Below are 57,671 nucleotides of genomic sequence, written 5' to 3'. Positions count from 1 at the left end.
GACGAACTGGACTTTAAAAAACAGCTGACTGAAAAAGGCATTAATGTGATTATTCGCAGAAATGATACCGGACGTATTTATGGAATTACATTCATTGACCACAATTCCAAAACGGTATGGAATGGTTCGCGTTTGAGAAAAGAATTCTCAGCCAATGTATTCAATGACTGGTGGAATAATGGGCTACAACCGGAAGTCAAAAACACTGAGAATACAGAGACAATTTTAACCAAAACAGTATCCGAAAGTTTACCAACTGACAAACCTCACGATTTATTTGATTTTCTAAGTAATCATGGTCCTATGCAATCTGACGATATCCATAGCAGTATAGAAGGTTTTGGTGGGTTATTGCCGGAAGCTCAGGGAGAAGATTACCAAGAACAGGATTTTGCCAATAAGATGAAGAAGAAAAAGAAACGTAAGAGAGGTCAATAGGTTTTGTTGTTCATTATGAACTCCCGATTATGAAGATACTTTCAATCCCCAAGCATAGCTCCAATACAAAACCTTCGTAGCAGTTGGTGTCTTGAACTGATAAATACCATAGATGTATAATGAAAAAAGTATTAATGCTCCCCAACTAAACCCTATACACAATATACCCTGTCTTTCTGTCGGATTGAACATACCAACAACCAATGATTTTACTATAAATGAAGGAACAATACAGCATAATAACACACAGATTACCCACGGTAATATCCATAACTTCCGGTTGTTTGCCTGCAATCCGATGATAGTACCTTTAAAGAAATAAATGATGCAGAAAATAAGATAAGTAAATAATATGGAGAAACCCCAAATTTTGAATTTGTTGGTTTCTTCTCCCCACAACTTTTTCGACAATAAAAATCCGGTATAAAAGAACACGCCAAAAATAGCAGCTATTTTTAAGACGAAAATAAAAACCTCAACGACCACAAACATTATTCCTGTGGCAGATTGACTTTCTCCTCTTTTCCGAGCTATATATTCATCTTCACTTTCTCCCGGATAAGCATCAGGATTATTCCAATTCATACTATTCCTCTTTATAATGTTGATTACTCAAATTGATCAGATAACCCAAAGTCATTTTTAATGATTATAAATTTAATAAAAAAATAGTTGTAAAATCTAAATCTGATTGGAACCACTTAACGCCAAACACTGCCACGCACCTCCAATGCCTACCACATTTTTATAGCCACGCTGCACACTCTTTAAATTCACGCCCGAACATTTAATAATTAGAAAATGCAGGGAGAAGATGACTTAAGGGGATTAGCTAAGATTATGGAGTTTATGCGTGCCGTAAGTATTTTATTAGTACTGATGCACTGCTATTGGTTTTGTTACGAGTTCTTCAAAGAAGAACAATGGACATTATCTATTATTGATAAAATATTGAGCAACTTTCAGCGAACGGCTGGGCTGTTTTCGCATACGTTGTATACGAAACTATTTGCTTTGGTTCTTCTGGCATTAAGTTGTTTGGGCAGTAAGGGAGTGAAAAACGAAAAGATAACCTGGAGAAAAATCTATATAGCGCTCACAATAGGTTTTGTTTTTTTCTTTCTCAATACTCCATTACTCAGATTGCCTGTAGAAATGGCCACATTTTTATATGTTTTCACCTTGAGTCTGGGGTATATCGCCCTGCTGATGGCAGGTGTATGGATGAGCAGGTTACTCAAAAATAGCCTTATGGATGATGTCTTTAACACTGAAAATGAAAGTTTCATGCAGGAAACCCAGTTGATGCAAAATGAGTATTCTGTCAATCTGCCAACTAAATTCTGGTATCAAAAAAAACAGCACAATGGTTGGATCAATATTGTAAATCCTTTCCGAGCGACTATCGTATTAGGTACACCCGGTTCCGGTAAATCCTATGCCATTGTAAACAATTACATTAAACAACAAATCGAAAAAGGTTTTTCAATGTATATCTATGATTTCAAGTTTGATGACCTTTCTACCATTGCTTACAACCATCTATTGAAACACACCGACAAATACAAAGTTAAACCAAAGTTTTACGTAATCAATTTTGATGATCCGAGAAAAAGCCACAGATGCAATCCTATCAATCCCGATTTTATGACCGACATATCCGATGCCTATGAATCTGCCTATACCATTATGCTGAATCTAAACCGATCCTGGATACAGAAGCAGGGTGATTTTTTTGTTGAAAGCCCAATTATCCTTCTGGCAGCTATCATTTGGTTTTTGAAGATTTATGATAATGGAAAGTATTGTACTTTTCCTCACGCGATTGAACTGCTCAACAAAAAATATGCAGACGTCTTTACAATCCTGACCACCTATTCCGAATTGGAAAATTATCTTTCCCCATTTATGGATGCCTGGCAGGGAGGCGCTCAAGACCAGTTACAGGGACAGATTGCTTCTGCTAAAATTCCCTTGTCAAGGATGATTTCGCCGCAGTTGTACTGGGTGATGACAGGCGATGATTTTTCGCTGGATATTAATAATCCCAAAGAGCCTAAAATCCTTTGTGTAGGCAATAATCCCGATAGGCAAAATATTTATTCCGCTGCCCTGGGATTGTACAATTCCAGAATTGTAAAACTCATCAATAAAAAAGGACAGCTCAAAAGTTCGGTAATCATAGACGAATTGCCCACAATATATTTTCGCGGGCTGGACAATCTGATTGCCACTGCACGTAGCAATAAGGTAGCTGTATGTTTGGGGTTTCAGGATTATTCACAATTGACAAGAGATTATGGGGATAAGGAGAGTAAAGTAATTCAAAATACTGTAGGGAATATTTTTAGCGGACAGGTTGTAGGTGAAACTGCAAAAAGCCTGTCGGAACGTTTTGGTAAAATATTGCAGCGACGTCAAAGTATGACGATCAATCGGAATGATAAATCAACTTCCATTTCCACACAATTAGAAAGCCTTATACCGGCTTCCAAAATCTCTACCCTGACACAGGGAATGTTTGTAGGTGCCGTTTCGGATAATTTTGATGAACGTATCGAGCAAAAGATTTTTCATGCGGAGATTGTTGTAGATAATGAAAAAGTTGCTGCTGAAACCAAAACGTATCAGAAAATCCCGGAGATACTTTCTTTTGTAAATGAGCAGGGAGAAGATATGATGAAGGCTGAAATTGAAGCCAACTACAAACAAATCAAACAGGATATTATTGGTATAGTGTCGGATGAAATCGAGCGAATTAAAAATGATCCGGACCTGCAACATTTGGTACCAAAAACAAATGATAAAAAAGGCGATACTACCAAATAAACACACTTTTTTAAGAACTGCAATCAGGAGATTTTCAGTTTCTGAAGAGTCTGTGATGTTTGATCTTCTTGCGGTTTTTGTTCGGAGCCTTGTACTGGTTGTTCCGGAGTAATTGATAGTTGTATTTCCCTTTCCAGTGCTGCCAATTCGTTTTTTAATTCCCCCAATGCATTTTCTTTAGTCCATACAGTGCTTACTACTTCTTCAAGGACAGGGATGTCTTTTTCAATCTCACTTATTTTCTTCTGTTCCAGTTGGATCAATCCCGGTAGTTTCTCCAGTGCATTTAAAAAGTTCATCGATGCCAGTTTAGGATCGGTCGCCATCTGTCCATTGTTATGGGTGTATTTGATATTGCCTTCTCCCTTTATGAAGAAGCGATTATCCCTGATAGTAATCCCTTCTTTTTGCGAAACCTCTGTTTTTACCAAAAGTGTAAATCCATACAATATACCGATTTCCTCATACTGTCCCTCTGTATGTGCTTTATCAGCAAGCAGGCTGAGTTTTTGACCAATCTGTTTTATATCCGCATCCCCAGGTAATCCAATGAGTTGGACCGGATTCAATACTGTGCCGTCCTTATTTTTTTGGATGCGTTTTTCAATATTCTGCCAATCGATGGACATTCGCTCCATTAGGGATTTTGCAGATTCAAGGGTTGCCATACTATTTTCCAGCTTATATCTTGACATAGACTTGGAACGCGTGAACGCCTGTCTTTCGCTTTCCAAAGAAGTAATCTTTTTTTCTAACTTGGCTTTCTCCAACAAATCGGTATTGCCGGAAAGAATGGCAACATATTCTGAGAAATTCATTCCCGATTTTTCATCCATACCGCCTTCGTCAATGGTACGCTTACCGAGACTATTGTTTTTGAGCTGATCTATAAATAATTGTTTATTGTGCAACAGGTTAAACTTATAACTGTCCAACGATTTCTCAACTGCATAAATGATAACGTCTACTTTGTTATCTGCAAAATATTTGGCAATCTCATTGCCTTTACGGATGGCTCTGCCGTCCCTCTGCGCCAGATCACTCGGTCTCCAGGGCGTGTCTAAATGATGTACGGCAACCGCACGTTTCTGGGCATTGACTCCCGTTCCCAGCATATCGGTTGATCCGAATAGTATCCTGATTTTTCCTTCGTTCATGGAGCTTATGAACTCCTTGCGCATCTTGTCGGTTTTTGCCTCCTGGATAAAGCGTATTTCATGTGCAGGAATCCCATGATCCTCCACCAGCTTGCGTTTGATTTCCGAGTACACATTCCACTCAACCGGTTTGTAGGTGCCTAAATCAGAGAATACAAACTGGGTTCCTTTTTGTGCATTAAAACGATTGTAATATGCTGCCAGCTTTGCCGCGCAATGGGAGGCTTTACTATCCGGGTGGTCATCGTATTTCTGACTAATCATACGCATGTCTAACGACATCTTACGGGCATAGTCGGTAGCGATTAACATTTTTGCTTTTTCTTCGGAGGCAGACAGCTTTGCTCTTCCCAATAGTGTAGCATCACCCGTTTTGGCAAACTCCATCAATTTTTGGATGAATATCTCCTGCTGTGGGGTTGGTGGAATATTATGCAGTATTTCATTTTTCTGTGGACGATCGATACCAATATCTTTTGCCGTCCGGTAATCTGTAATCTCTGTGTAAAACTGAGCCAGTTCGGGTACTTTGATAAAATATCGGAAGCGTTCTTTCTGAACAATATTATTTGCTACTGAGAATTCATAGTCCGTAGTTTTTCGTGCATAAATAGCTGCCCATGCATCGAAACAGTTAATACCTTGTTTTTCCAATGCCTGTGGGCGCAGATATTTAAACAATAAATAAAGTTCGGTTAGTGAATTGCTGATGGTGGTCCCGGAAAGAAAAGTAGCGCCTAAATCTTTTCCGCTTCGTTCCTGTATGGTGCGAATGGCAAATAGCAGGTTCAATGCCTTTTGGCTTCCCTGCATATTACCGAGTCCCGCAACACGGTCATGGCGGGTATTGAACATCAGGTTTTTGAAACGATGGCTTTCATCCACCAACAAATGGTCAATGCCCATCATCTTAAAATCGACTATATCATCCTTGCGATTTTCAATATCATGCTGAAGTATTTTGAGTTTGACTTCCAGATTTTGTTTTCGTATGATGACTCCCTTGAGCATTGCGCGTGATATTTCTTTTCCCTGTGATTGCAATGCCTCAAGGTTTTCTTCGACACTATCCAGTTCCGTCTGTAATATCTCTTTTTGCATTTCCGGTGATTGTGGAATCATCCCGAATTGGTCATGGGTCAGGATAATACAATCCCAATTGTTGTTTTTAATCTCTCCGAAAATACGCAGACGTTTTTGAGGTGTAAAATCTTCTTTCCCCGGATATAATATTTTAGCATGCGGATACGCTATGCGGTAATTTTCGGCTATTTCGTGAACATTGGCTTTTAGTCCAATAATCATCGGTTTATGCGCCAATCCCAAGCGTTTCATTTCCTGTGCGGCAATACACATAATGAGTGTTTTTCCCGCGCCAACTTCATGATCGCATATTGCTCCTCCGTTTAGTTTGATCATCCATACCGCATCCTTCTGGCTGGAATACAAATCTTCTATGCCCAAAGCTTTTCTGTCCAGGCCAGGAAAGTCCTGATGGCTGCCGTCATATTGTGGACGGACAAAACAGTTAAAGGTGTCATTGTATTTATCGGTGAGACGTTTCTTAAATTCATCGTTTTGAGCAAAGAGCCATTCAGAAAATGCTTTACGGATTTCATCAATCTTAGTATTAGCCATCTGGATGGCTTCCATATCACGCACCTTTATTTCCTGGTCGCCATGCATTACTTTTTTGGTAATGTCCGGTGTGGTATTGACCAAGCCATGTTTAAGCAACGTAATTCCGTCATAAGACCGGCTTTGAGATTTTATAGCATACTTCTCCGTTATATGGATATTTTTGGTATCACAATTAATTGAAAAGTCATCCGTATTCTCCGTGTAATAGATCCGTACAGCGGTATCAAACAAATGAGAAGCAAAATGGTTGTAAATACCCGTGGGTATCCAGCGCTCGCCTAAATTAAAATCCAGTTCTTCAAATTCAATGCGTCTCGGAACAGCTTGCTGCAGAGCGGACAGACTATCTCTGGCTTGCAGATCTTCAGGGTTTAATTCTAAATAGTCCTTTATTGTCTGGGTTTTTTCCACCACATTTCCTGAAATCCATCGCTCTGATATTTCATATGCTTTTTCTAAAGGGTTATAAAAAATGCGTCCTTTCAGGGTCTCTTTCAGATTATCAACTGATAATTCGCTGATTTGCGACATATAATCCAAATTCACAGTCCCATACTTGTTGAGTGATGCCGCTAATGCCTCATCAGGATTATCGGTGGATAGCGTACTAACGGAAAAACTAACTGGGTGGTGGAAGATATCCGATTTGTGAACCACACCGCCAACCACGCGTTCCAGATAAGGGATTTCGTTTCCTGCACTATCGGTTTTGATAAGCTGGATGTTCTCGGCGCTGTTCAGGCTTCCAAATCTTTTGACAAAAGCGCCATACAAACGGTTGAATGTTTCTCTTTCTTCCTTATGTTCGGTCTGCTTTTCAGTTTCTTTCTGGTATAAGTCAAAATAGACATCTCTTATGGAAACATAAGCCTCAGCTCTTGCTTTTTGGATTGGCGTTAAGTGTAGGGGAAGGAATATTGCCTGCCTGTTGTCGTTATCGAAGTCTTTTAGATAACCAATATGGCCTTTATCAATAACAAGGCATTCTTTACGGTGGAATGGCTGGATTTTTCCCGTATAAATAGTGGGAGCTGGAATTTCATTGATTACCGGAGTTGCTTGATTTTGACCGTTACCGTTCGTACCTGAAAATAAATCCCCAATCAAAGCCTGTTTATTGCGATTGTGAGGAGTAGTGGAAGCCAGTGGCGTGTAGAGCTGCTGCGCTCCGCTGAACAAATTTCCCTGATGGCCATTTATTGCCTTTTTCCTTTGGGAAGTTGGCTTTTTGGTTTTGACAGGACTGGCTGTGGCCACGGTTTGTACTTCATTTTCAAAAAGGTCAAACAAGCTCAACTGAACATCATTGACATTGCTTTTTTTTGGGGTAAATGAATCCTGTTGTCTCTGTTTTATTGTTTGTTCTTCTGCCACAGTAGGCATAAGCTTTGGCTCATCCGGAATATGCAATGTAGTATCCATGTTATGTTGCCCGTTGTACAATCCAATATCAAAACGGATAGCAAAGTCGGCAGTAAGTATCTCTTTGAGGTCTCTGGCTATGCCTTTTATACCGTCCTGATGCTCATAGATCCACGTGGGCTTCCCGTATATATCGGTACCTTTGTGCAAAGAGGTATGCACGACACGTTGCAGATTTTCAAATAGTGTATTATTGATGGTGTTATCCGAGGTTATATAGGTTTGGCAGAAACGATTTTCCAGTTCGGATAACCCTTGCTTCCCAGTGTTCTTTTGCAAGATTATCAAGTCACTTCCCACTTCAGTTCCGGCATAATCCGTAAAGAGGTTATTTGGCAAGCGTATGGCTGAGATCAGGTTGCAGTTTTGCATCAAAGCCTGACGTATTGCTCCATTTTTGGTACTGTTAAGAACTCCCTGTGAGGTAATAAATGCCAATATTCCACCATCACGAAGCATATCTACTCCCTTTAAAAAGAAATAATTGTGAATGCTTCGGGCAGCTTGTACGCGAGCCAGATTTTTGCTGCGTATATAAGAAAGGTCAAATATGGAGGTGTCACCAAATGGAATATTGCTGGCAATTACGTCATAACTTTCTTTCTCTCTATCCGGGATTTCTTCAAATCCCGTAATGCGGATGCTGCTATCTGGATTGAGTTGTTTTAATACTTTGCCTGTAAGCAACTCCTTTTCGTATGCTGTTATTTGTGATACCCCATCATTTTTAAAGGCGTCAATAAATGCCCCTATTCCTGCCGATGGTTCTAAAAATCGTCGGATACTTATTCCGTTTCCCTTTATCGAGTCTACTATGGCTTCAATTACGGGAGGCGGGGTGTAAAAAGCCGTCAATACAGAGCTTCTCATGCTATCCACATATTGGCGGTATTGCTTTTCATCTGCAGCGTTTTCACGTAAGAGTTGGTGAAGCTCTTGGGTATGGGAAAATAAATCCTGTTCGGATTTTACCCATTTCCCGATGCCGCCGGGCGTATCAACAGGATTGAGCACAAATTTAAGGCCACCAAAACCACTGTAAAGCATCATTTGCTGTCGTTCGGTTTCGGTAGCTTGGCGTTTCTCTTGTTCTAAGCGAAAAGCAGTTCGTAACGCTTCGATATTGTGTTTAAGATGTTCTTTTTTACTGAAGGCCATTTTGCTCGATCCAGATTTGAATGGTTCCTACCAGTTCAGTATAGAGCAAGTCAAATTCGGGACTGTCAGCAAAATCATCGGATAGTTTATATCCAGCAAAGACAGCTTTGCAAACAGGCATCATCTTCAGAGCAAAGGGGAGGAGTTCTTCATCTACCATCAACGTATCAAACTCATTGCATACAACTTGAAACACTGTATCAAATTTTGAAAAGTGTAATCCTTTAAACAATATATACTGGGCAATCTCATTGCATTGTTCAATTGTATTGCCAGCCATAAAGGCATCATTATATGATTTTGCTGCTATTCGGCCACGTCTGTCAATAAATTCTTTATTTCCGGATAGCTCCGGAAAACTCGTGTTGAGTAATTCCTTTAATCTCAGTGAGTAATAGGATATTTTATTTTCTGCTACCATAATTGTTTTTATAAGATGATTGTAAATTTACTTCATTAGAAAGCAGGAATAAAAATAAAGAGATGGATAGTATTGAAGATTCTTAAGGCATTATTTGACGGGAAAAGGCTTTAATTGGCATTTTTATTTTGTATTGTACCCATCAATTCCATTGAAAAATAGAGTCTTGAATATGGGAGAAATTGATTGCTATGCATATAGATGGAAAAGCATTTGGTGCAAAACTAAAACAAGGAATTAAGCCTAAATAAGTTTATAGCCTAGGTATTCTTGCTAATCAACAAAAATTATCATCTTGTGAATTGAATGAATTATGGAAAAAAGAATACGGTTATTAATAAATTGTTAAGTTTTGAAATAATATTTTTTTTAAAATCAAATACATCGTAATATTGCAATATAAATATAATACTATGGGAGCAACAAAAACAGACAGCTTTACAGATAAGCAAAATGAGTTGGCCATTTTAGCCAAAGCACTCGGGCATCCCGCACGTATAGCCATTATTGAGTATTTACTCAAAGTAGATAGTTGTATTTGTGGTGATATTGTAAATGAGCTGCCACTGGCACAGCCTACGGTTTCACAACACTTAAAAGAGCTGAAAAATGCTGGAATAATCAAAGGAAACTTAGAAGGAAATTCAATTTGTTATTGTATCAACGAACCGGGTTTTGAATTAATAAAAGGTTTTTTCCAAGACATCACAAAACATTTAGATAAAAAGAAAAACGACTGTTGTTAAATTTTTAAATAAAAACGCTATGAAACTATCACAAGTAAAAAACATTTTGAAGTCGGTTGAAGCTGTAAACTTCATCTTGGCTGACGGAACTTCAGTGCCAGAACATTTTCACGTAACCGAAGTGGGTTTAATTACCAAAAACTTTATTGATTGCGGAGGAACTGTTCGAAAAGAAACTGTGGTTAACTTCCAGTTATGGGATGCCAACGATTTTGAACATCGATTGAAGCCTCAAAAATTACTCAACATTATTGAGCTATCGGAGAAAGTGCTGGGAATAGAAGATTTTGAAATCGAAGTGGAATATCAGGCACAAACCATTGGTAAATACGATTTGGATTTCAATGGAAACGATTTTGTTTTACTAGACAAAAAGACTGCCTGTTTGGCTCAAGACCAATGTGGCATTCCATCAGAAAAGCCGAAAGTGAGATTATCCGATATGAATAATGAAGTCAGCTGCTGCACTCCCGGTGGAAGCTGCTGCTAATTTTAAACTATAAAAACTGATATAAAATGATCTTAACTAAAACAAACGTTTTTCCTGAGATTGCAGCTGTAATCAATACTTTTAATTTCGAAAGCATTACTGCAGAACGTAGAATTATTTTGCAGCCGCTTGTCGATTATATACAAAGTAAAGCTGCCAATAAGCAGGAAATAAGACTAAACTTAATTTGCACTCATAATTCAAGAAGAAGCCATTTGTCTCAAGTCTGGGCACAAACAGCTGCTGCATATTATGATATAAAAAATGTGTTTTGCTATTCTGGCGGTACAGAAGCGACAGCGATGTTCCCTATGGTATCTAAAACACTTGCAAAGCAAGGATTTGAAATAAAAACTATTGCTGAAGGAAGTAATCCAATATATACTATAAAATATGCTGAGAATGAGCATCCAGTTATTGGTTTTTCTAAAACGTATGATGACAATTTTAATCCGCAAGATGAATTTGTTGCCATTATGACCTGTTCACAAGCCGATGGGGGATGTCCTTTTATTGCCGGAGCTGAAAAACGTATTCCAATTACTTTTGAAGATCCAAAAGCATTTGACAATACACCACAGCAAGCAGAAAAATACGAAGAGAGAAGTTTTCAAATAGCAACCGAAATGTTTTATGTTTTTTTACAAATTAAAAAATAAGTATGTCAGCAAATAATTGTGCACCAGTAGTAGAACGTAAAAAATTAGGTTTTCTAGATCGTTTTTTAACCCTTTGGATATTCTTGGCAATGGCAATTGGAGTTTCAATAGGCTATTTCATTCCGTCCAGTAGCGGGTTTATCAATTCTTTTTCAAGTGGTACAACTAATATTCCTTTAGCCATCGGATTAATCCTGATGATGTATCCACCATTAGCCAAAGTAAAATACGAACAAATGGGCGAAGTATTCAAAAATACAAAAGTGTTGGGTGCTTCATTATTTCTAAATTGGATTGTTGGCCCAATATTAATGTTTTCTTTGGCATTATTGTTCCTTAATGGATATCCTGAATATATGATTGGAGTAATCCTGATTGGATTAGCACGTTGTATCGCAATGGTAGTCGTGTGGAATGATCTAGCCGACGGAAATAGAGAATATGCAGCAGGATTAATCGCTCTAAACAGTATTTTTCAGGTATTCCTTTATAGTGTTTATGCTTATGTTTTTATAACGATTTTACCGCCATACTTCGGTTATACCGGTTTCAATGTAAACATCAGTATAGGTCAAATTGCCGAAAGCGTGGGTATTTACTTAGGAATTCCTTTTGCACTGGGAATAATCAGCCGTTACGGTCTTATCAAACTCAAAGGCGAGGAATGGTTTCAAACCAAATATGTTCCTTTTATCTCACCAATCACGCTTATAGCATTACTATTTACCATCATATTAATGTTCAGTCTGAAAGGCGAATTGATTATTCAAATACCGATGGATGTTGTACGAATAGCCATTCCTTTAGTAATATATTTTACACTAATGTTTGTGATTAGTTTCTTCGTTGGAAAATACTTTGGTGCCGATTATTCGAAATCAACCGCTATAGCATTTACAGCAACTGGAAACAATTTTGAATTAGCCATTGCAGTTGCCATCGGAGTTTTTGGTATTAATAGTGGTCAAGCCTTTGCAGGTGTAATTGGGCCATTAGTTGAAGTGCCAGCACTTATTGCATTAGTAAATGTTGCTTTTTGGTTTAGAAGGAAATACTATACTATAAAAGCATAATTTTTTTTAAAGTCAGTAAAAATTTAAAACAAATAAATTATGAGAATAGCTTTATTTAGCGATATCCACGCAAACCTTCCAGCTTTGGAAGCTTTTTTTAAAGATATAGAAATAACAAAACCAGATGCGGTTTATTGTTTAGGAGATTTGGTTGGATACAATATCTGGCCAAACGAGGTTATCAATGAGATAAGAAAAAGAGGTATTCCAACCATAGCAGGAAACTATGATTTTGGTATCGGAAGAACCAGTAATGATTGTGGCTGCGCATACAAAACAGATGATGAAAAAGCCAATGGTGCAATTTCAATATCGTTTACAAATTCACTTGTGAAGGATAAGGAGAGGCTTTACCTGCGCTCACTTCCAGCTCATATTAAATTAGAATTCCAACTCAATAATGACAAGCTCAACCTGTTGCTTGTACATGGAAGTCCAAGAAAAATTAATGAATATCTTTTTGAAGATCGGGATGAAAAAAGCATGTTACGTATTATGGGAAATGCTGATGCTGACATTATGTGCTTTGGACATACTCATAAGCCTTATCATAGAGTAATGAATGATGGCAAGGACGAAGATGATCACTTCAGACATGCCATTAATATTGGCTCTGTAGGAAAGCCGAAAGATGGTGATCCAAGAGGTGGCTACGTAATGCTAACCATAAATGAAAACAGCTCTGTCAAAGATAAGAATAGCATCTCGACAGAATTTATTCGCTTTGAATATGATGTCGAAAAAGCTGCAAAAGCTGTTGAAGACAGCCCATTGCCAAATGCTTATGCTGAAAGTTTAAGAAAAGGAATATAACCGATGAGAGTTGCTATAATATCAGATATTCATGCCAATTTTCCTGCATTGGAAGAAACATTAAAAAGCATAGAACACCAGAATATTGATGCTGTTTATTGTTTAGGGGATTTGGTAGGTTATAATTTATGGCCAAATGCGGTAATCAATGAAATCCGTAAGAGGCATATCCCTACTTTAGCTGGAAATCATGACGTAAAAGCTGTGGATATAAATAATAAGGGATCAAAAGATTCTGAAAGTTATGCGTATCAAATAGTTGGTAAAGAGCAAATAGAGTATCTTTCAGCTCTGCCTGCACATATAAAATTGGAATATCAGGTAATTAATAAGCTGATTATGGTATTAATGGTGCATGGCAGTCCATACAGCAATAAGGAATACTTACTTGAAGATAAAAACGAAAAAGACTTCACTAATATGTTCCTTGACTGTGGAGCTGATATCATTATTTGCGGACATTCTCATAAACCTTATCATCGGGTATTGGAAAATCCTGATAAATTAGGGAGTTATTTTCACGCTGTTAATGTGGGATCTGTGGGTAAGCCCAAAGATGGAAATCCAAAATGCTGTTATGCGGTAATGACCATCAATAAAAACAGTAATTTCTCAAAAAAAAAGGGTATCCAGGTAGAATTTATCCGAGTGAGATATGATATTGAAAAAGCGGCTAAAGCCATTGAAGAAAGTGATTTGCCAAACAGTTATGCGCAAATGTTAAGAAAAGCATATTAACTTTGTCCATATAAAATCTGCTATGGAAAGTTTAAAAACGTTTTTGCGTACAATTACCTATATTAGTGATGCTGACTTTGAAAATACGATTGGGTATTTTAAGAGTCAGCATTTAGCTAAAAATAGCTATTTTGTATTACCCGGAAAAATATGCCAACAAGTTGCTTTTATAAAGAAAGGAACGCTTAGAACTTATTATTTAAACCAAAATGCCGAGGAGGTAACGTCTTGTTTTTGCATTGAGAATAACTTGACTACTTCATATAAAAGTTTCATTTTACAGCAACATTCAGAACTTGCTATCCAGGCTATTGAAGATGCTGAGCTTTTAGTTATTGACTATGCCGATCTACAGAAACTATATCAGCAAAGCGTGGTTTGGCAGAATATTGGCAGAACAATAGCTGAAAGACAATATATTGTAATGGAACAGTATGCGAGTGTTCTATGCAATGAAACAGCAAAAGAGAAGTATTTGCGTTTGCTCAAAGAACAGCCGTCTATTTTAAACAAAGCATCCATAAATGACATTGCCACTTATCTTGGTGTAACCCGCAGAACACTCAGCCGGATTAGAAAAGAAATTACACAATAACATTTGAGGACATTTGTCCTTACACATATAATAGCTGTCCATTACTTTTGTTTCATATTAAACTCAAAAACAAATGGAGACAGCGATTATCATTACATCTATTTTACTAATATTATTTTCGGTTTTGGCTTTCTATGACGGATTTTATCTACATATTTTCAGGTATAAGCTTCACAATCAATCGGAAAGTAAAGCAGAACATTATACACATACCATAAGAGCAGTATTCTTTCCTGTAATTCTATACTTTGTCTTCTTAAAACAAGATTGCGTTACAAGTTTTACGATTGGTTTGACAATTGTAGCTTTTGATATCCTTGTGATGGCAGTTGATGCTTTTATAGAAAAAGACAGCAGAGAATTTATGGGTGGACTCCCTCGCTGGGAATATATACTTCATCTATTTGTCAATGGATTTCATTTTGCTTCAATTGCAGTTTATCTGTCCATTAAGCTGAATATTAAAAATGGTGAAATAGCCGTTTTGCCTAATATCGATCAATATCAAAACTATCAAATATTTAATGCAATAATTGCTAATCTTTTGCCTGGCGCTATTCTCATTGCACTTCTGCATCTGTTTTTATGCATACCAAAAACAAGATATGTCTGGGATAACTTAAGAGCCAAAATTCAATGTTGTTGATTTTTTTTAAAGCAATCTTAATAGAAGAATAGTGAAATTGACCACTGTAATTTGATTTTAAAGGTGGGTGAAAATTTTAGAATAAACTGACTGTCTGTTTTTTATTCTAAAGTTATATTATAAGTATTGATATTGCAATGCTTTATACAAGTATTACATGTCCTTCTCATCATTTAACTCTACTTCATCTGGTTTTTTAAAGTAGTTTAATTCCTTTTCAATTTTCTTTTCATCTTTCCAATTTTGCTTTATTAGTATAACAATTAATACAATAGCACCAATAAAGACTATCGATAATATAAACCAATTGATTTCCATAAGATTTAAATTTAATGTTATATTTTGTTGAGAATTAAACGAAATTAAATAAGTTGTCCCATTTTCAAGATAATCCATTGTATAAAGTAAGTGAGAAAATCTCATCCTAACTTACGACTTGGGTAGCTGTCTTATTTTGTAGTTTATTTTCATTTTTGAATAATATATTTTTAAAAACAAATCTAGTTTTCATGATAATTTATATCACATAAAGATAATCATAAATAATATATTTAAAACATAATATATTGACAATAAGATATTTGTGTGTAATTATTATAAACTGGAATCAAAATGAATCTATTGGAGTAACAGAAGATCTACTATATGCAGTAGACACCCATCTTTAATGGACTGATTTATATTTTTACTTAGTGACTATATACTTCAATGTACAATCTGAAAAAACACAAAATTTAGTTTGGAATAACTTTTCTTGGTAATTTGTAGTACATTTATCTTAGTCTATCTTCTTTTCAAAAGAATATTTTAAAATGGTATCATATGCTAGCAAGAACAATTGAAACACTAAAATACTCACTATTGGAATATCGTTTTTATTTCCTTAGTATCACATTACTATTGGCTCTTTTGATTTATAATCATAAAGAAACTCTCGCTTTGGAGAAAGAACTCGTCCGAATAGACAAACAACTTAACATGAATAAAGTCACTTTCGAAAGAAGGCAAAAGGAATATAATGAAAAAGCAAAACAGCAGCAAGCAAAACTTGAACGTATGCTAAAAGAGATTAATTCACATAAATAGGAATATTCTAAAAAGACCTCGGTATCTTCCTGTTTTATTTTCTTCCAACTCCCATTATAATACCTCTCCCTCAATTGCTTATAAATGTTCCCTCTCAGTGAAAGTCCCACAAACCACACTACAACAATCCCGATTATTTCATACATTCCATTCCTCAAAGATAGAACGGATGGTAAGCTACTCTTTCATCATAAAGTCAGTTACGCCTGAATTGATAGGCTTTATAGCGGATTTGATAGATTCTTACTAAGAGCAAAAAAAGAGGCACATTTGCCTCTTGATAATCTCTTCAAAACCTGTCTGTAACTCTATAGAAGCCGACTCTTAACCGTTCCGTTCAACTCAGGTTTCATTGTTCGTGCTACGTACGCAACGAAACCTTTGCTGTTAATGGTTACCTTCTTTCAATAGTGATACAATGTTCATTATTTTGCAAAATCCACAAAACTAAACCACTATGGACTTTCAGTCCATAGTGGTTTAGCTTCCACAAAAAATGAGAAGTAAATGTTAATAAAAATTGTTGCTATTCCAGTAATTATAAATGTGACATTTGCACCAAATTGATACCAAATTAAGCCTGCTAATGAACTCGCTAACATTGTACAAATACTTTGAAAACCTGAATAGGTTCCGATTGCTGTTGCAGTATCTTTTCTGTCGGAAATATTACTAATCCAAGCTTTGGAAATCCCCTCAGTAGCTGCTGCATAAACTCCATAAATAAAGAACAGCATTGCAATAGCATAAATATTAGTACTGAAAGCCATCCCAAAATATACGATTGAAAATAAAAAAAGTCCAAATAGAAACATTTTCTTTAATCCTATTTTGTCTGCAAAAATTCCTATTGGAAATGCGCAAAGCGCATAAACCAAATTGTAAAAATTATAAACCCCAATTACTGCCGTATCAGTTAGCCCTGCCTGTTTTGCTTTTAGTAACAAGAAAATATCTGAACTATTGAATAATGTAAATGCCAGCAACCCGATTACTAATTTTCGATACTGTAACGGACTTGTTTTCCAATAATTTAGAAAGGAGAACAAAGGTGTCGGTTTGCTTTCTATTGGATGGGCTTTAGTTTTGTCTTTCAAAAAAAAGGAAGCCAAAACCGCAAGTAGCCCAGGAATAAAAGCGACATAAAAAAGTGTTTTGTAATCCTGTGGATAAAAGTATAGATACACTAATGCTATTGCGGGTCCTAGAACTGCCCCAAAAGTATCCATTGATCGATGAAAACCAAAGATTTTTCCTTTGTTCTCTGATGTTGCCTCATCCGATAAAATAGCATCTCTTGCACCTGTGCGAATCCCTTTCCCGAAGCGGTCAATAGCTCGTGCAAAGAAAATCCAAAGTGGAAAAATAAAAACTGCCATCATTGGTTTTTGAAATAGTGCTTAAAGCATAACCGAGTTGAACAAACGGAACACGTTTTCCGGAATTGTCCGATAATTGTCCGAAATATCCTTTGCTTAAACCTGCCAAAGCTTCTGCAAAACCTTCCAAAACACCGATTAATACAATAGAAAATCCGATTGTTTTTAAATAAATTGGCATTATTGGGTAAAGCATTTCGCTTGCCGTATCGGTAAACAAACTGACTATGGATAATATCCAGACGGTTCGTGTTATTATTATTGTTTTCATTTATTTTTTTTACAGCTTAATTTTAATTCCACCGTTCAATATAAATCCGTCTGTTGGCGTATAAACTTCTCTAAATTGTGGATTCTGAATTGTTCCCGAATACATATTTTCCCATTTCGATTGTCGACTGTCCAAAAAGTTTTCAAGGTTCAAGAATAAGCTAAAATACTTGAATTTGTATTCTCCTGAAACCCCCATAACCCAATAATCCCTAACTTTTTCGTTGTTTGTCAAATATTGATTTCCAACATAAAAAACCTCATAAGCGATTCGCAATTTTTCTTCCCATTCATACATTACGTTTGCGTTTATCCTATGTTTTGCGGTTAATGGATTTACGGTTGAATTATTATCGAAATTTTTCTGAGCATCAATGTAAGTGTAACCAATGTAACAATAAATGTATTCAAAACGGAGTTTTACGTTTGTTTCAAAACCTTTGGTTTCTATATTTCCGTTGGCATTTTCAAAGGCATAATTTACTGTCAGCGGAACCGGATTAAGAACCAAAGGGTTTTTGATAATGGTGTAAAAAAACATTTGGTTAATGGCAAAACTTACCTCGTCAAAAATGGTAGTTTTGTAATTGACATCAGCATTTAATCCATACGATTTTTCAGGATTGACTTTTGAAAAGTCAAATGAATTTATATTTTGAAATGCTTTTTCTTCGGTTTCTTCCGAGAAAATGGTTGGTGATTTGTAACCTAAACCACCGCCAAATCGTGAAGATAATTTTTCGTTGATTTTATACAATAATGACAAACGAGGCAAAACAAAAACATTGCTTCTGTTTGTAATGTCTAAACGTAAACCGCTTTCCAAAATAAATTTTTCGGTTATGTTCAGATTGTTTTGAGCAAAAATACCAAAGGCAGCATTGTAATAATCTAATTTGTCGGCGACTAAATTAATTTGTTTGAAATTATCCGAAACTAAATTCGCTCCCAAATTCCATTCTGATTTTTCGTTTGGAATCAGATAATTGGCTTCTGTAAAAGTGGCTACTTGTTGCCCTTCAAAATTATAAGTTTGTTTTTCTATTTTTCGGTTAAAATATCCAACGCTATTTTTAATTGTCAATATATTTTTATTGTCAAATGTTTTTTCAAATTTTGCTTGTGTCGAATATCGGTTACTGTTATTTCGCTCAAAAAACGTATGTGTAGCATCTGTATTATTATCAATCACTTCCATATCTCCACCTATCCGTTTTTCAAATCCTGCGTTAACACCTAAGCTAAATGTTGTTTTTTCATTTGGATAATAGAAAAATTTTGGACTTATGGTATATCTTTCGAATTTTGGTATATCTGAAAAACCGTCATTATTTACATCGTATGCTTTTTGGGAATTACTTGAAGCATAAATTGTAAGTCCTGATTTCTTGTATTTTTCAGCATAAAAACCGCTTAAATCCAACGCTTGCGTTTGATTTATGTTTGCCAAAAATGAAATTTCTCTTGTGTCAGTTGGTTCTTTTGTAATCAAGTTTATCAATCCCGCAATGGCTCCGCCGCCATAAAGTGTTGAAGTGGAACCTTTGATTACTTCTACGCGTTTTAAATTCAAAGGAGGAATTTGCAAGATACTCAAACCACTTGCAAAACCTGAATACAATGGAAATCCGTCTTGTAAAAGTTGCGTATATTTCCCGTCTAATCCTTGAATGCGGATACTTGCACTTCCCGAAACTTGGGAAGTTTGTTGCGTTTGAATTCCCGTGCTTTCGGTAAGCAACATTTTGATATTCCCCGGTTGCATCGAGGATTTTTCGTCTAATTCGCCCGCTGCAATCGCTTCGATCCGAGTCGGAGTGTTTTTTATTGTTCGGCTACTTCTTGTTGAAGTAACTTTAACTTCTTCCAATTCTTCCGATGTTGGTTCAAGAAATATTACAATGGTTTCATTTTGAGGAAATAAAATGTTTCTTTCAATTTTTCGGTAACCAAAAGAACTGAAAACAATGGTTTGTTTACCGTTGGGAATGTTTTCAATTACTACAAAACCTTTTTCGTCAGAAGTGGAACCGTTTTGAGTTCCTTTTAGAAATACAGAAACGCTATCGAGTGCTTCTTTTGTTTTTTCATCTTTGATGATTGCTTTAAAAGTGTTTTGGGCGGTTGCTAAAATTGGAAATAGCAAAAGAATGAATATTATTTTTTTCATTTTGGATTTAAATAGAATTGTTCTGAAATAGTAAAATTGACAACTGCGTAGCAATTGCCGAAAACGTTAAATCAGAAAATCATCAAATCAAGTAAGAAGAATACAGAATAAAAAGCTTATCCCGTTTTGGAAAGAAAGAGCTTTTGTAGAATGAATTGCATTTAGATGCAGGTAGAATTGCACTTAAATGGAATTGGATTGGTGTATCACAATTAATGTCGCAATGCGGAATACTTTGTGTTACACTGTTTGCACAGATTTGGTTACTAAATTGTTGAATATAGGCGTGACTTTCATTTTCAAAATTAGCCTTCTCCTCGGTATCCGAAAATTCAAATACGGTGTTGACATAGCAACACGATATCAGAATTAGAAGTACTATTTTAATGCATCCTTTCATCGTCGCAAATGTACAAACAATAATTTTATTTTGTTGGCAATTGATGTAGTCTTTGTCTGTTAGTGACTTATTCATTTATGCCTGTTTCCGGCAAAGTGTTAGAAATAAACAACGACCTCAACAACGAACCAACTTTACTAAACACCGACCCTTTCGAAAATGGTTGGATGTTAAAAGTGCAGTTGTCTGATAATACCGAATTAGACAAATTATTTTCAGTTGAACAATACAAAGAAAAAGTAGAAAACTAAATTTCCATAAAATATTAAAAAAGGATGTTTGTTGTAAAATGAACTGCCCCCAAATAGTGTCTTTTTGGGTGCAGTCTATAAAAGACAAACATCCTTTTTTATTTGCTCACAATTATTAAGTCTAAATTGAAGTAATTTTTTTCCTTTCATTTTTAAATAAAATGAAACCTAATAATGATAACGCTAACTGAAATATTGAAAAAATAATTAAAGCTTGGATTAAACCAAAATTAAGTAACAAACCAAATAAATAACTTCCTAAACCAAACCCTAAAAAAAGCATAAATACATTTAAACTCATTGCTTGTCCACTTCTTTCTTTCCCTACTTGTGTAATGATTCCTGCAAGTAGTGGTTGTGTTAAATCATAACCCATTGATAAAAAGGTTACAGCTAATACAGCAATACCTAATGGTATATTAAATACAAGTAAAATAGCAGACAATCCGCTTAAAGCTAATCCAAAAGGCAATAATTTCCATCTCCCATATTTATCAGCTAATTTACCTATGTAAGGTCCTAACAAAAATCCTGGTATACCATAACCTAACAGTGCCAACCCAATTTCTAAACCATTTAAATTGAATGTTTTTTGAAAGTAAAAACCTAACCATGTAAAAACACCCGCATGAAAAATTGCATTAAAGAATACAAAAACATATGCTATTATACCTCTTTGTGATGATAATAATTGTTTATATCCATTAAAAACTATAGGCAATGTCAACTGAAGTTTTGTTCGTTTAGGAATTTGTATTTTTTGGTAAATATTATATAATATTACACCTATAATTGCGGCTATTATTGATACCCCAATGAACAACATTTTCCACCCAACAAATGGCTCAAGTATTACTCCTAATGATGAGCCAAATGCTCCGCCACCAGCCATTGCTCCAAAAAGCCATCCAAGCGACCGTCCTCTTTCTTCAAAAGAATAACTTTGTCCTATCCATGCCAATGAAAGAGGCACGACACCACTAGCGCCAATTCCAGTAATAAAACGCCAAATGATCAATTGATTTATTGATTGTGAAAATGCAGTTAAGGCCGTCAATACAGAAAAGGCAAATAGTGAAGTAATTATAATCCCTTTCGTCCCTAATTTATCTGCAAGCAATCCATAGAAAAGTGTTGATATACCATAAGGAATAAGATATGCTGTTACTGTTAAACCAACAGTTTGTTCAGAAGTTTTAAAAAACGTTGAAAGGCTAGGTATCAATGGCGCTACCATGTATAATTGAAAAAAAATTATAAATGTTGCAGCCGATAATGTATAAAGTAAATACTGTCGCTCTTTATTCTGTAAATTATCCATTGTTTGTTTTGTATTTTTTTATTTCAATTTCATTTCTTTCTTTCTTTGCCATGGTAGTTATATTCTGGCGACAATGTATGTTTAGTTTATGATTACAACTTTTTCACAATTGCATAGATGGACATTTTACCGTTCCGTAACTACAATAAACGCAACAATCTCCCTGCCTTGGTTTTAAAACTGTTTTACAGTTTTCACATTCATAAAAAAATTCACAGGCCTCATGAGGCATTATTTCTTTTTTGCTGTAACCGCAATTTGGGCAACTAATAGTACATTGGAAAACAAGAGATTTTTTAGTCAAGATAGGAGCGCAATTAGGACAGGATCTTGCTTTTCGTTTTGCGAAGTGATTAAATATTGTTGCGATAAGTAAACCAAACATTCCAGTATAAATAATCACAATAGAAAATAAAAAATAGTAAGAGGTGAGAATTATTGTTGCGCTCAAAAGAGCTATCAACAAAGGAAGAATATTTTTGTGCTTTCGATACGACCAGTACTGTCCAAAAAGCGATAGCAAAACCATCGCTATAAAGAAGTACCAAGTTAAACCACCAAATAATTCAACGGTTCCGAGCCCTAAGAAAGATAATAGAAAACCATAAAGGGGAAAACAGCAAGGAGAAAAAAATGCTGTAATAAAAAGTCCAGCTGTAGCAATTTTATCAACTGCTTTATTCAATGTTATCATAAAATAAAAAAGAATTTAAAAAGGGAGCATTACTCCCTTTTTGATTATTTTTTTTCACAACAACTGGCTTTGCCATTTGTGTACTTACAGTCTGCCTTGCCTTTATCAGGACAGTTTTGAATAATAGGACAATCCGCTTGTCCTTTTTTAGGACAATTTTGATATTCAGGACAGTCTTTTGTTCCTTTTAAAGGGCAATCGCTTTTAGCATTAAAAGCGTAAAGAGTGCCTCCTATTGCAAACGTTGCAATGGTCAAAATTAAAATTACATTTTTTTTCATTGTACTAATTTTAGTTGTTAATAATTTAAAGACAGGACAAAGGTAATATGGGGTTAGGGGTGGTCTCCTATTTTTTTTTCAAGTATTTTTTTCATTATGTTCTTTAAGTGTTTCGGCAATTTTCGCTATCTCTTTAAATTTATTTACAATTTCATCAAGTTTAAATTTAGGAAATTGGGATTTAATAAAGTCTATTTTTTCTTCATTACCGCAATTTCCTGGACAGGCATCAGCCGCTTCAACAATTTTGATAGCAAGCGCTTTTCTATAAACTTCATCGAGCATAAGATTATATGCTTTGTCAAGACCATTATTAACGGATTTAAATTGTATGATGATCTTTTCTAAATCCTCTTCATTGTCTAACATTTTAATAAGTCCTTCTGTCTGACCTTTTATGGTCGACAAACGTGTTTTAATGTCTTGTGTCAAATCTTTTGGTAGCATAATAATTCAATTAAATACATTCCAGACTCTTATTTGAGAATATGGAATGTATTGTTAAACAAATGTAGCGGCTTTTGTTAAATTGTCTGTCCAATACCAGCAGCAGCTAACGCTTCTTTACTTACCTCATTGCCTTTGCAGCAGGACAATAATTCTCCGTTTACAGCTACGGCAGGCAAGGAAGTAATATTATATTCCTTCATTTTGTCAACGCAAACTTTTGAGTCGCATTGCTCTGCAAGGTTATAAATGGTTACTTCACAAGAACTACAAGCCATTTCCTTTACGAGTTTTACTACAGGTTCACATACCGGACAACCGGCTGTAAATACTTCAATTTGTCGTTTCATTGTATTACGTTTTTAATGATTAAAATTAATTACGCTACAAAGATGGGGTCGGTCAGGGGGTGGTCTCCAAGTTTAGTTTCAATTATTTTCGGTTTTCAGTCGAGCGTTGGGAAAATTCAGGCTCTTTTGGTTTTTTCAGCGTTGGCTGATGTGTCGGCAAAAACCAAATGTGCCTGAATGTGCGGCTGGTTTTTTTTAGCTTGTGGGTAACGTTAAGCTGGCTATGCGAAGTGCCTTCTCACATCCGCTTACCAAAAATAAATAAATTTTTACAAATTTTACTACTGACAACAAAAAAGCGGATAAGGCATTTTGCATAGCCAGCAGTTGTTTGCAGTTACTACTATTCTTCATGGTCTTTCTCATTACTTTAAAGATAATAATCTTATGCAAAAAAAAGACATCTCAGCATCTTTTATTTTATCTCTAACCGAAATTATTTATTTCTTCCTTTATTCTTCCAACTACCATTATAAAAATAATCTCTCCTAAACTCATAAATCTTCCCTCTCAGGTAAAGGCCTAAAAACCAAGCCATAATAAATCCTATTATTTCATACCATCCCATACCTCAAATATAGAACGCATAGAGACTTACTTTTTTAGCATGAATTCAAATAATCCTGAATTGATAAGTTTTAATCCTGAATTGATAAGTATTCGGTATCGCTATAAACAATAAAAGATGCCTCAATGGATCTTTTATTGTTTCTTACTCTTCCAACTATCATTTTCATCATAGCTCCTCCTAAACTTATAAATCTTCCCTCTCGGGTAAAGTTACTTATTAGCGGCTGCCATTTTTGTAAGTCAATATCCATTAATTTAATGGTCTATATTTTCAAGATATTATCTCTATAATATATTAAAGATTTTCTGGAAACTGGATTTCCGTGTCCAAGATAAAACGTTTCGGTATTTAATGAGAGTATATGATTAATACTGTTTCTTACCTGTTCTAAATTGTCGTGAAAAGGAGGGTGTTTCATTCTTGAGTTAAATGCAATTCCACCAAGTAATATCCCTGATGAAGCTAAATCCATTATTATTGCATTTCCATCTTCGAGAATAACAGACAAAGAACCTGGGGTGTGTCCTGGTGTATGAATTACTTTTCCATTAATGCCATAATTGGACAAATGGTATTCTTCGTTTCCTTTTAATACAATATCGGATAAACAAGGTGATGCGGTATCTTTTACTAATTTAGGTTTAAGAACAATATCCCAAATTTTATTGTTAGGTTTTAATGTTTCAAACATACTTTTGCCTGTTTCTAAAGCTTTCCTGTCCAAGTCATGCACTAGAATTGGTGCTTTCAATAGCTCTTTTAATTCTTTGGCACTACCAAAATGGTCAATATGTCCGTGTGTTATGATTATTAAGCCAATATCTTCTAATTTGATACTGTGTTTATTTAATTGTTTAATGATTTTTTTCTCACTGTTAGGAACACCTGTGTCAACCAATATATGTTTTGTTTCTCCTTTTATAAGGAAACAATTTATCATACCCAATGGGAAGATTGATAACTGAATGATTTTTTGCATTTTTTATTTTTTTTGAATACTGTGCAAAATTCAGTTTTAAAGAAATAAAACTACTTGATAAATGTTAGGAAACTATTTTTTTTCTAATTCTACTTAAAGATTCTGGCTTAATTCCTATATAAGAAGCAATATATTGTATCGGTACATTTTGAATTATTTCTGGTCGTTCTGCCAACAATTTTAAATATCGCTTTTCAGCAGAAAGTGTTAACAAGTCAGTAGTTCTTAGCAAATTAAATGCTATTGCCTTTTCATATACTTGTTTACAGAAAGTACTCCAAATTACACTTTCCTTGGTTAATGTATCATAGTCTGATTTGGTAATGTAAAGTACATCGCAGTCTGAAATACATTTAATATTTTCTTTTGAAATAATTCCTGAAACAAAGCTATTAAAGCTTGTTATAAAATCATTTTCTCCTATAATTTGAGTTGTAATTTCTATGCCGTCTTCGTTAGAAAATGTCCCAATAAAACCATTTCTAATAAAATAAAGTTTTTGGGCAACAGTATTTTCTTTTTCAAGAGTGGAGCCTTTTGCAAAATTCTCATATTTAAAAAAATTTGTCAATAGTTTAATATCTGCATCAGAGACGGTAAAGAGGAAGGAGATATATCTAATTAAAGGTTCAATCATCGTATTGCATTTTGTCTGTATGGTTTGCCGCTAAACGTCAAACTGTCTAATAACCGAAATCTGGCTCCTGAGAATCGTCTATTTGAGATTTTTCAAAGATAGGAGCCGAATATCTAATTCTCCATAAGAGATTTTTAGACAGTCTGAGGTTCCTTCTATATGCAGGTGGAAAATTAGTTAGCTTTAATTTTTGGTTTTCACTAAACCAAATATACAAAAAGAACTTTCAGTTTCGCCAAAACTCCACTTGCATGAAACCGCCTTATAGGAAAGCGCAACACAAAGTTTACTTTAATTACTGCGAGGAATACTTATTAATGTGAATAAAAAATTGGTTAACAGGAAATTGGTCTCGGTTTTTTATTTAATATTGTTTTTTTATAAAATTGAAATGAGAGAAGGAAAAAGACCGAGAATTGCCGTTGACAAGGGTGATCAAATAGTTGATGTAGAAACATATTCAACTAACAAGTGCTCGAAAAATGCCAAGCGTTTATATGACTCTACACACGGATTTAGATCTGATGTTTGGACAGATCAACACTATATGATTCGGTTACATATCGGAGATGAGAATGGTATGAGAGAAGGAATTGATATTGAAGATGTAAAAAATCTTATAAATGATACTTTTAATCATGTGGTTAATTATGCACTTAAATATGGTACAATTATAAATTTTCCTCCGTTTATACCAAATAAATCGGTTAGGATTGTACTCCAAAATAGAATGGACGTTGTTGACGATATTTTAAATGTTGCAATAGAATATCATTTTGTTGATGTGAATACTTATGAAATAACTATTTGGACTGCAATGAATACAAGAGACTTTTTTATTCGTGATGGCCAATATGTCGTTCAATTACATCACGACAAAACCTGTTTGTCTAAAAGTATGAAAAAAACTTTAACCCAGCTGTGCGAATTTGAAAGGCTGTAGATTATAGAAGATTATCTAAATTAAAGATAAATAGTAATCAAAAGAAAGTAAAAAATCACAAGCTATTTAGAATACGTATAAATAGAGTCTTTATTTGTTAAAATTCACCGATAAGTAATGATAATTAATGATAACAATTATAAATTTGTACTATCTAAGACAGGATAAAAAATCTGAAAGGCCGTTAAGGCAGGATTTTTAATCTGAAAGGTCTTTTAAAAAATTAGCCTCGTATTTTTTATATGGGGCATTTTTTTTGAGACAATTGAAATACTTTACCCATGCGTTTTCTGAAAAAGATTATGCCACACACAACTTTTTGCAATGGTACGTAGCCGAACAAATTGAAGAAGAAGCCCAAGCTAAAATTATTTTAGACAAAATCAACCTAATAGGGGATGACAAAGGTGGTTTATATCTATTTGACAGGGATGCGCAACAATTAACCTTAAACGGCTCCACATCCAAAGGGCACTAAATAGCTAAACACCATTTAGAACACCTGAAAATTACGTATCTTTATCTTGATTTTAATTCTTTGTAAATTGGGTAAAAAGGATAAAAATAAGGGAAAGAATAAGGATAAAAAAAAGTTCCTTAAAAATGGTACTGCTACAGAAAACCTCAAGTCCAAATGTTGCTAAAAATACAAAAAAGGCGAAGACAAACGCTGCAAACGGTGCCCTAGGTTTGATTTGCGTAAAAAAGTAGATTGATTACCTATTCCAATGAAACTGTATAGCACCCTATTCCAGTGTAAACTAAACAGTTTTTTAATGATGCTTCTGTTGTTAAAATCAGATATTTTTTTTTAGTTGTTTTTCATTTTTTTTCGCATCGATTCCCTTTTTTGAGTTCGAACCTAATTGCCGAGTGAATTATCCGATCCAAAATTGACATTGGCTATTGATTTTGGATAAAATCATTTGACATGTTTCGATTTTACTTTTTGCTTCCTGCGCCACATCACAAAACCTGTAATAGGTAAACTCGCAGCAATTAAAACCGCAAAAAAGACTATTAATTTACCAAAAATTCCAAAAACAGATCCCGTGTGAATCCCAAAAATTGAATTTTTAACTTTCTCGGCCGTTGATGCATTTTCATCTAAGTCTGTTTGCAATATTTCTCCAGAGAATTGATCCACAAAAAATATATTATATTTTGGAATATATTCATAAGCGTATTTCAATTTCACACGAATGGAACCGTCGCTTTCATTCGGATAGTAAATACTTGATTCTATGCAATTGGGATACTCTTTCTGTATTTGTGCATAGATTGTAGCAATGTCCGTTTCCGTCGGTTTTTGCATTCCCGAATCGGGCCCCCATTTGGTATAGGGTTTACTGTTGGTAACTGCAAACGTAGCCTCCTTCACAAAATCATACGAGAAAAACAAACCAGTACCCGCAATAAAAACCAGAATGAAAGAAGCGTAAAAGCCACTAATTCTATGCAAATCAAAATTCAATCTTTTGGCAGACTTGTTACTTACGGTAAAATAAGATTTCAGCTTTTTAAAATTGGTTGGAAACCACAAAACCAAACCCGAAATCAACATAAAAAGGAACACAAAAGTTGAAATTCCGATTATATTTTCGCCAATATCACCTAAAAGCAAAGTGCGATGAATCTCTAAAATTAAGGCAAAAAAGGAATCTTTACTATCGAGAGACATCACTTCCTTTCCGTTGTAAGGATTATAGGCTACTTGATTTTTTTTGTCTCCAAGAGTAATTGTCGCATTAGGATCACTTTCTTTCTGTTTAATGAATTGCAGCTTATTTTTAGCATGGTTTTTCTTGAAAGAATCAATCACAACATCAAGCGGCACACGGCTTGAATTTTGCTGATTTACGTAATCAAAATCATGTTGGGTATAGCTTGTTATTTCTTCTTCAAAAACATAAATGCAACCTGTAACAGCGACTATAAAAATGATAATTCCTGAAGCCAAGCCTAACCAAAGATGCAATTTCCGGATTGTTTTTTTTAAATTCATTACAAATGTTGAAGGTTAGCTTTGCAAATTTAACATTAACTTCTTTTTAAAAGACTCTGTCTTTAAAAAAGAAGTATCTTTTATTGATACTTCTTTTTCTTCTTTTTTTAGATTTGAAGGGCTAAAAACTATATTGTACTTGCAAAGTGGCTCTTCTGCCCGGTGATTTCACATAGTCTTGATTTCTCGCCATCCACCATGCGATATTTGGAGAATAGTCTTTGTTAAATAAATTCTCGACACCTAATGATGCTTTAAAATGCTTGTTAATTATATATGAATTGCTAATGTTGAAAACTGTATATTCTCGCACAGGCCCTTCATTAAAACTATATTTATTTGTTTTCGGATCCGGGCTAAACCGGTCTCTTTCAAAATTATGCAAAGCACTTAATTCGACATCCCAATTTTTCAAAGGCTGAATTTGAATGTAGCCTGTAACTTTTGGCGCCATTATTCGAGCACCATTTATGTATTTTTCATAAGAAAAGTTGTTGTCATTATCAACTTTTCCTTCTATCCAGGCATACGAACCGCCAAAACTCAGATAAGCCGAAGGCTTGAAATTAACAACAGCTTCATACCCCCAAATACGTTCTGGAGCGCGTTGCATAACATAAGATCCATCAGGTTTTTGAACTGAGGATGCCCCTAATTTTGAAGTACTCGAAAATCTTGCTACTTCGTAATTAAACCATTTTACTGGTGCTCCGGCCAATCCAACTTCATAGTTCTCAACTATTATCGGGTCTGTCGGTAACTTTGAGACAACACTTGTGGTTGCACTTCTTAATATTCTTCCAATTTCATTAATGGAAAACGATTGGGAATAGCTTGAAAAAATACTTATTGCAGGCAAAATATTATATCGGACTCCCATATTCCAAACTAGTGCATTGTATTCCAAATTACCGCCTTTAACAAAAATGCTTTGGGGATAGGTATTTGTTTTTGTGTTTAATATCGGAAGCGTATTAAAATCATCTACTTTAACTCTAATATTTTCATATCGAGCACCTGTTTTTATTGTAAACTTATCCAACGCATCAAATTTAATCAAAGCAAATGGGGCAGTATTCTGCATATTCATTTGTGGTGTCCAAAAACGACCGTCCTCCAGTTTTTGCACCGTGGCATCTTGAAGCAAGTCCAACCCATAAATTATTTCTGCTTTATAATCAGCTTTAGAAATCAGACGTGAGTCGAAATTTGCTCGAAGACCTATTTTATTCGATTTTACGTTAGATTGTCCGCCGTTAAGAAATTGCACTTTATCATAGAAAAAAACCGTTCTAAAGTCCTGCGAGTAGGCGTTTACATTTAATGAAGTCCCTTTCCAGATTTCCGAATTAGAGTAGCTTAACCTGAAATTATGATTTCTTGGAGTTCCCTCTGGGGTTCCTGGCCTATCTGATATTTCTATCCCAATGGAAGGAGTTACACCCCATTCGCCAATTTTAATATCTTGGTTTAAGAATGATTTTGATGCATATCCAATATAGGATGCTTCTATTCTTTGTTTTTCGGATATTGCATACCCTATTTTAATCAGTCCATTATAGGTATTCATATTGGCCAAGCTATAGTTTGGGGCAATATTTACAGAATTAGCATCCTTTAACAATCCTGACCTATCGTAGGTAAATCCCAAAACATAATCAAAACGTTTCTGTTTTCCATTTAAAGAAACAGATGTTCTATATCCAAGCGATTCGGTAAAAGTTGCTGGTTGGGTCGCGAGTCCGAACTGGACAGAACCTGAAACAATTTTATCCTGACGGCTTTTCTTGGTTATGTAATTTATGATCCCACCATCTGCGCCGTTTCCATAAATTGACGTGCCCCCTTTTATAACCTCGATCCGTTCTATTGAAGCTGCATCGATAACCTGAACGTCTCTTCCTCCATTTCGCAACGGGGTAGATTGCGGTATGCCGTCTATCATTACTAAAAATGGCCTTCCTCTTAAGGTTTGTCCATAATTTGAAGTTTGATTACTTGAAGTTGCTAAACTAGGAACGGTATATTGCAGAATACTACTAATGTTTGAATTAACTACTGACTGGGTTTGGATCTTTTTCTCTCCAACAATAGTAACCGAAGAGGTTACTTCTTTTATACTCTCTTTTTTGCGACTAGCGGTTATTATGATATCATCTAATTCGTTGACTTTTTCTTGTGAGTTAATTTTTTCTTGTGCAAATCCAAAAAAAGGCATTAAAATAAGTAAATAAATAATTTTTATTTTTTTCATAAAGCGATTTAAATTATGTTAATTTTTTTTGCAAATATATATGTTATTTTTAATTGTTCTAAATAAAAATACTATTTTTACAAAATAAATTTTAACACATTTTTAACTATATGAAAAAAGTAACATTGCTGATTTAGGTAAGATCGTTTGCCTTAAATACTTACGGCCAAAACAAGAAAACAGCAGACATCAAAGCCAACTAAAACAAAACACAATTACGGTTTATAATGGGTTGAATTGGTAGAAAATCAACCAAACAAAATTGTGATGTAACATCTTTTAATAGTAGGAAAAACTGATAAAGACATTGTTAAACATTAACGACAAAATTGGTTATATGAAAAACACAGGTTTGTACACTTTCTTTAAAGACAGAACTTGGAAATTTCGAAAAATTATCTGCTAAATGGAAAAGGACAATGGACTCAAAAAGTATATCAAGTAGACGATAGCCGAAGATATGAAGGAAATGCTATGTCAGACGGTCTAATGTGTTATAGGCAGTGCTTATAATAAGTTATTGATTGAGTTTTTTTGTGTTTAAATAGTCTGTGAAATTTTTCAAGTGTTGTTGCTAATTCCATAAATAACTAAAATGTCTGTAAACCAAGCCACAATAAACTCTATAATTTCATACCATTCCATACCTCAAATATAGAACCTATAGAGAGTTACTCTTTTAGCATGAAATCAATTACTCCGTTTTCTACAAGCTTTAATCCCGAATTGACAAGTATTCAGTATCGCTATAAAACAGAAAAAGATGCCTAAGCATCTTTCAAATTCTTATTTTTTTGTTTACTCATCAACTCGGTATTTTTTAATATCAAATTCAAAATCAAACAACTCTTTAGGATGAACTTGTAAAGCTCTAGCAAACTTCATTAAAGTTTTTAGCGTTAAATTTCGTTTACCACTTTCATACTTACTTACCTCTGCAGAATCAATACCCGTCAAAAATTCAATGTCCTGTTGAGTTTGGTTATTCTTTAATCTTATTTCAGAAATTCTTCTTCCTATATATTTTTGTAAATCTGCATTTAATTCCATTTCAATATGTTTTCAAGCAATTTCCATTTTATTAGTAAAAATATTATTGGGATATATGCCAGTATTTAAAAAATATTTCTATATTTGTTTCCTATTCAGAAATGAATTGTATTTTTGCGATCCTTCAAATAAAATATTGAAGCATTCGCTTAGAATCTAGCTCTTGAAAACTGGTAATTTTTGCAACTAGATGATAAGTAAGATGCTCACGTCCCATGGCGTGGGCTCACTTATTGTTGCACGGTATACCAGTACCTCAAGGGCAGTAAGCTGAGTTCCATGCCATTTTTTATGCCCTGATGTTACTCACTTCAATTCTTAGCACCGCTTCCTTTTTTAAGTTTCGCATTACCATTAATTAATTGAATTAGTTGGGAAAGGCTCTGCCACCGTCTGGCTGCAACAGGCAACGGCAGTTGGCTTTCCTTAAAAAAACTTTAAAAAAATGCCAATGAATTAAAAAAAACACAAAAACCTTTGTGCCTTAGCGGTACAACAAAAAAAATGGCCCTCTATCTCGTCGACAAACTAACTAGAGGACCGTAGCTAATAAAACTAACGTTTCACATAACCAACCCAATATTATGAAAATTATTTCATTAAACAAAGGTGGTTCGGCTTTTTGGTACCTGATTCTTTTCGGGTTATCACTATCCTACACCCCAGCTCCTGCAAAAACCGTACTGAGGCAAATGCAGTCTCTACCCCAACAAAGCCAAATAAGCGGCACCATTACTGATGGCACCAACCCCTTACCAGGCGTTACTATTTCCATAAAAGGAAAACCAACAGCAACAATTTCCGATTTCAACGGGCATTACAGTATAGTCGCATCACCTGACGATACATTAGTTTTCTCTTTTATGGGCTTCAAAACAGAGATAGTTCCCATACATGGACAGAAAATAATTAATATACAATTACAAGAAGACGTAACCTCTTTACAAGAAGTCCGTGTCAATGCAGGCTACTATTCCGTAAAGGAAAGTGAACGTACCGGAAGTATTGCTAAAATCACGGCTAAGGACATTGAGAAACAACCCGTCAATAATCCCTTGGCAGCGATGCAAGGCCGCATGACGGGTGTCAATATCACACAGTCCACCGGTACTCCCGGCGGTGGATTCGACATACAAATCAGGGGAATGAACAGCATCCGCACCGACGGCAATGCGCCATTGTATATTGTTGACGGTGTACCGTATAGTTCCCAATCTTTAGGCTCTGTGATGACCTCCGGCAGTATCTTGGCAGGAACGGTAAGTCCGCTCAATAACATCAATCCTTCCGATATCGAAAGCATCGAAGTTTTGAAAGACGCTGATGCCACTGCCATCTATGGTTCCCGAGGATCTAACGGTGTGGTACTCATCACCACCAAAAAGGGAAAACAAGGAAAAACCAAATTCAATCTGAATGCCTATTCCGGTTTTGGAAAGGTGACCCGTACCATGAATTTATTGAATACACCGCAATATTTAGCGATGCGCAAGGAAGCCTTTGCCAATGATGGGATTACGGAGTATCCTGCCTATGCTTACGATATAAATGGAACCTGGGACCCCAACCGCTACACCAACTGGCAAAAAGAACTTCTGGGTGGCACTTCCCATAGTAACAACATTCAAGCAGCGGTATCGGGAGGAAATGCCGAAACACAATTCCTACTCAGCGGAAACTACCGCAAGGAAACCACTGTTTTCCCAGGTGATGCCCATTATGATAAATTTGCCGTCCACAATAGCCTGACACACCGCTCTGCCGATGAACGGTTTCAGCTAAACTTTTCGGCAGACTATTCCACTGACAAGAACTCGCTTCCTGCAAGCGATCTTATGTATCAGGCAACCATTTTGGCACCCAATGCCCCTGCACTGTATGATGCTCAAGGGAATCTGAATTGGGAAAATGGAACCTGGAACAATCCGCTCAGTTATTTGAAAGGTACCTATTTGGCAAACACCAACAATTTAATCGCCAATACGGTACTGTTGTATAAGGTGTTACCAACATTGGAACTAAAAACAAATTTAGGATATACCGAGTCTCATGTACAGGAAAACCGCACCGCTCCCTCCACTATGTACAATCCGGCCTACGGATTGGGTAGTGAAGTGTCCATGCTTTTTTTAAACAATGCGACGCGCCGATCTTGGATCATCGAGCCTCAGATCAATTGGAAAAAAACTTTAGGAGGAGGTGAAATAAATATGCTGGCAGGAACTACTTTTCAAAAACAGACGGCACAACAACTGTCCCAGTACGGATCGGGTTTCTCCAGTAACAGTCTACTGCACAATCTCGCCGCTGCGGCCTATCTGACCATAACCAGCGATCAATTGACGGTGTACAAATACCAAGCTTTTTTTGGCAGACTCAACTACAATTGGAAAAGCAAATACATCATCAACCTGACCGGAAGACGAGACGGTTCCAGTCGTTTTGGTCCTGGTAATCGTTTTGCGAATTTCGGAGCCGTTGGCGCCGCATGGGTATTCTCCAAAGAAGAATTTATAAATAATAATAATAATAGCTTCCTAAGTTTCGGAAAATTACGCGCCAGTTATGGTACCAGCGGAAACGACCAGATTGGGGATTACCAGTTTTTGGACACCTATGAGATTACGGGCAACAATTACAATGGCGTTATAGGGATACAACCTGCCCGCTTGTTCAATCCTGCTTTTGGATGGGAAACCAACAAAAAAATGGAAGGGGCGGTGGAACTCGGTTTTTTAAAAGATCGTATTTTCCTGACTGCCGCTTATTTCCGCAACCGCTCTTCCAACCAATTGGTGGGAATTCCATTACCTGGAACTACAGGATTCTCCTCTTTACAGGCGAATCTGAATGCCACCGTACAAAATACAGGTTTGGAACTGGAACTGCGCACGGTCAATTTTCAAAAGAATGATTTCAACTGGACAACCACCCTAAACCTTACTATTCCCAAAAACAAGCTGGTGGAATTTCCGGATTTAGAAGGTTCTACCTATGCCAACACACTGGTAATTGGAAAAACATTGAGCATCCAAAAAGTGTATCACTTCACAGGAATAAATCCCATGACTGGAACATACGAATTTGAGGATTACAATGGAGATGGCAAAATCACAGGACCGGAAGACCGCCAATGGATTGAAGATACCGCGCCGCGCTTTTTTGGAGGCTTTGGAAACCAACTGAGCTATAAAAATTGGGGAATGGATTTCCTGTTTCAGTTCGTCAAACAAAAAGCCCGAAATTACCTGTACACCGCTTCTTGGGTAGGTGATTTTTCCAACCAGCCTGTGGCCGTCTTGAATCACTGGCCACAAAACGGAACAACTGCCGAAATACAGCAGTATACAACAGGAGCCAATGCAGCAGCACTGGATGCTTATTTCCTCTATAGCAATAGCAATGCCTCGATCAGCGACGCTTCATATATCCGACTGAAAAGCATCAGTTTGTCCTATACGATTCCAAAAGAATGGGTAAACGGCATGACGGGAAAAATCTATTTGCAGGGACAAAACCTGTTGACTTTGACAAACTACAAAGGAGCCGATCCTGAAAACCAGTCGGCATTCTACTCCCCTCCCTTACAACAAGTAACTCTCGGAATAAATCTTAGCTTATAAATATTTACATATGAAATACTACCACCAAATAAAAATAGGAATTATTATACTATTCATAGTAACGATATGCTTATGGCTCAGCTCCTGTGAAAGTTTCACCGAAGTGGACTTACCTCAGTCACAGCTCACCGGAACGGCTGTCTTTGAAGATGTCACCACGGCAACAGCCGCTTTATCTAATTGCTATGCACAACTTCGAGAAAGTGGCATGCTGTCCGGAAATCCCGACGGGCTTTCCAACTTGATGGGAAACTACTCAGACGAACTGACCTATTATGGAAGTCCGAGTTCCCCTGTAGAGGATTTTTACAACCATACGGTACTGCCTTCTAATGCTTCGGTATCCGCAATGTGGAATACTGGCTACAGCCAAATTTATGGCGTAAATGCTATTTTGGAAGGGCTTGAAAACACAACAGCAATTTCCAGTGAAGACCGCAACCGTTTAAAAGGAGAAGCCTTATTTCTTCGGGCATTCCTGCATTTTTACCTGCTCAACCTGTACGGGGATATTCCCTACATCGATACAACCGATTACAAAAGGAACAGTACAATTTCAAGGACTGCAGAGAACGAGGTGTACCCAAAAATAATAGCCGACTTAATCCAGTCCAAAACTTTGTTAACGGATACTTACACTACAACGGAGCGGGTTCGTCCCAATAAAGCAGTGGTTTGCGCCTTACTGTCAAGAGTGTACTTGTATACAGAAGCGTGGCAACAAGCGGAAGAAGAAGCCACTGCAGTAATCAATAACACCGCGCTTTACCATTGTGAAGCAGATTTAGATAAGGTCTTTTTAAAGGAAAGTCCATCAGTGATTTGGCAATTGCATCCCGGTATTTCAGGTCTGAATACCCATGATGCCCATACTTTTATTTTTAGCAGTGCTCCACCTCCTATTGCGGCAATAAGTAACAATTTGGTAAACGCGTTTGAAAATGGTGATGAAAGGAAAAATCATTGGCTGGGCAGTGTAACCGATGGAACACAAACTTGGTATTATCCTTACAAATACAAACAGATTGCCAATACGGGAACCTCTCAGGAATATGCAATTGTATTGCGATTGGAAGAACAATACCTCATCCGTGCCGAAGCCCGAGCGCATCAGAATAATTTGATAGGTGCTAAAGAAGATTTGAATGTAATCCGTCATCGAACAGGATTGGTAGATACGAGTGTCGACACTCCCGAAAATGTGTTGTCGGCTATTCTTCAGGAACGCAGGGTCGAATTATTCACCGAATTAGGACAGCGTTGGTTTGACCTAAAAAGAACAGGACAAGCCAATGCCGTCTTATCCCCCTTAAAACCGGGATGGAAAAGCACCGATAAATGGCTTCCCGTACCCGCAACAGAATTACTGTTAAACAAAAACCTACATCAAAATCCAGGATATTAAAATGAAAAACAGGATGAAACTAAAAGTAAATACGAACTGGCTCTTTCTCCTTTTGATACTGGGGATGGGCTCCGCTTGGAGCCAGTCCTTTTCAAAAAGGCAGGTTCAACCCAAAGACTATGCCTTATGGAGTACCCTTTCGGATGAAAAAATTTCAGAGGATGGAAATTGGATCAGCTACAGGCTGAACTACCAATCAGCAAAGGATACCTTGTTTGTACAAAACACGCAAACGGGAAAGAAACAGTATTTTCCAACTGCAGAAAATGGTCTTTTTAGTCCCGACAGCAAATGGTGGCTTGCCCAAGATCCTGAAAAAGGAATGGCACTGCTAAACTTAAAATCAGGGACACTACAATGGATGCAGGGCGTTGTTAAATATGAGTTTGTGGGTGCAGGAAACTATTTAGCATTGTTGAAGCAGGAGCCAGAACAGGAACAGGTACTCCACATACGTAATGTCTTGACTGGAAAGGAACATAGCATAAGCGGTATTACGGAATATAGTTTTAACGCAGCCGGAACGATTTTGGCCTGCGTGATACCGAAAGAAAATGCGGTGAAGCTGATTCGAATGAATGCTGATTTTACCACTGAAACAGTGGTTCAGGAAAAAGGGTCCCGTTATAAAGACCTCACCTGGAACAGCAAAGGTGATGCTCTTGCTTTTTTTCAGGAATTAGACCAAGAAAGCGGTAAACTAAAAAATCACAAGATTTACTATGTGAAGCAATTGGAGCATATCCCCAAATTATATGTTTTAGACCCATTACTGGCAACTGATTTCCTGAAGGACCAACATATTGTGATTCCATTTGCTCGTGTACCGTTACAAATTTCAGAGGATGGGAAGCGCATTTTCTTTAATGTGGCTTCCTGCGCAATGCCAGCACAGGAAAATGATACGGTACAGGTATGGAATACTGTAGCATCAGGAACACACCATGGACAACAGCCAGACCCAGCCCATATTCCTAAATTGGCAGCGTGGTGGCCCGAACAAAGCAAATTAGTGCAAATTGCAACAATCGATTTACCAAACGCGTTGCTGACCGATAAGCAAAACTATGCATTGACCTTTAATAACCGGGCCTATGAGCCTCAGTATGAATTTGAAGCGGTACCCGACTTCTACCTGACCGATTTGAATACAGGGAAAAGCAGTTTAGTGGTAAAAAAACAACTCCGTTCCAGTGGAACTATAGGAGCATCACCCCAGAGTAGGTATATCAATTACTTTAAAGATAAAAAATGGTGGGTATACGATCCTATATTGAAAAAAAACACCAATGTTACAGCAGTAATTCCCTCACCGGTTTATAACTTGGAATTCGATCAGCCTGGAACAACCACTCCCTATGGTAGTCCAGGTTGGACGCAGGACGGTAAGCTTATTGTGTATGACCAGTATGATATCTGGATAGTAACTCCAGATGGGAAAAACGCAAAAAGACTGACCCAGGGGCGCGAGCAAAAAATACGTTTAAGGATCTACCAAAATTTATATGAAAGCGGCGTCATCAATACCTTATCTAATTTACCAACCCATACTTTTAACCTTAACAAGGGAATCGTACTCGAAGCTCAGGGCGATAATAAAGCCTCAGGATATTATTACTTGGAAAGCAATGGTCATTGCAAAGCGATGGTATTTAAAAATGCAAGAATCAGTATGCTAAGAAAGGCAAAGCAAAGCGAAAAATATTTGTATAAGGAAGAGTCGTTTGAAACAGCCCCACAATTACAGCTTTGGCGCAAAACGATGAAAAAAGAGCAGGTGATATTGAAAACCAATCCGCAGCAGGATAAATTCTCCTGGGGGCATTCTGAACTGATTTCCTATACCAACCAAAAAGGGCAACCCTTGAAGGGGGTATTGTTTTATCCTGCAGGGTTTCAATCCGGGAAAAAATATCCTATGATTGTTCACCTATACGAAAGACAATCCGGTATGATGCATCACTACATTAATCCTACACAATACAATTCCGATGGATTTAATCCGGTGAATTATACATTCGAGGGCTATTTAGTATTCTATCCAGACATTGCCTATGAAGTAGGAACACCGGGACAATCTGCAGTTGCAGGTGTACAAGTAGCCATTGATTCGGTTGTCGCTAAGGGTATTGTACAATCCGATCACATTGGTTTGATAGGAGGTTCCTTTGGAGGATATGAAACTGCCTTTATTATTTCACAAACAAATAGGTTTGCAACAGCAGTCGTGGGTGCCGCCCTTACTGATTTAGTCAGTAGTTACCTGAGTATGCAATCCGATGGCGACCGCTCCCAAATGTGGCGTTATGAATCCGCACAATTGCGAATGGGTACCTCTTTGTTTGCCAATTACAAAGGATATATCGAAAACTCACCTATAGCGCAAGCTAGCAAAATAAATACACCAGTATTGATTTGGACGGGCCAGCAAGACCCTAATGTGAATTGGACGCAAAGCATTGAACTGCATTTAGCGTTGCAAAGACTGCAAAAGCCACATACTTTTCTGGTTTATCCCGGTCAAGGGCACGCCATTGGCAAACCCGAGTCTCAAAAAGACCTCGATAAAAGAGTAAAGGAATGGTTTGACAACTATCTTAAAGAGAAACCCTTTACTGAAAACAGATCCTAAAGCATTAAACAATACCACTTTGAAATACTGATTAATTCCTTTTTTATTCCCTTTTCATTAGAACGTTTTGGGGATTTGGGAAAAACGAAGATAAAAAAACAATGCCGAACCTGAGGTTTTCAAGTTCGGCATTGCCATTTTCAACAACTAAATTATAGTTTCAGAGCGTCTTACGGAATCTTTTTGTAAAGCACCTGTGGACAGGCTGTACCGGATGCGTTCAGTTTGTACAACTGTTGCGCACCGCTGGTACACATCTGAGGTTTAACAATATCGGAACATTCCACAGTTGTTTCACTACAAGTGGAGGGAAGTCGTCCGTTAAAATCAGTTAAAGAACTGACAGTAGGTCGGGAAATGTTGGCTGCAAAAGCCCCTGCTACCGCTAAAACGATAGCTGCAAAAGGCAATGCCTTTTGTACAATACGTGTTTTCATAATGATAAAATTTAAAAATTAACTGTTTATGATCTACTCTTTTCTACAGGTTTTCGATCGACTTCCTGACACCGCGCAGTATATTTTTATTGCTTTATAGCATGTAGTAATGGGGATCGTAATTTGAAATCAGCAGGTGCATACCCTTTGGTATGCAATCGGTAGGTAACGATCTTATGACCAATCAATGCGACCACTAAATCATCTTTTACCTGAAAATATTCCATTTTTTTTTGATCCTGATTATCAATATAAAAGCTAAAGTCATATCGCTTATGCAAAAAATCATAAACATCAATAATAGAAGCTGTACGCCACATTTCTTCAGGTTCATACAATCCCATTAAACCCGCATTAACAAAAAGGTAATTCCCATAAGTCGCAGTACCTCTATTGACCAATAGCGGTGGGGCAGAAAGCTTGCTTTGTTTTCTGGAATGAATATAAGCTACTTTAATCTGGGCACGACTGATCGTATCAATAGTATGTTCCACATAATCTAGGTCCAAATGCGAATCAGTAATAAGATATTGGTTGCGATAATAGTACGTATAAATAACTTTCTCTAGCTGCTGGTTGTACAAAAGCATCCCGTCAGTATCAAAGAGTCCGTCAATTTGACTTTTTAATAAATTGTCAGCTAATTGTACTTCATTAGTACTGGTAATCTTTAAGGTACCTAAAACATTTTTGTGCTTTGTACTACTGACAGCACGAAAAACAAATGTTTGCGAATCAATAGGCTCAATCAGTGAAAAGTACACCTTACCATACATCTGCAACGAAGCTTTCCAGTCTTGGATATTCCCTTTAAAGATACAGGGGACTGTGCCGTCCATTACATAAAAATAAGGGGGCTTTACCCTAACCTGAACCCTCTGAAAAGGTAGATTTTCTGTTGAAAGTTGTATTATAAATCGCTGTTGATGTTGTAAGGCAGTATCCACAACCAAAATATTTAAAGGGGCAGTCACATTGCCCAGATATATTTTCCCATTGTCGATTCCGGCTATATAATACGAGTTGAATTGGAGATCCATTTCATGCGTTTTTACAATCGGATGGTGCGGAAAACGGCGAATAAAATTGTTGCGATGGTGAATAATGTCTTCTGATACTACAAAAAGTAAAATCACAACGGCAATACTACCAAGTAGGGCTAATGAAAAAATACTGGCAAGAGCAGCGGGCTTTAAAATTCGGCGTCCCCCAGAAACGCCACCGGCCAATAACAAGATACCCGCTGCCGCCAATAGTACAAACACACTATTAAACACCAGATGTTGCGTCCAACTCATCTTCTCCAATATACCTCCACAGGAACATGGAATAAAGGAACTAAAATTTAAAATGATAATGATGTAGCTTGTAAACATAACCATCAGACTGAACGCTACAAATAGTGCAAAAAAGCGGAGTCTCGGAAATAAAAGCAACGCCACAATTAGGAGCTCAATTATTGGAACCGCCCATGATACAAAACCGGTGAAAGCGCTTAACATGGGTGACTGTCCCAACTGCACTTGGAAATTTTCAAAATCTAGTAATTTGCTAGCCGCAGCATAGACAAAAAGCAAAATATAAAGAAGGCAAATAAACTCTAAAAACAGGTTTTGTATTTGGGTATTCAATCTCATAGCTTCATAGATTTAAGTTCCACAAAGCAAAATTCTGAATTTCAAAACAATAACTCTTGTCTTATCGGGAGTAAAACTTGACCAAAACGGAGAAAGTTTGAAAAACTAAAATTTAACCTTCCGGTAGAGAAGTAAAACTGGTTTCATTTCGCTTCATTTCGTATGGCGAAAAACCAAATCGTTTTTTAAAGGATTTTGAAAAATTGGAATAATTGTTAAAACCATTCATCACCGATATCTTTTTCAAAGGCATCGTAGTGTGTTCAATCATAAAATAAGCTCTTTTCAAACGTTCATCATTATAAAACTGGTAAATACTAGTCTTAAAAAAATGACGAAAACCATCTTTTAATTTATGATCATTTGTGCCAAATTCACAAGAAAGTACTTTTAGTGACGGAAGCGGTTCTTCAAGATGCGCTAATATATAGTCATAAAGTTTCTGAATCAAAAGTGCATCTGCTTTTCGAGTTTTATTATGTTTCTCGTTTTCATTTTCGTATGCCAAAGGTCTATAGGAATCTTGACGGGCAGGAGTAACAAGATTTAATATAATTTCCGAACGATTAACTAACTTTCCAATACTACAAGAAACTGAAACAGGTAAATGTTCTTTAGGTGTGAAATCTAAAGCAATAGTTGTAGGCAATGAAACGCTTGCATCAAGTACGTCATGTAGTTGTTCCAAAGATGCTGTAGTAATAATGCCCCCCAAAGGTAGGTCTATCAACTCAGATTCCGAATAACCTAAAAAGTAAGTAACTTCAGGAGTAAAACTTTTGATTAAAAAAGAGAGATCCAAAACAAATGTGCTTTGGGCTATAAATTGATGTGTCCTATGGGGATTAACGTAGCCGACATGAAAAATCGACTCTTTTATTTCTTCTGCAACCATATTAATTAAAACAACTAGCGTTTCCAATTCGTCCTCATTGGAACTTAAGGGAATGTGACTGTTAAAATTGCCACGTGCCATCTCAAATAACATTTGATGTATTGTAACAATACGTTCTTCGTTGTACGCTTTTTTCATAAGATTCAACTCTTAATTCTTCTTTCTGTAAACTAAATCCTAAATAATAAACCCTTTCAGATAAACCAAAGCGTCGTCTTCTTCAGTAAAAATTTGAGTAGGTACAGAGGGCCTGCTAATCTGTAAATAAAAAGTACTAATTGTCAACAATACTTTCTCGTGCACAATAAGACCAACGGCTTGTGTCAATATAGACCCAGATTGTGCCAAATAATCTCTACCTGATTTCTTAGTGGCAACAATACCTCGAATATCACACAGAACGGGATAAGATCTTTCGTTTTGAAAATGAATTCTATCGGTTACAACACACTGAGCTACCTTAAGATCAATAATAGTATTGGGTTTATATTCAAAAAAAAGAATACCATCGGTTATCCAAAACCGGGCAAAATCATTCTCATAAAGATCATGGGCTGCAATCATGTTCTATGAATTAAAGTGTTGTAATTCAACAAAATTATAAATATTTACTAATAGAGCCGTTGCTAATTTGGGATTATTTGTTGCAATTTGGTGTTTTAGTTGTCAATTCGGGACTTTGACTTGTCATATTGGGAGTATTGAAGTATTAGATGAAATAACTTTCATTTTTTATAGTGACTTTTAGAAATCTATTTTTTAATAATACCTAAAAAGAACTAACCAATGGCAAAAATCAAACACAACAACTTCATTGATACAGTAGATGAGGTTTTATCAGGAGCTAAAAAAGAAGGTGTTTTGCACTTATATGCAGAAGACAAAGTTCTAACAGGCAGGACAATCCAAATTAAGGGAAAAGAAATGTTTCATTTCGGTACAACAGGCTATCTGGGACTCGAACAAGACCCCCGACTGAAGGAGGCCGCGATAGCAGCCATACAAAATTATGGCACACAATTCCCTCTTTCAAAATCTTATATTTCACATCCGCTTTATAATGAACTAGAGCAAAAAATAGAATTAATGTATGGGATACCACCAATTATAACCAAGAACAGTACATTAGGACATTTAGCTGTTATTCCGACACTCATAAGAGATGAAGATGCTATAATCATGGATCATCAGGTACATTGGAGTGTACAGAATGCCTGTCAGCTCTTAAAATTACGAGGAATTCCGGTAGAAATGATCAGGCATAACAATTTGGAAATGTTAGAAGATAAAATCAAACAACTAACCAGCAGACACAATAAAATTTGGTATATGGCTGATGGGGTATATTCCATGTTTGGTGATTACGCTCCAATTCCGGAATTATTGGCTTTGACTCAAAAATATAGACAATTAAACCTTTATTTTGACGATGTTCACGGTATGAGTTGGCGAGGTAAAAATGGAACCGGTTTTATTTTCGACGCGATTAAAGAACTACCTGAAAATTGCATTGTGGTAAGTACATTGAGTAAGACTTTTGGAGCCAGCGGTGCAACAGTATTTTGCAAGAATCAAAAACTGAGAGACAAAATTAAAAATTTTGGTGGGCCTCTAACTTTTTCTGCTCAATTAGAACCCGCATCTTTGGCAGCTGCAATTGCTTCAGCAAACATCCATTTATCTCCTGAAATAGAATTGAGACAAAAAGACTTAGCTGATAAAATCGGCTATTTTAACCAATTGTTGTCAGAGGGAAACCTTCCCATAATTTCAAAAAATGATTCACCAGTTTTCTTTTTGGGGATGGGTACACCCATAATGGCATATAACTTTGTGCAACGTTTGTTCAAGGAAGGTTTTTTCCTGAATTTGGGAATTTATCCTGCTGTGCCTATCAAAAATACAGGGATTAGAATTACGCTATCCAGTCACAATCAACAACAGGACATTATGGCCTTGGCCGAAGCAATGGAATATCATTTTCCTAAAGCTTTGGAAGAAACCAATAATAATGAGAATAAAATTAGACAAGCTTTTGGGATAGGTAATGGAAAGGTTCAAAAGATTTCAGAATCAAAAGAGCAGGAACTCTTTATCGTAGAAAAAAATACCATTCAGGATATCGAAAAATTAGAATGGAATCAATACATGGGGAAACAAAATATTTTCGATTGGGAAGGACTGCTTTATTTAGAAAAAACATTCACCCAGCATCCGGATTCAACTAACCAATGGGATTTTTACTATTATACCATTAGAGACAGCAAAGGCAACATTATACTGATGACTTTTTTTACCCACGGACTTTGGAAAGATGATATGCTGGCAACTGAATCGGTCTCTATTCATTTAGAAGAAACAAGAAAAACAAATCCTTTATACCTTACCTCAAAAGTATTGAGCATGGGTTCTTTATTTACAGAAGGTAAACACTGTTTTATCAATCAAGAACATCCTTTAGCTGCAAAAGCATTAAAATTATTATTAGATAAGGTAGAAGAAAAATATAATGCCTTAAATGCTGATATGTTGGTTTTAAGGGATTTTGAAGAAGGTAATAAGTACAATAAAACAGTATTAGATCAAGGTTATTTCAAAATAGACATGCCGGAATCCTGTGTGGTACAAAAACAAATATGGAATAGTAATGAAGAATTTGCCAATGGGTTGTCGCCTCGATCACGGAAACATTTCAATAAAGAGATAGAACCTTATGAAATATATTATGATGTTGTAATAAAAGACAGATTAAGCAGATCCCAAATGGCAAGAGCTTACCAACTCTACAACAATGTAAAAGACAATAATTACGCTATCAACACATTCCGATATACGCAAGATGTTTTTGAGAATATGAATGAAAGCCCCAATTGGGAGTTTATTGTTTTAACATTGAAAGCAGAAATTGAAAATCTATTTGTAGGGGTTATGTTTTGCTATAAAAATAGCCATCATACCTATGTCCCGGAATTAATAGGGATGGATTATAAATGCGCAAAAGAATACCAACTCTACAGGCAATTATTGTTTCAAACCATAAAAAGAGCCAATGCTTTAAAGTTTCAAAAAATAGACTTTGGAGTCTCGGCATCTTTTGAAAAAAGAAAATTAGGAGCCAAAATAATTCCAAAAGTAGCCTACATTCAGGCAAGAGACAATTACGCAATGGAATTTATGAATACTTTGCAAAACGATTACAAATCAATTGCAAAAGAATGAAAACATATTGACAACTAATATTAAAAAAAATGTTTAAAAAAACGATTGAATCATTTAATGTTGCCTGCAATGAAATTCTTGAAGCAAACAAAACAACTCTCAATAAGAGAGGTAGCGGAATAACACTGTGTTACAAAACATTAACGAATTTAAAAGAGATAGTAGATAAAAAAGATTTTTAATAGCGTTCCTGAAGAGGATGATGCACGGTCAGTTGATTGAAGATTTAAAACATTCTTAAAAATATGGAATACAAATGGAATACTTATTCACATTAATATGACTAGTATGATGCAGTCCACTTACAAAGATGCTCTCTACAGTATCCTGAAAAAAGAGCAGGAAATCAGCTTGGAATCAGTGCATGTAATAGATGAATCGTATCGTATGACTAAATTCCTTCAGGATTTATTATCAGGTATGAAAAACCATGTTTTGGAGCATCATTTTACAGATGAAAATGAAGAAATTGAATTCTTCAGAATCATAAAACCGCAAATACTGGGTAAGTTAATCTATTATAACAAGATGTACAGAATAGAAACCTCTTGTCCAGTAAGTACGGGAAAAATGTATTATAAATATTTTTCCGGTGAATTACAGCAGCTAAAGCAGGAATATAAGGAACATATTTGCAATTCTGATTTTTACCGGTATTATCGTTCTGGACGAACTGACAGGGATCACGATTTTTTTAAATTGGGGAAGATAAATCTTAATACTGGCCTTAACAGTTTTATCTTTGAAGTTGACACCCAATTCTCTACTTATTATGATTACAAAGTTTCCCGTATTATAGCAGATGAACTGCTTTATAATTATTTGATTATCAAAATCAATCCCGTTGACAAGCCGGGTATGGCTTTACACAATGCCGAATCCACCAAAGATGTTTTCTGGACAGAATCCAAAAATGCACTGATAGAATTGATTTATGCTCTTTACGCATCCGGAGCAATTTCTAATGGTAAGGTCGGAATCCGTAAAATCAGTTTAGTTTTCCAAATATTATTCCGTACCCAACTAGGTGATATACACCATGCTTTCCATCGTATGAAAGACAGAACCAATAATAGAACTTTATTTTTAGATCAACTCAAATCTTCATTGGAGCAGTATATGGATAAAGATTTATAATAAGTGGCATAACCATTCTCAGTTAAAAGCAGTGTTTTAAAAACACTGCTTTTTTATTATAGTTGCCCATATCTACCCATTGGTAAAACTCCTTCTGTAATAAAATCTTTCTTGCTACAGAATAGGGGACCTCTTGAAAAACTATTAATTATATGCTTTTTGAGAAGTTTAAAAAACTTCAAGTTCAATTGGCTAAGCTTGGCAGAATATATTACAAATGCTTTCCAACTTTGTATAAATGATTAAAACATATTTATATGAATATTGATAGAATGGAATTTATAGCATGGATGGAACGCATCATGGATCGTTTCGATATACTAGGTGAACGTTTGGAGAATGTTCAAAAACAGAAGAACTCTATTGACGGGGAGGAATTATTAGACAATCAGGACCTTTTTATGATACTAAAGGTAAGTGCCCGCTCTTTGCAGCGTTATCGCTCTTCTGGCAAGCTCCCTTATTACACAATCAGTGGCAAGCTGTATTATAAGCTATCAGACGTACACCAATTTATCAGAGAAAGTTTTTCGGCTCCTGTTAGAAAATAGATTGCGACAATCTCTGCCAAATAAAGCCTGACAGGGACATAAAGAGTATATACGTTTGATCTTGATTTACTTTCGAACATACTTTAACAAAACTGAAAAGTAAGATTATGAGTGAACAGAATAAAATAAAAAAGCCCATCCAGGAACAACTAACAGATATTCTGTTAGTATTGGACAAGGAAAAAATGAAAATAGTGGCTGTAAAAGGAGTTGATAAAGATGGAAAGTTAAAAACGGTTCCAGCTGACAAAAAAAATCAAAACCAATTTATGCGTGTGGACAAACATGGCGATGTTTTTTCAAACTTCTTTGCCAACTTTTTCAGCCAATTAAAGAATCCAACTCATTTCTCATTCTTTAAAGTTCCAGCCTTCGAAGCAATTGATACGGCTAAGGAAATACAGAAGAATGTAGACACACCAACGAAAGAAGGTGAAGCGTTCCTGACAAAACTTGAAGTCAAGGAACCAGTAGCACATAATCAAGAAAATCAAAAAAATATGGAAACAACACAAACAACTCCTGAAGCAAACGAATATCGTTTTAAACCAGAACAGATTGATTGGGAAACAATGAACAATTTGGGACTGAGTAAAGAGAAACTCGAAAAGATGAATCTGCTTGAACCTTTACTTAAAGGCTATAAAACCAATGAGCTGGTTCCCATCAGCCTTAATTTAGGGACAGCTATTACCCGCATGGATGCCCGTTTATCACTTCAATCCTCTGAAGACGGGAAAGTGGTTATGGCAATTCATGGCATTCGAAAAGAGCCACAATTGAATTTTCCTTTTTTCGGACACGAATTCAGCAAGGAAGACAAAGACAATCTCCTTAAAACGGGCAATATGGGTCGTGTTGTGAATCTTACCAATCTCAAAACAGGAGAACAGATTCCTTCAATCATCAGTGTGGATAGGCTGACCAATGAATTGGTAGCCCTTCGTACCGATAAAATAAACATACCGAATGAAATCAAAGGGGTAAAACTGAACGAAGAGCAAAAACAAACCCTGCTGGAAGGCAAACCACTTTATATTGAAGGGATGATTTCTAAGAAAGGAACTGCGTTTGATGCAACCGTACAATTCAATGCCGACAAACGTTTTGTAGAGTTCTTGTTTGACAGGAGCAACACCAATAAACAGACTCAAGGCAGTCAGCAAACCCAATCGCAGGAAGCTCCGAAAACTTTTAGAGATAAAGAGTTGGATAATGAGCAATATCAAAAGTTCAAAGACGGGCAGACTGTTTATGTTAGCGGATTGGTGGATAAGAAAGGCAAGGAATATAATGGTTACATCACTTTCAACAAGGAAACCAATAAAACAGACTTCTCTTTCCAAAATCCAAATAAGATCAAAGAACAGGTGAAACCTACTGAAGCCCATAAAATACAAACTGCGGTCAATTCGGAAGGAAAAACCAATGAAGCGACCAAGAACATCAAAGAGCCTTTACAATCAGGGCAAACAAATCCCGATAACAAAAAACAGCAGGAGCAACAGGAAGCACCCGAAGCAACTACAAAGTCCAAAGGACGCAAAATGTAATGTGTGATGAAAGTAGTTATTGCAGAAAAACCGAGTGTAGCAAGGGAAATAGCCATTCTGTTAGGAGCCACTGAAAAAAAAGAGGGTTATCTCATAGGTAACGGCTATTGTGTTACTTGGGCTTTCGGTCATTTGGTAGGTTTAGGCATGCCTGAAGATTATGGAATTTCCGGATTTCATAAAGCCTCCCTGCCTATATTGCCTAATCCATTTTTATTGACAGTACGAAAAATTAAGAAGGGCAAGATTTATTTGGCCGATATAGGGGCTTTAAAGCAACTAAAAATCATTGAACAGGTCACAAACCGCTGTGATAGTATTATTGTAGCGACGGATGCAGGGCGTGAAGGGGAATTAATCTTCCGCTACATTTATGAATTCCTGAACTGCCAAAAGCCATTTCAACGTTTATGGATTAGTTCATTAACGGAAAAGGCAATCCGGGAAGGGTTTGATAATCTTAAGCCAGGAGCCGAATTCGACGGATTATACAACGCAGCACAAGGCAGAAGCAGGGCGGATTGGCTAGTAGGCATTAATGCATCACAGGCTTTGAGCATTGCCGCAGGAAATGGCGTATATTCTTTGGGAAGAGTACAGACACCCACACTAGCATTGATATGCAGGAGATATCAGGAGAACAAAAACTTTTCCATTCAGACCTATTGGCAAGTGCAATTGGATCACCAAAAAGGATATAGCAATTTTAAAAGTCTTTCCAAGAACAAATGGGAGAATAAGAAACTAGCGGAAGATACCCTAAAATCCATCCAGCGCAGTGGAATTGCTGCCGTTACTTCCATAGAGAGCAAAACGGTTACAGAGCAACCTCCCTTACTGTTTGATCTGACTGGCTTACAAAAAGAGGCCAACATAAAATTAAATTTTTCTGCAGAGGAAACCCTTTCCATTGCCCAAAACCTTTATGAAAAAAAGTTCATAACCTATCCCAGGACTGGTAGCAAATATATTCCTGAAGATCTCTGGCAGGAAATTCCCAATCTGTTAAAAGCATTGGAACATCATAGCTCTTTCAAAGATGTCGTTTCCAAGGTGAAATGGGGAAGATTAAATAATCGTATAGTCAATGATCTTAAGGTAACGGACCATCATGGATTGTTGATAACCGATAAGGTTCCTTCAGCATTATCAGCTAAAGAAAATGCTATTTATGAAATGATTACTTTCCGTTTGTTGGAAACAGTTTCGCAAGCCTGCTCAAAAGAAATAACTAATGTTATTTTACAGGTATTGCATCATGATTTTACGATGAAAGGATGTAAAATAATTGAGCCAGGATGGAGAGCCATTAGGGGTAATTTTTCAGATGACAATGAGGACACGATACAGGATTTTCCGGAGCTTCAAAATAATGATGAATTAAAAATCAAAAATGTTGTCGTACTGGAAAAGAAAACCAAGGCTCCTGTTTTATACACTGAAGCCGGATTATTATCTGCCATGGAAAATGTTGGAAAAGAAATTGAAAACGAAGAAAAGCGAAAAGCTTTACAGAACATAGGAATCGGGACTCCAGCAACACGGGCGGCAATTATTGAAACCCTTTTTAAAAGAGACTATATCAGAAGGGATAAAAAATCCCTTATCCCTACGGAAAAAGGGATGCAGGTATATGAACTGGTCAAAGACAAGAAAATTGCTGATGCGGCTATGACCGCAGAATGGGAACTGGCTTTGCATAAAATTGAAAGTAACGAAGCAGATGCCACGACATTTCAAAAAGAAATGGAAAACTATGCAACTTCAATTACACAGGAATTATTAGCCTTATCCATCGTATCCGAAATAATCCCAGACCTTGCTTGTCCGAAATGCAAAAAGCAGCATCTATTAATCAGGGATAACATTGTCAAGTGTCCTGATGTCCTTTGCAATTGGATTCAGTTCAGAAATATATGTGGTTTGCAATTGAATGTATCGGATTTGGAGTATCTAATCAGAAACGGAAAAACCACCCTTATTAAAGGAATGAAAAGCAGATCTGGAAAAAAATTTGATGCCTATATCGTTATGAATGAAAGAGCGGAGACTTACTTTGAATTTGAAAAAACAAAAAAGAGAAATAATGAACAATAACGCCAAGCTGTCTCAGCAAAAAATTGAACCTCTTATTTATACAATCCGCAACAAGCAGGTCATGCTGGACAATGACCTTGCCAAAATCTATCAGGTAGAAACTAAGGTGTTTAATCAGGCAATCAAAAGAAACACTGATCGTTTTCCTGAAAACTTCTGTTTTCAGCTTACACAAGATGAATTTGACCACATAAACTTGAGGTCACAGATTGTGACCTCAAGTTCAGGACATGGAGGAAGGCGTTACCTGCCGCATGTATTTACTGAACAAGGAGTCGCTATGTTATCTGCCGTTTTGCGTAGTAATGTTGCAATAAAAGTCAGTATTGAGATTATGAATGCCTTTGTCGAAATGCGAAAGATATTAATCAGTAATACAGCCCTGTTCTCGCGTTTGGATAAAATAGAACTAAAACAGATAGAAGCTGATGGAAAATTTGAAGAAATTTTCAAAGCGTTAGAAAGCGGAAAACTATATAGTGATAAAGGGATTTTCTATAATGGGCAGGTATTTGATGCTTATGCCTTTGCATCCGATATTATACGCAATGCTCAAAAATCTATTATCCTAATTGATAATTATGTGGATGATACTGTACTTACGCAACTAGGAAAACGTAAAGAAAATGTTTCTGTAACAATTTATACCAAAAACATCAGTAACCAATTAAAGCTCGATATTCAAAAATACAACAGTCAATATCCGCCTGTTACCATTATAAAAATGACCGATGCTCATGATCGTTTCCTATTGATTGATCAGACTGAATTATACCATATTGGTGCATCCTTAAAGGATTTAGGTAAAAAATGGTTCGCCTTTTCCAGAATGGATATAGAACTTAGTAGGATGCTCGAGTTACTCAAGAACTGCTGACAGCCATTATCCGGAATGACAAAAGATACCAACTAAAGTTGGGATGTAACCATTCTTCAAAAGCCATTCAAATTGTTCTAAATTTCGGAATTTATTCGGGCAGAGCCACTAGTAAACAAGGCCTTTACAGATTGTAAGGGCTTTGTTCGTTTTCTGGTGGCAATAAACGGTATGGGGAATAAGTTGAAAATTTGATGTTTCCAATATTACAAAAGTTAATAACCTACAAACAAACACTTTAATTTCTTTAATGGAACAAAATTTTAATAATAATTTCCATTCCAAGGGGAGAATTCCAGAAATAAAAAGTAAATTTGCTCTCAATCATATGGATTATAACGTTCTTTAAAACTCAATAAGTTTCATGCAGGAACTTTTTTAAGAGATTGAAAAGAGATTGATAATTGTGGCACATTCGTGGCACTTTTAATCTCGGAAATAAAAATATTAGTGTTTATGAAGGTTAAAACCAATAGGTTCGAACCCCTCATCGCCCACCATAATTTACAAACCTCCAAAGTCATTTGATTTTGGAGGTTTTTTATGGTTCGAAAAATTGAGTGTTATTTATCTAAAACCGTCAAATGTCCATAGTTACTAGTAATAAGCGATTCGAACAGCGTAACGTATTTTTAATAATTATTTTGAGTAATTTAAACTCTAGGTTGGCGTATACAATTTGGGTTTAATTTAGAAATACCTTTAGTTCAAGGTTTAGGAAAGGCACTTATATACTTTATTTAGTAAATCCAACTTTATTATCAATAATTGAATCCCTAACTTTCTCCCCCTGCTACAAGTGGCTTGGGACTAAATCAAGCCCATTTTTCGATTATTTCTAAGCTCCCGAATACAAAACCATTTTCTCATTAAGCCAATTGCCTAAATCACTTGTAGTAGCTATTGGCGGGAGTAGCTTTATTACGCAATCTTTATGTTGTTATTCAGTAATTCTACGTTGAAATTTACTTTTGCTTTTAAAGCACTGAAAACTCTTAATATTGTTTCAACGGTCACATTTGTAGTGTTGTTTTCAAGTTTTGAAATCTGGGCTCTTTGAACGCCAATTAATTTACCTAATTCATCTTGAGTCATATTTCAAGGCGAATTTTTTTGATTAAGTTACCTATGATTTCCATTTGAAGTTCTTGTTCGTAAAGCGTTCTTTTTACGCTTCCATTTTCGCCAATAAATTCATTCTTAATTTGGTCAAAAGTGAACATTTCTAATTCTTTTTCTTTATTTTTCATTTCGCTTAATTTTAAATTCAAAGTATTTTAACCTTATACTTTCCGCTTTTTCAATTTCTTTTTCTGGAGTTTTTCCAGTCTTCTTAATTATTCCGTGCGTTGCTAAAACTAAAGTCTTGAAATCTATTTGGATTTATCGCCTCAATACAAAATAAGTGGTTTGAGACTACATTAAGCCTTCGTTAGACGACCAATGCTTTCCAAATAAAAGTCCAATTTTGGTCAGTTACCTGTAGGCTGTTTTATTAGTTTTGTAAACTTTCGATTTCGGTTTTTAGATTTTCTAAGTGGCGATTTATAATTGCCCAAACTATTGAATTATCAATACTATCATAAGCGTGAACTAAACGATTACGAAAGCCAATAATTTGTTTGTCATTTTCAATTACAATTTCAGATTCAATCTGTCTTAATTTATTTAAAGCCTCTCCGATAATTACCAATTGCCTTTCGACGGCACTTTGAGTTTTTCTATCTTTATCATAAATATTAAAATCTGTAATTTCAATAGTAAATTCGCGAATTAAGTTTATCGCCATTAAGACATCAGAAAGATACTTTTTGCTCTTTTCCGTCATAAAGTAAAATTTTTGTTGAGTCTATATTTTTTCTAAGAATCGGATTTTTAATTGATGAATTTGTCAATAAATCAACTTTTCTTTGAAAAAAATCTTCAAGTTTATCCCAAATATCCATCAAAATTTCTCCACGCTCGATTGGGTCTTCGTTTTCAATTTCGATTAATAAATCTATATCGCTAGATTCATCATTGAAATTTTCAGTCACAGCAGAACCAAAAGCGTAAATGTTTTTAACATTATGACTTTTGCATAAGGTCAAAAACTCTGCTAATTTCATTTGTATTGACTCTTTCATTTTCATTAGGCTAAGATAGTTATTTTTTTTGAAAATTCTTCTTCTATCGTCAACGCCAGCCCGGTCAGCTTACTAACCTGAGTTCGATTAATAATTTTAGATAAAAAAATGCATAAAAAAAAGAATAGTTGTATATTTAAGTTTCTGACATTCAAATATTTAAACAACTATTCCTTTTATGACTAATTTTGATAAAGTTACAGATATTTTCTGTTTGGTTGATGAGTTTTGTAATAATTTTGATAATTACACCAAAAACTTCATCATTGCAAGCCTTCAAAGCGTCCACCAGTAATGTCAAAAAGTGAAGTGATAACAATTACGATTCTATTTCATTTGAGTGGGTATCGCTGCTTTAAACACTTCTATATTTATTATGTTCAGCAGCACATGAAAGATGATTTTCCTAATACCGTATCCTATAATAGGTTTACAGAATTGATGCAAAGTACTATTTTACCGCTCACGATGTTTTTGAAAACTTGCTGTTTAGGTGAATGTACCAGCATTTCATTTGTAGATTCCACACCGATTAGAGTTTGTAAAAATAAAAGAATAAAACGCAATAAGGTATTTAAAGACATTGCACAAGTTGGTAAATCTACAATGGGATATTTCTATGGTTTCAAGTTACATATCTTAATTAATGACAAAGGTGAAATACTAAGTTTTGCAATAACTCAAGCTAATGTTGACGATAGAGAACCCCTGAAAAACGAGAATTTTTTGAAAGATATATTTGGGAAACTCTTTGGAGATAAGGGATATATTTCTAAAGAGTTAACCAAAATTCTCTTTGTTGATGGCATCCATCTCATTACAAGTATTCGTAACAATATGAAAAACAGCCTTATGAATATGTGTGATAAAATAAATTTAAGAAAACGCTCGGTTATTGAAACTGTAAATGATGAACTTAAGAATATGTGCCAAGTTGAACATTCCAGACATAGATCGGTTGGTAATTTCTTCACAAACCTCATTGGTGGATTAATCGCCTACAGTTTCTTCCCTAAAAAGCCTTCGATTGTTTATAACACAATAACTACGAGTCAATTACAACTTTTTTATTAATCGAACTCAGGTTACTAGTAAATTATTTGATTGCTAGTTTCTTCAAATCCTGCACAAAATGGTTCGTAAACGGTCTCGTATGGACCACCATAATTTTAAAAACCTCCAAAGTCTTATGATTTTGGAGGTTTTTTATGATTCGAAAACTTTCGAGTTATTTACATAATCTCTTTAGAACCATATATTTATTGATAAATGGGTTCGAATTGTCTAAGGTCTTTTTAATAATTCAAACTGTAGCGTCGATACAAATCACCGAGAAACTAGCAATGAGAATTAGCTACTATAGCGGTAGTACTTAATATATTTGGACAAGTACATCAGTTGGAATATTTAATTTATCATGCAACTGACGAATCATTTCCAGTGAAAGTTTTCTTTTACGATTCAATATTTCACTTGCTCGACTTTTCAAACCTATAATATTTGCGAGATCAGTTTGATTATAACCCATTTGTTCCATTCTGAATTTAATTGCTTCAATTGGGTCAGGCAAACCGATAGGGAAGTGTTCATTTTCGTATTGGTTAATTAAAATTCCAAGCACTTCAAGTTCGTCGCCTTCAGGTGAACCACTTTTTGCATCAAATATTTTTTCAAGTCTTTCAAGAGCTTGATTATAATCTCTTTCTGTTTTTATAGGTTTAATTTCCATAACGATTAAATTTTGTTAGCGTTAATCTTATCATATTCTGCATGCGTTCCAATAAATCGAATCCAAACCATTTGATAATCATAATTTATTTTCACTATCAACCTGTAATTATTTCCTTTGATATTAAATACAACACGATTGTCAGTCAAAATACTTGCGCTTGGATATTCTTGTTTTATTTCATTTGGACTTTTCCATTCGGCTTTACTAGTTTCCTGGAACCATGATTTTAATTGTTGCTCAGAATCAGCATGAGCTTCCCAAAAATCCCGCAATATTTTCTTCGCAATTACTCTCAAGGTTTGATTTTTTTGACAAAGATAAACAAAAGTTCCCGTATTGGGAAGTGAATTCGGTTTTATTTCGAAGCGCATTAGTGCAATTTTACAGTAATTACTTTGTGGCAAGCTTCTTTAGATCATGCATAAACTGGTTCGTAAACAGTAAGGACCACCAAAAATTTACAAACCTCCAAAGTCTTATGATTTTGGAGTTTTTTTTGGTTCGAAAAATATGGTCTTTTTTACATAAAAAATAAAACACTTGTATTTACTGACGGTAAGAGGTTCGAATTACCTAAGGTCTTTTCAAGAGATTAAGCTGCTAACGTCCTTAGCTGTTGCCAGAAGTCTTTTTTTGTATTTGATTAAAAAAAAGTACTCTTGCAAAAAATTATAACTATATTAGTTGAATAAAAAACAACTTTTTAATCACTAAATATTATGTCAAGCGTTATTTCTAAAGATTTACAGAATTATCTTAAAACTATTGAAACAGAATCTAAAGATGTTTTAATAGATGGATATTTTCATGTTGATTATGTAATCGATGCATTTAAAAAAGGTGAAGAAAATGGAGACCAAAAAGCATTAGAAGATTTAAAAAATAAATTTACTGGAGCTTCCACACAAATGTTTCTTTATGGGATTGATTTAATAAGAAGATTAGAGGAAGAAGGTTACATCCGAGGATTTTTATGTTAATCCTTTTGCTTTTAAATTTTTAGTTGTTACTAATTTAGAAAATACTTTTAATGAGAAATTTATAGAAAAATTTTTTGAAGTATCATTTGAATTACAAAATAAATTTAAAGGAGAATTTGGAATAAATGCTCAATATTTCTTTGTTCAGAGTAATAATTTAAATGCATCTGAATTGAAAGTTGACGGTTTTTTAAAAGTATCAAATGAGCAATAGGGTAGATCATGGTAACCATAATAAAGAATTATCTGAGCAACTTTATACAGAAGGGAAGTTTTTAGATTGGGCTAATACTACAGCTTTTTATTCATCTCTTCACTTTGTTCACAGCAAATTACTTCCCGGGACTTATAGTGGAACTTTGTGTAATAGCATAGAGGATGTTATAGAGTCTTAAGATGTAAAAGTAAACACGAAGCTACTAGTCAATTAGTCCAGGTAGGCTTACCAGAAGTAGCAGCATATTATTCTTTTTTAATGAAAATTTATGTTCTTATATATAGCTGCTAATCTCATACATTAATTTTTCTTATCATAATCCAATTTTAAAAGCCTTCCGATTATAAATCATTTAAAAATACTCTCAACCACCTGTAAAAGATTTTCTCTGACTACTTCATATTCGGGTAATTTATCAGGTTGAATTTGATGTCCTAAACTGTTCTTCCAAGCACCTTTTAAAGCTTTATCACTTTTTGGGTTAATTAATTGATCTGCTCCAGTGAATTCAATATTCTTGAAGGTTCTTCGCCTAAATTAGTGGAAAGTCAAAAAATGACCTAATTTTAGGGCATGGAATTAGACGGATTGGGAGTTTTGTTAGGAGTTAAATCTCCATGGGTTTTAAAAAAGATAGAT

At 35.7% G+C, this 57,671-nt stretch carries 51 protein-coding genes and 3 pseudogenes (1 of these 54 running past the window's edge); 25 read left to right on the top strand and 29 right to left on the bottom strand.

Annotation, left to right across the window (positions count from 1 at the left end; translation table 11 throughout):
* Positions 1-438, top strand: the final stretch of a protein-coding gene (gene mobB / locus ACNQGH_RS13415) for a conjugal transfer protein MobB (protein WP_417956519.1). Its footprint begins 861 nt before the window's first position; the window shows 438 of its 1,299 coding nt (coding positions 862-1,299); its start codon lies off the left edge, out of view; the stop codon is at positions 436-438.
* Positions 439-465: 27 nt separating this feature from the next.
* Here mobB and ACNQGH_RS13410 read toward each other — a convergent pair whose 3' ends face one another.
* On the bottom strand, positions 466-1,023 hold the full coding sequence (locus ACNQGH_RS13410; protein WP_417956518.1) for a hypothetical protein: 558 nt from the start codon (positions 1,021-1,023) through the stop codon (positions 466-468).
* Positions 1,024-1,239: 216 nt separating this feature from the next.
* Between ACNQGH_RS13410 and mobC the strand changes: the two genes are divergently transcribed.
* Positions 1,240-3,267, top strand: a complete 2,028-nt coding sequence (gene mobC / locus ACNQGH_RS13405) for a conjugal transfer protein MobC (RefSeq protein WP_417956517.1) — start codon at positions 1,240-1,242, stop codon at positions 3,265-3,267.
* Between the two features lie 23 nt (positions 3,268-3,290).
* Here the strand turns inward: mobC and ACNQGH_RS13400 are convergent, their stop codons facing one another.
* Positions 3,291-8,645: an N-6 DNA methylase gene (locus tag ACNQGH_RS13400; protein ID WP_417956516.1), complete on the bottom strand. Its 5,355-nt coding sequence runs from the start codon at positions 8,643-8,645 to the stop codon at positions 3,291-3,293.
* Complete coding sequence (locus ACNQGH_RS13395; protein WP_417956606.1) at positions 8,632-9,069, bottom strand: DUF1896 domain-containing protein; 438 nt, start codon at positions 9,067-9,069, stop codon at positions 8,632-8,634. Before ACNQGH_RS13395 ends, ACNQGH_RS13400 begins: the two co-directional genes overlap by 14 nt.
* A 410-nt stretch (positions 9,070-9,479) precedes the next feature.
* Here ACNQGH_RS13395 and ACNQGH_RS13390 point away from each other — a divergent pair, with 410 nt between their 5' ends.
* The 8 genes from ACNQGH_RS13390 to ACNQGH_RS13355 all read left to right on the top strand — a co-directional run bounded on the left by ACNQGH_RS13390 (position 9,480) and on the right by ACNQGH_RS13355 (position 14,826).
* Positions 9,480-9,812 (top strand): ArsR/SmtB family transcription factor, encoded by a 333-nt coding sequence (locus ACNQGH_RS13390; protein ID WP_417956515.1) that lies wholly within the window; start codon positions 9,480-9,482, stop codon positions 9,810-9,812.
* Between the two features lie 19 nt (positions 9,813-9,831).
* Positions 9,832-10,302 carry a DUF6428 family protein gene (locus ACNQGH_RS13385; protein ID WP_417956514.1) on the top strand — a complete coding sequence of 157 codons (471 nt, stop codon included), beginning with the start codon at positions 9,832-9,834 and terminating at the stop codon, positions 10,300-10,302.
* A gap of 26 nt (positions 10,303-10,328) precedes the next feature.
* Complete coding sequence (locus ACNQGH_RS13380; protein ID WP_417956513.1) at positions 10,329-10,961, top strand: arsenate-mycothiol transferase ArsC; 633 nt, start codon at positions 10,329-10,331, stop codon at positions 10,959-10,961.
* Between the two features lie 2 nt (positions 10,962-10,963).
* On the top strand, positions 10,964-12,034 hold the full coding sequence (gene arsB / locus ACNQGH_RS13375) for an ACR3 family arsenite efflux transporter (protein ID WP_417956512.1): 1,071 nt from the start codon (positions 10,964-10,966) through the stop codon (positions 12,032-12,034).
* A gap of 39 nt (positions 12,035-12,073) precedes the next feature.
* Entirely contained in the window at positions 12,074-12,847 is a 774-nt protein-coding gene (locus ACNQGH_RS13370) for a metallophosphoesterase family protein (protein WP_417956511.1), read from the top strand.
* A gap of 3 nt (positions 12,848-12,850) precedes the next feature.
* On the top strand, positions 12,851-13,585 hold the full coding sequence (locus ACNQGH_RS13365; RefSeq protein WP_417956510.1) for a metallophosphoesterase family protein: 735 nt from the start codon (positions 12,851-12,853) through the stop codon (positions 13,583-13,585).
* A 22-nt stretch (positions 13,586-13,607) separates the two neighbouring features.
* Positions 13,608-14,180 carry a Crp/Fnr family transcriptional regulator gene (locus ACNQGH_RS13360; RefSeq protein ID WP_417956509.1) on the top strand — a complete coding sequence of 191 codons (573 nt, stop codon included), beginning with the start codon at positions 13,608-13,610 and terminating at the stop codon, positions 14,178-14,180.
* 73 nt (positions 14,181-14,253) lie between these two features.
* Complete coding sequence (locus tag ACNQGH_RS13355; protein ID WP_417956508.1) at positions 14,254-14,826, top strand: hypothetical protein; 573 nt, start codon at positions 14,254-14,256, stop codon at positions 14,824-14,826.
* Between the two features lie 153 nt (positions 14,827-14,979).
* Here ACNQGH_RS13355 and ACNQGH_RS13350 read toward each other — a convergent pair whose 3' ends face one another.
* Positions 14,980-15,222, bottom strand: coding sequence for a hypothetical protein (locus tag ACNQGH_RS13350; RefSeq protein WP_417956507.1), 243 nt, complete (start codon positions 15,220-15,222; stop codon positions 14,980-14,982).
* A 426-nt stretch (positions 15,223-15,648) separates the two neighbouring features.
* Here ACNQGH_RS13350 and ACNQGH_RS13345 point away from each other — a divergent pair, with 426 nt between their 5' ends.
* Positions 15,649-15,912 carry a hypothetical protein gene (locus tag ACNQGH_RS13345; protein WP_417956506.1) on the top strand — a complete coding sequence of 88 codons (264 nt, stop codon included), beginning with the start codon at positions 15,649-15,651 and terminating at the stop codon, positions 15,910-15,912.
* Positions 15,913-16,367: 455 nt separating this feature from the next.
* Here ACNQGH_RS13345 and ACNQGH_RS13340 read toward each other — a convergent pair whose 3' ends face one another.
* Genes ACNQGH_RS13340 through ACNQGH_RS13330 form a run of 3 tightly spaced genes read right to left on the bottom strand, consistent with a single transcriptional unit; the run spans position 16,368 to position 19,731 of the window.
* A complete protein-coding gene (locus ACNQGH_RS13340) occupies positions 16,368-17,294 on the bottom strand; it encodes an MFS transporter (protein ID WP_417956505.1) in 927 nt (308 codons plus the stop codon).
* Positions 17,242-17,562 (bottom strand): MFS transporter, encoded by a 321-nt coding sequence (locus ACNQGH_RS13335; protein WP_417956504.1) that lies wholly within the window; start codon positions 17,560-17,562, stop codon positions 17,242-17,244. Before ACNQGH_RS13335 ends, ACNQGH_RS13340 begins: the two co-directional genes overlap by 53 nt.
* Positions 17,563-17,571: 9 nt before the next feature.
* Positions 17,572-19,731 (bottom strand): TonB-dependent receptor, encoded by a 2,160-nt coding sequence (locus ACNQGH_RS13330; RefSeq protein WP_417956503.1) that lies wholly within the window; start codon positions 19,729-19,731, stop codon positions 17,572-17,574.
* A gap of 477 nt (positions 19,732-20,208) precedes the next feature.
* Between ACNQGH_RS13330 and ACNQGH_RS13325 the strand changes: the two genes are divergently transcribed.
* Positions 20,209-20,382, top strand: coding sequence for a glycine cleavage system protein H (locus ACNQGH_RS13325; protein ID WP_417956502.1), 174 nt, complete (start codon positions 20,209-20,211; stop codon positions 20,380-20,382).
* 121 nt (positions 20,383-20,503) lie between these two features.
* Here ACNQGH_RS13325 and ACNQGH_RS13320 read toward each other — a convergent pair whose 3' ends face one another.
* The 8 genes and pseudogenes from ACNQGH_RS13320 to ACNQGH_RS13285 form a co-directional block, all read right to left on the bottom strand.
* A complete protein-coding gene (locus ACNQGH_RS13320; protein WP_417956501.1) occupies positions 20,504-21,703 on the bottom strand; it encodes an MFS transporter in 1,200 nt (399 codons plus the stop codon).
* A gap of 103 nt (positions 21,704-21,806) precedes the next feature.
* Positions 21,807-22,007 (bottom strand): GDCCVxC domain-containing (seleno)protein, encoded by a 201-nt coding sequence (locus ACNQGH_RS13315; RefSeq protein ID WP_417956605.1) that lies wholly within the window; start codon positions 22,005-22,007, stop codon positions 21,807-21,809.
* A gap of 57 nt (positions 22,008-22,064) precedes the next feature.
* Positions 22,065-22,397, bottom strand: a pseudogene (locus tag ACNQGH_RS13310) (MerC domain-containing protein); the annotation flags it as partial.
* A 44-nt stretch (positions 22,398-22,441) separates the two neighbouring features.
* Positions 22,442-22,678: a hypothetical protein gene (locus ACNQGH_RS13305; protein WP_417956500.1), complete on the bottom strand. Its 237-nt coding sequence runs from the start codon at positions 22,676-22,678 to the stop codon at positions 22,442-22,444.
* A gap of 78 nt (positions 22,679-22,756) precedes the next feature.
* A complete protein-coding gene (locus ACNQGH_RS13300) occupies positions 22,757-23,125 on the bottom strand; it encodes a metal-sensitive transcriptional regulator (protein WP_417956499.1) in 369 nt (122 codons plus the stop codon).
* 77 nt (positions 23,126-23,202) lie between these two features.
* Positions 23,203-23,475 carry a thioredoxin family protein gene (locus ACNQGH_RS13295; protein WP_417956498.1) on the bottom strand — a complete coding sequence of 91 codons (273 nt, stop codon included), beginning with the start codon at positions 23,473-23,475 and terminating at the stop codon, positions 23,203-23,205.
* A gap of 833 nt (positions 23,476-24,308) precedes the next feature.
* Positions 24,309-25,025, bottom strand: a complete 717-nt coding sequence (locus ACNQGH_RS13290) for an MBL fold metallo-hydrolase (RefSeq protein ID WP_417956497.1) — start codon at positions 25,023-25,025, stop codon at positions 24,309-24,311.
* Positions 25,026-25,089: 64 nt separating this feature from the next.
* Positions 25,090-25,662 (bottom strand): Crp/Fnr family transcriptional regulator, encoded by a 573-nt coding sequence (locus ACNQGH_RS13285; protein ID WP_417956496.1) that lies wholly within the window; start codon positions 25,660-25,662, stop codon positions 25,090-25,092.
* Between the two features lie 391 nt (positions 25,663-26,053).
* On the opposite strand from ACNQGH_RS13285, the gene ACNQGH_RS13280 reads away from it, so the two are divergent.
* Together ACNQGH_RS13280 and ACNQGH_RS13275 are read left to right on the top strand one after the other, a co-directional pair.
* The gene (locus ACNQGH_RS13280) at positions 26,054-26,605 is read left to right on the top strand and encodes a hypothetical protein (protein WP_417956495.1); all 552 of its coding nucleotides are present in this window, start codon (positions 26,054-26,056) and stop codon (positions 26,603-26,605) included.
* Positions 26,606-26,891: 286 nt separating this feature from the next.
* Positions 26,892-27,083: pseudogene (locus ACNQGH_RS13275) on the top strand (ferritin-like domain-containing protein); the annotation flags it as partial.
* 444 nt (positions 27,084-27,527) lie between these two features.
* Here the strand turns inward: ACNQGH_RS13275 and ACNQGH_RS13270 are convergent.
* From ACNQGH_RS13270 to ACNQGH_RS13260, 3 genes are all read right to left on the bottom strand, one after another.
* Positions 27,528-28,610, bottom strand: a complete 1,083-nt coding sequence (locus ACNQGH_RS13270; protein WP_417956494.1) for a PepSY-associated TM helix domain-containing protein — start codon at positions 28,608-28,610, stop codon at positions 27,528-27,530.
* A 121-nt stretch (positions 28,611-28,731) separates the two neighbouring features.
* Positions 28,732-30,864, bottom strand: a complete 2,133-nt coding sequence (locus ACNQGH_RS13265; RefSeq protein ID WP_417956493.1) for a TonB-dependent receptor — start codon at positions 30,862-30,864, stop codon at positions 28,732-28,734.
* A 798-nt stretch (positions 30,865-31,662) separates the two neighbouring features.
* Positions 31,663-31,914 carry a helix-turn-helix domain-containing protein gene (locus ACNQGH_RS13260; protein WP_131993911.1) on the bottom strand — a complete coding sequence of 84 codons (252 nt, stop codon included), beginning with the start codon at positions 31,912-31,914 and terminating at the stop codon, positions 31,663-31,665.
* Positions 31,915-32,498: 584 nt separating this feature from the next.
* On the opposite strand from ACNQGH_RS13260, the gene ACNQGH_RS13255 reads away from it, so the two are divergent.
* Genes ACNQGH_RS13255 through ACNQGH_RS13245 form a run of 3 tightly spaced genes read left to right on the top strand, consistent with a single transcriptional unit; the run spans position 32,499 to position 39,574 of the window.
* Positions 32,499-35,537, top strand: coding sequence for a SusC/RagA family TonB-linked outer membrane protein (locus ACNQGH_RS13255; RefSeq protein WP_417956492.1), 3,039 nt, complete (start codon positions 32,499-32,501; stop codon positions 35,535-35,537).
* 10 nt (positions 35,538-35,547) lie between these two features.
* Positions 35,548-36,942: a RagB/SusD family nutrient uptake outer membrane protein gene (locus tag ACNQGH_RS13250; protein ID WP_417956491.1), complete on the top strand. Its 1,395-nt coding sequence runs from the start codon at positions 35,548-35,550 to the stop codon at positions 36,940-36,942.
* A 13-nt stretch (positions 36,943-36,955) separates the two neighbouring features.
* Positions 36,956-39,574 (top strand): S9 family peptidase, encoded by a 2,619-nt coding sequence (locus ACNQGH_RS13245; protein WP_417956489.1) that lies wholly within the window; start codon positions 36,956-36,958, stop codon positions 39,572-39,574.
* Positions 39,575-39,744: 170 nt separating this feature from the next.
* On the opposite strand, the gene ACNQGH_RS13240 is transcribed toward ACNQGH_RS13245, so the two are convergent.
* The 4 genes from ACNQGH_RS13240 to ACNQGH_RS13225 form a co-directional block, all read right to left on the bottom strand.
* On the bottom strand, positions 39,745-40,011 hold the full coding sequence (locus tag ACNQGH_RS13240) for a hypothetical protein (protein ID WP_417956488.1): 267 nt from the start codon (positions 40,009-40,011) through the stop codon (positions 39,745-39,747).
* Positions 40,012-40,097: 86 nt separating this feature from the next.
* The gene (locus ACNQGH_RS13235) at positions 40,098-41,648 is read right to left on the bottom strand and encodes a MauE/DoxX family redox-associated membrane protein (protein ID WP_417956487.1); all 1,551 of its coding nucleotides are present in this window, start codon (positions 41,646-41,648) and stop codon (positions 40,098-40,100) included.
* Positions 41,649-41,760: 112 nt separating this feature from the next.
* Positions 41,761-42,681, bottom strand: coding sequence for a helix-turn-helix domain-containing protein (locus ACNQGH_RS13230; RefSeq protein ID WP_417956486.1), 921 nt, complete (start codon positions 42,679-42,681; stop codon positions 41,761-41,763).
* Positions 42,682-42,720: 39 nt separating this feature from the next.
* A complete protein-coding gene (locus tag ACNQGH_RS13225; RefSeq protein WP_417956485.1) occupies positions 42,721-43,107 on the bottom strand; it encodes a DUF7793 family protein in 387 nt (128 codons plus the stop codon).
* 222 nt (positions 43,108-43,329) lie between these two features.
* On the opposite strand from ACNQGH_RS13225, the gene ACNQGH_RS13220 reads away from it, so the two are divergent.
* The 6 genes from ACNQGH_RS13220 to ACNQGH_RS13195 all read left to right on the top strand — a co-directional run bounded on the left by ACNQGH_RS13220 (position 43,330) and on the right by ACNQGH_RS13195 (position 51,977).
* Positions 43,330-45,762, top strand: coding sequence for an aminotransferase class I/II-fold pyridoxal phosphate-dependent enzyme (locus tag ACNQGH_RS13220; RefSeq protein WP_417956484.1), 2,433 nt, complete (start codon positions 43,330-43,332; stop codon positions 45,760-45,762).
* A gap of 291 nt (positions 45,763-46,053) precedes the next feature.
* Positions 46,054-46,899 (top strand): RteC domain-containing protein, encoded by an 846-nt coding sequence (locus ACNQGH_RS13215; protein WP_417956604.1) that lies wholly within the window; start codon positions 46,054-46,056, stop codon positions 46,897-46,899.
* A 257-nt stretch (positions 46,900-47,156) separates the two neighbouring features.
* A complete protein-coding gene (locus tag ACNQGH_RS13210; RefSeq protein WP_417956483.1) occupies positions 47,157-47,450 on the top strand; it encodes a helix-turn-helix domain-containing protein in 294 nt (97 codons plus the stop codon).
* Between the two features lie 107 nt (positions 47,451-47,557).
* Entirely contained in the window at positions 47,558-49,003 is a 1,446-nt protein-coding gene (locus ACNQGH_RS13205; protein ID WP_417956482.1) for a DUF3945 domain-containing protein, read from the top strand.
* Positions 49,004-49,009: 6 nt separating this feature from the next.
* Positions 49,010-51,100, top strand: coding sequence for a type IA DNA topoisomerase (locus tag ACNQGH_RS13200; RefSeq protein ID WP_417956481.1), 2,091 nt, complete (start codon positions 49,010-49,012; stop codon positions 51,098-51,100).
* The gene (locus ACNQGH_RS13195; protein ID WP_417956480.1) at positions 51,090-51,977 is read left to right on the top strand and encodes an ORF6N domain-containing protein; all 888 of its coding nucleotides are present in this window, start codon (positions 51,090-51,092) and stop codon (positions 51,975-51,977) included. Before ACNQGH_RS13200 ends, ACNQGH_RS13195 begins: the two co-directional genes overlap by 11 nt.
* A 921-nt stretch (positions 51,978-52,898) precedes the next feature.
* On the opposite strand, the gene ACNQGH_RS13190 is transcribed toward ACNQGH_RS13195, so the two are convergent.
* The 5 genes from ACNQGH_RS13190 to ACNQGH_RS13170 all read right to left on the bottom strand — a co-directional run bounded on the left by ACNQGH_RS13190 (position 52,899) and on the right by ACNQGH_RS13170 (position 54,103).
* Positions 52,899-53,072: a helix-turn-helix transcriptional regulator gene (locus tag ACNQGH_RS13190; RefSeq protein WP_417956479.1), complete on the bottom strand. Its 174-nt coding sequence runs from the start codon at positions 53,070-53,072 to the stop codon at positions 52,899-52,901.
* Positions 53,069-53,227: a hypothetical protein gene (locus ACNQGH_RS13185; protein ID WP_417956478.1), complete on the bottom strand. Its 159-nt coding sequence runs from the start codon at positions 53,225-53,227 to the stop codon at positions 53,069-53,071. Before ACNQGH_RS13185 ends, ACNQGH_RS13190 begins: the two co-directional genes overlap by 4 nt.
* Positions 53,217-53,354 carry a type II toxin-antitoxin system RelE/ParE family toxin gene (locus ACNQGH_RS13180; protein ID WP_417956603.1) on the bottom strand — a complete coding sequence of 46 codons (138 nt, stop codon included), beginning with the start codon at positions 53,352-53,354 and terminating at the stop codon, positions 53,217-53,219. The genes ACNQGH_RS13185 and ACNQGH_RS13180 overlap by 11 nt, the downstream gene beginning before the upstream one ends.
* 118 nt (positions 53,355-53,472) lie before the next feature.
* Entirely contained in the window at positions 53,473-53,805 is a 333-nt protein-coding gene (locus tag ACNQGH_RS13175) for a HepT-like ribonuclease domain-containing protein (protein WP_417956477.1), read from the bottom strand.
* On the bottom strand, positions 53,774-54,103 hold the full coding sequence (locus ACNQGH_RS13170) for a nucleotidyltransferase family protein (RefSeq protein ID WP_417956476.1): 330 nt from the start codon (positions 54,101-54,103) through the stop codon (positions 53,774-53,776). Before ACNQGH_RS13170 ends, ACNQGH_RS13175 begins: the two co-directional genes overlap by 32 nt.
* Before the next feature lie 178 nt (positions 54,104-54,281).
* On the opposite strand from ACNQGH_RS13170, the pseudogene ACNQGH_RS13165 reads away from it, so the two are divergent.
* Positions 54,282-55,177 (top strand): annotated as a pseudogene (locus ACNQGH_RS13165) (IS982 family transposase).
* Between the two features lie 298 nt (positions 55,178-55,475).
* Here the strand turns inward: ACNQGH_RS13165 and ACNQGH_RS13160 are convergent.
* Positions 55,476-55,832 carry a helix-turn-helix domain-containing protein gene (locus ACNQGH_RS13160; RefSeq protein WP_417956475.1) on the bottom strand — a complete coding sequence of 119 codons (357 nt, stop codon included), beginning with the start codon at positions 55,830-55,832 and terminating at the stop codon, positions 55,476-55,478.
* A 5-nt stretch (positions 55,833-55,837) separates the two neighbouring features.
* Complete coding sequence (locus ACNQGH_RS13155) at positions 55,838-56,131, bottom strand: type II toxin-antitoxin system HigB family toxin (protein ID WP_417956602.1); 294 nt, start codon at positions 56,129-56,131, stop codon at positions 55,838-55,840.
* Between the two features lie 423 nt (positions 56,132-56,554).
* Between ACNQGH_RS13155 and ACNQGH_RS13150 the strand changes: the two genes are divergently transcribed.
* Positions 56,555-56,815, top strand: coding sequence for a hypothetical protein (locus ACNQGH_RS13150; protein WP_417956474.1), 261 nt, complete (start codon positions 56,555-56,557; stop codon positions 56,813-56,815).
* Positions 56,816-57,671 lie beyond the last annotated feature (856 nt).

Origin of the sequence: Flavobacterium kochi, from assembly GCF_048286715.1 — a bacterium.
Lineage (GTDB): Bacteria > Bacteroidota > Bacteroidia > Flavobacteriales > Flavobacteriaceae > Flavobacterium.
The sequence above is the reverse complement of the archived record's forward strand: the minus strand, read 5'-3'. Positions and strand labels throughout refer to the sequence as shown.

Excerpts from the sequence above, each read along its gene's own strand:
- ACNQGH_RS13190 (WP_417956479.1), bottom strand. The coding sequence starts at position 53,072 with ATGACTCAAGATGAATTAGGTAAATTAATTGGCGTTCAAAGAGCCCAG.
- ACNQGH_RS13370 (WP_417956511.1), top strand. The coding sequence starts at position 12,074 with ATGAGAATAGCTTTATTTAGCGATATCCACGCAAACCTTCCAGCTTTG.
- ACNQGH_RS13350 (WP_417956507.1), bottom strand. The coding sequence starts at position 15,222 with ATGGATTATCTTGAAAATGGGACAACTTATTTAATTTCGTTTAATTCT.
- ACNQGH_RS13270 (WP_417956494.1), bottom strand. The coding sequence starts at position 28,610 with ATGAATTTAAAAAAAACAATCCGGAAATTGCATCTTTGGTTAGGCTTG.
- ACNQGH_RS13390 (WP_417956515.1), top strand. The coding sequence starts at position 9,480 with ATGGGAGCAACAAAAACAGACAGCTTTACAGATAAGCAAAATGAGTTG.
- ACNQGH_RS13400 (WP_417956516.1), bottom strand. The coding sequence starts at position 8,645 with ATGGCCTTCAGTAAAAAAGAACATCTTAAACACAATATCGAAGCGTTA.
- mobC (WP_417956517.1), top strand. The coding sequence starts at position 1,240 with ATGCAGGGAGAAGATGACTTAAGGGGATTAGCTAAGATTATGGAGTTT.
- ACNQGH_RS13290 (WP_417956497.1), bottom strand. The coding sequence starts at position 25,025 with ATGCAAAAAATCATTCAGTTATCAATCTTCCCATTGGGTATGATAAAT.
- ACNQGH_RS13340 (WP_417956505.1), bottom strand. The coding sequence starts at position 17,294 with ATGATGGCAGTTTTTATTTTTCCACTTTGGATTTTCTTTGCACGAGCT.
- ACNQGH_RS13330 (WP_417956503.1), bottom strand. The coding sequence starts at position 19,731 with ATGAAAAAAATAATATTCATTCTTTTGCTATTTCCAATTTTAGCAACC.
- ACNQGH_RS13345 (WP_417956506.1), top strand. The coding sequence starts at position 15,649 with ATGCTAGCAAGAACAATTGAAACACTAAAATACTCACTATTGGAATAT.
- ACNQGH_RS13170 (WP_417956476.1), bottom strand. The coding sequence starts at position 54,103 with ATGAAAGAGTCAATACAAATGAAATTAGCAGAGTTTTTGACCTTATGC.
- ACNQGH_RS13160 (WP_417956475.1), bottom strand. The coding sequence starts at position 55,832 with ATGGAAATTAAACCTATAAAAACAGAAAGAGATTATAATCAAGCTCTT.
- ACNQGH_RS13225 (WP_417956485.1), bottom strand. The coding sequence starts at position 43,107 with ATGATTGCAGCCCATGATCTTTATGAGAATGATTTTGCCCGGTTTTGG.
- ACNQGH_RS13385 (WP_417956514.1), top strand. The coding sequence starts at position 9,832 with ATGAAACTATCACAAGTAAAAAACATTTTGAAGTCGGTTGAAGCTGTA.
- ACNQGH_RS13360 (WP_417956509.1), top strand. The coding sequence starts at position 13,608 with ATGGAAAGTTTAAAAACGTTTTTGCGTACAATTACCTATATTAGTGAT.
- ACNQGH_RS13215 (WP_417956604.1), top strand. The coding sequence starts at position 46,054 with ATGCAGTCCACTTACAAAGATGCTCTCTACAGTATCCTGAAAAAAGAG.
- ACNQGH_RS13320 (WP_417956501.1), bottom strand. The coding sequence starts at position 21,703 with ATGGATAATTTACAGAATAAAGAGCGACAGTATTTACTTTATACATTA.
- ACNQGH_RS13240 (WP_417956488.1), bottom strand. The coding sequence starts at position 40,011 with ATGAAAACACGTATTGTACAAAAGGCATTGCCTTTTGCAGCTATCGTT.
- ACNQGH_RS13325 (WP_417956502.1), top strand. The coding sequence starts at position 20,209 with ATGCCTGTTTCCGGCAAAGTGTTAGAAATAAACAACGACCTCAACAAC.
- ACNQGH_RS13220 (WP_417956484.1), top strand. The coding sequence starts at position 43,330 with ATGGCAAAAATCAAACACAACAACTTCATTGATACAGTAGATGAGGTT.
- ACNQGH_RS13250 (WP_417956491.1), top strand. The coding sequence starts at position 35,548 with ATGAAATACTACCACCAAATAAAAATAGGAATTATTATACTATTCATA.
- ACNQGH_RS13295 (WP_417956498.1), bottom strand. The coding sequence starts at position 23,475 with ATGAAACGACAAATTGAAGTATTTACAGCCGGTTGTCCGGTATGTGAA.
- ACNQGH_RS13245 (WP_417956489.1), top strand. The coding sequence starts at position 36,956 with ATGAAACTAAAAGTAAATACGAACTGGCTCTTTCTCCTTTTGATACTG.
- ACNQGH_RS13200 (WP_417956481.1), top strand. The coding sequence starts at position 49,010 with ATGAAAGTAGTTATTGCAGAAAAACCGAGTGTAGCAAGGGAAATAGCC.
- ACNQGH_RS13175 (WP_417956477.1), bottom strand. The coding sequence starts at position 53,805 with ATGACGGAAAAGAGCAAAAAGTATCTTTCTGATGTCTTAATGGCGATA.
- ACNQGH_RS13410 (WP_417956518.1), bottom strand. The coding sequence starts at position 1,023 with ATGAATTGGAATAATCCTGATGCTTATCCGGGAGAAAGTGAAGATGAA.
- ACNQGH_RS13335 (WP_417956504.1), bottom strand. The coding sequence starts at position 17,562 with ATGAAAACAATAATAATAACACGAACCGTCTGGATATTATCCATAGTC.
- ACNQGH_RS13300 (WP_417956499.1), bottom strand. The coding sequence starts at position 23,125 with ATGCTACCAAAAGATTTGACACAAGACATTAAAACACGTTTGTCGACC.
- ACNQGH_RS13355 (WP_417956508.1), top strand. The coding sequence starts at position 14,254 with ATGGAGACAGCGATTATCATTACATCTATTTTACTAATATTATTTTCG.
- arsB (WP_417956512.1), top strand. The coding sequence starts at position 10,964 with ATGTCAGCAAATAATTGTGCACCAGTAGTAGAACGTAAAAAATTAGGT.
- ACNQGH_RS13205 (WP_417956482.1), top strand. The coding sequence starts at position 47,558 with ATGAGTGAACAGAATAAAATAAAAAAGCCCATCCAGGAACAACTAACA.
- ACNQGH_RS13285 (WP_417956496.1), bottom strand. The coding sequence starts at position 25,662 with ATGATTGAACCTTTAATTAGATATATCTCCTTCCTCTTTACCGTCTCT.
- ACNQGH_RS13305 (WP_417956500.1), bottom strand. The coding sequence starts at position 22,678 with ATGAAAAAAAATGTAATTTTAATTTTGACCATTGCAACGTTTGCAATA.
- ACNQGH_RS13185 (WP_417956478.1), bottom strand. The coding sequence starts at position 53,227 with ATGAAAAATAAAGAAAAAGAATTAGAAATGTTCACTTTTGACCAAATT.
- ACNQGH_RS13265 (WP_417956493.1), bottom strand. The coding sequence starts at position 30,864 with ATGAAAAAAATAAAAATTATTTATTTACTTATTTTAATGCCTTTTTTT.
- ACNQGH_RS13365 (WP_417956510.1), top strand. The coding sequence starts at position 12,851 with ATGAGAGTTGCTATAATATCAGATATTCATGCCAATTTTCCTGCATTG.
- ACNQGH_RS13255 (WP_417956492.1), top strand. The coding sequence starts at position 32,499 with ATGAAAATTATTTCATTAAACAAAGGTGGTTCGGCTTTTTGGTACCTG.
- ACNQGH_RS13230 (WP_417956486.1), bottom strand. The coding sequence starts at position 42,681 with ATGAAAAAAGCGTACAACGAAGAACGTATTGTTACAATACATCAAATG.
- ACNQGH_RS13280 (WP_417956495.1), top strand. The coding sequence starts at position 26,054 with ATGAGAGAAGGAAAAAGACCGAGAATTGCCGTTGACAAGGGTGATCAA.
- ACNQGH_RS13260 (WP_131993911.1), bottom strand. The coding sequence starts at position 31,914 with ATGGAATTAAATGCAGATTTACAAAAATATATAGGAAGAAGAATTTCT.
- ACNQGH_RS13195 (WP_417956480.1), top strand. The coding sequence starts at position 51,090 with ATGAACAATAACGCCAAGCTGTCTCAGCAAAAAATTGAACCTCTTATT.
- ACNQGH_RS13235 (WP_417956487.1), bottom strand. The coding sequence starts at position 41,648 with ATGAGATTGAATACCCAAATACAAAACCTGTTTTTAGAGTTTATTTGC.
- ACNQGH_RS13380 (WP_417956513.1), top strand. The coding sequence starts at position 10,329 with ATGATCTTAACTAAAACAAACGTTTTTCCTGAGATTGCAGCTGTAATC.
- ACNQGH_RS13210 (WP_417956483.1), top strand. The coding sequence starts at position 47,157 with ATGAATATTGATAGAATGGAATTTATAGCATGGATGGAACGCATCATG.
- ACNQGH_RS13150 (WP_417956474.1), top strand. The coding sequence starts at position 56,555 with ATGTCAAGCGTTATTTCTAAAGATTTACAGAATTATCTTAAAACTATT.